This window comes from Geomonas terrae (assembly GCF_004791675.1).
Lineage (GTDB): Bacteria > Desulfobacterota > Desulfuromonadia > Geobacterales > Geobacteraceae > Geomonas > Geomonas edaphica.
The window spans coordinates 170,566-228,236 of the sequence record NZ_SRSC01000004.1 but is presented as its reverse complement, the minus strand read 5'-3'; the positions used below and the strand labels follow the sequence as shown (position 1 = coordinate 228,236).

Below are 57,671 nucleotides of genomic sequence, written 5' to 3'. Positions count from 1 at the left end.
GGAATGGCAATTGCGGCCGGACTTGTTGCCGGCATAAAAGTGAATGCGATTGACCCTGCAGGGGTACATCCACTTACGCTGGAACGTGTAGGTGAACGATACAATAGAGAGGTTGCTGCAAGATACGTCACGAACTACATTGCTGACGGTGAAATCCTGGATTGTATCCAAAATCCGGCAAATCAACGCGTCATTGTTGCAGGCGTCACCTTGGCGGCCCCAGCTATTGGGGGCACTATGGTTGTCGCAGGGCGTCGTGCAATGTCAGAATCCGGTACTGTCACTTATGGCCCACCGGGTGTGATACATAAGCTCCCTATCATTGCTAACGCTGAAGACGTGCTGAATGGCAAATCAGTTCAGGGACTAACGCCTGGTCTTGCGGAGAAGCTTTCAAACGCCATTAACCCTGTACGAAAAGTAGGTTTGCATGACCCAGTATATGTCATTGCAGGACTTGAACAGCAAAAGGCTGATGACATGAATACGATCAGTAGGGAGAGGCAATGAGAGCCCTGCCTGCTATTGCAATGGGAATTTCTCTTTTAACCAGTTGTGTGGGAGATAAGTCAATGTCAGAAAGCGCATATAATCAGGATTTTGAGATGTCTAAGGATGTAGCTTTGATCAAAGCTATTTCCTTAGGCGATTTAAAGGCAATCAGAACGTTGGCCGGAGAGGGCGGGAATTTGAATGTGGTGGGGAAGCATGAGAATACGCCTCTACGGGTTGCGGTTAAGCTGAAGCAAAAGCAGGTGGTCAGGTTGCTGTTCCAGTTGGGAGTTGACCCTAATACCATAACACCTGGGGGTGTTGTGGCAGCAGCGGATGACGCCGTTACAGAAAAAGACCCCGATTTTCTGAGCCTTTTTCTGGAGTTCGGTTTAGACCCGAATCTGAAATGTCAGGGCATGCCGTTAATATTTTTCGCACTATCACGCCAGAACTGGATTCAGTACGAGATGCTTCTTTCGAGTGGAGCAGACATCAACTCAAAACTGCCTGACGGCTCATCATTGCTACTCGACTTGGTTATGCACATGGAGTACGACCGGGCAAAAGACCTGCTGCTTAGGGGGGCGGAGTTTAGGGTTCGAAGTAGCCATGGATTTAATGTGTTGGGCCAACTGGTGGATGACCAGCGCCGCCTGTGCATCGATCCCGACCTCCCGGACTGTCACAAGCGTGCAGAACTGTTGCGGCTTTTGCGGGAGCGGGGGGCGACCGTACCACCTGGCCTGCCGTACATGTGACATGCGTCCGGTCGCACAACTCATGCAGCTGCTTCTCCTGAATAACCAATCCCTCACCTGTGCATCGGGCGCCCTCTCCCAGTTTGAGAGAGCTTTAAAGCCAGAATTCGCCCGTCTCTGATCCAGATATCCCACTCTTTCATCATTCCCGGAAAAAAATATTGACAGTGACACGGCTCGTCGTTATCATGACATCCACTTTCAATTGGGGTCCTCATGAAACGAGCCAAGAAAAAAGCTTTCGCCGAATTCATGTCCCAGCGTGGACTCAAGTCGACCAAGCAGCGCGACATCATCCTCGACAGTTTCCTCTCCAGCGACAGGCATCTGAGTATCGAGGAGCTGTATCTGAAGCTCAGGTCCAAGCACCCTAACATCGGCTACGCCACCGTGTACCGCACCCTCAAGCTCTTCGCAGAGGCGGGTATCGCCCGCGAGATGCAGTTCGGCGACGGCCAGACCCGCTACGAGCACGTGAGCGAGGGGGAGCATCACGACCACCTGGTCTGTACCCGTTGCGGCCACATCGAAGAGTTCGAAAACGAAGCGATCGAGAAGCTGCAGGACGAAGTGGCCGAGACTCACGGCTTCCTTATCGAGCGGCACCGTCTCGAACTGTACGGCCTCTGCGCCACCTGCAGGAAGTAACGCCCGGGGAGGGAGCCTGGCACGACCGCCTGCTCCTCCCGGCCCGCCTGCGTAGCCAACCCATCGATCAAGAGCAGTAAAAAAATTTTCCCGCCATCATGAAAGTGATATCCATTGACATTTCATTGGCAAGCTAACGTTAAAGAGGGGTAGTAGAATCATGTCGATTTTTGGTAAGAAGGGTTCCTGTCATGAAACACCCACCGTCACCAGCACCGGCGCCAAGAAGGTGGCGCTGGTCGGGAATCCCAATGTCGGCAAGAGTGTGCTTTTCAACGCCCTCACCGGCGCTTACGTCACCGTCTCAAACTACCCGGGCACCTCGGTGGAGGTCTCCCGCGGCAACACCGTGATCGGCGGCGAGGAATTCGAGATCATCGACACCCCGGGGATGTACTCCATCCTCCCCATCACCGAGGAGGAGAGGGTGGCCCGGGAGATCCTCCTCACCGAGCGTCCGCACCTCGTGCTCCACGTCCTTGACGCGCGCAACCTGGAGCGCATGCTCCCCATGACGCTGCAGTTGATCGAGGCCGAGCTCCCCGTGATCCTCGTGGTGAACATCATGGACGAGGCGGCGCGCATGGGGCTTCAGATCGACATCCCGCTTCTGTCCGAGCGCCTCGGCATCCCGGTGATCGGCGCCGCGACCGCTAAGAAGGTCGGTGTCCCGGAGATCAAGGCCGCCATCGCAGGCTCCAGCGCGAGCGCCACCCCCCCCTTCAGCTTTTCGCGCCTCATGGAAGGGGACATCGCCGAGATCGCCGCGACCTTGAAGGGAGACTACATCCTCTCGAAGAAGGCGCTGTCGCTGCTTCTTCTGCAGGGAGACGACGAGGTCGCCGATCTCGTGCGCGCCACCGAGGGGGAGGGTTTCACCCTGGTGGAAGGCGCGGTGCGTGAGAAGCGCTTCGAGCGGCGCGAATCTTTTCATCTCGACCTCTCCATGGAGCGCAAGGGCATCGTCAAGCGGGTGCTCGACGGCGCCTTTAAGACTCCGGAAAAGAGGGTGGTAACCCTGGCCGAGCGCATCTCGCGCCTGACGGTGCGCCCCGCGACGGGGATACCACTCCTGTTCATCGTGCTCTACTTCGGCCTTTACCAGTTCGTCGGCGTTTTCGGCGCCGGCACCCTGGTCGACGTCCTGGAGGGAAAAGGGTTCGAGGAATACTTCAACCCTTGGATCACAGGGGTCGTCAAGGGGAGCGTGCCGTGGCCCGTGATCCAGGAGCTCTTTGTCGGCGAATACGGCATCATCACCCTGGGCTTTCGTTATGCCGTCGGCATCATCCTGCCCATCGTCGCCACCTTCTTCCTTTTCTTCTCTGTCCTCGAGGACAGCGGCTATTTCCCGCGCCTGGCCCTGCTGGTGGACCGGGTCTTCAAGACGATGGGGCTCACCGGCCGTGCCGTCATCCCGATGGTGCTCGGTTTTGGCTGCGACACCATGGCTACCATGGTAACGCGCACCCTTGAAACGGTACGCGAGCGGGTGATCGCCACCGTGCTTCTGGCGCTTGCCATCCCGTGCTCCGCGCAGTTAGGCGTGATCATGTCGTTGCTCTCCCAGACGCCGGGAGCGCTCCTGGTCTGGAGCCTCTGCCTCTTCGGCATCTTCTTGCTTGTCGGCCTTCTTGCCGCCAAGGTGCTTCCCGGCGAGACCCCGATGTTCTACATGGAGATCCCGCCGATGCGTCTGCCGCAGTTCTCTAACGTGCTCACCAAGACCTACACGAGGATGCAGTGGTACTTCATGGAGATCCTGCCGCTCTTCATCCTCGCCTCGGTGCTTTTGTGGCTCGGCAAGATCACCCATTTCTTCGAGAAGATGATCGAGGCGATGACTCCGGTCATGGCGTCCCTGGGGCTTCCCAAGGAATCGGCCGTCGCGTTCATCTTCGGCTTCTTCCGCCGTGACTACGGTGCAGCCGGTCTTTACGATCTGCAGAGCAAGGGGTTGATGAACCCGCGCCAGCTTACCGTCGCCGCCGTGACCCTGACCCTCTTCATACCGTGCGTCGCGCAGTTTCTGATCATGAAGAAGGAGCGCGGGTGGAACGTGGCCTTGAGCATAGGTCTCTTCGTCTCCACCTTCGCCTTCGGCTGCGGCTGGCTTTTGAACCGCTTCCTGCTGCTGACGAACATCCTTTAAAAACATTCAAGAAACTTTGTCACGCAAAGACGCAAAGACGCAAAGGCGCAAAGAAAGACACCCAGAGTCACAAACCCTGTAATCTTTCAACGCAAAGACGCGGAGCCGCAAAGACGCAAAGAAAAACAAGACTTGGGTTAAACCAAAATCGTTTAGTCTCAAGGTTTTATCCCGTCCATCCCCTTCATCCCTGTTAGATGTATTTTGTTTCGGGTTGGCTTTTAACGAAGAACATAAAACGTAGAACTTAGAACGTGTTCAGAGGTTATATGCGGTGCGGATTTTGCGGACATGAGTTCGAAGAAAGTGAAGGAAACGTCGGATGCAAGAATTGCCCGATGTCATCCGGTTGCAAGATGGTAAAATGTCCCCGCTGCAATTATGAGAACCCGCCGGAGCCGGCTCTCGTTAAGGGGCTTAAGAAAATTTTCGGAAAGAAACAATAGATCCAGCAGGCGCCGCAAGGCCCGTGGGCCGATGATGACCCTCGAGCGAGGGAGTAAAAGGAGATGTTATGAAACTTAGTGATAAAGCGGAAGAGATACTGGAGGCGCTCTGGATCGAGTCGGAGGAGAAGGGGACCGGTTACGCCGAGCTGGACCGGATGGAGATCGAGGCGTCCGACCCGGCCTACCAGGAGCTTTCCTCCCGTGCCCTCGTCGAGATCCGCGGCGGGCGCATCTACTTCCGTCCGGAGGGACGCGAGGAGGGGCGCATGACCATCAGGCGGCATCGGCTCGCCGAGCGGCTCATGATGGACGTCCTCAACATCCGTGGTGAAAGCGGCGACATGAAGGCGTGCCAGTTCGAACACCTTCTGAACGAGGGTGTGGACAGCAAGGTCTGCGCCATGCTGAACCACCCAGTCACCTGCCCTCACGGCAAGCCTATCCCCCCGGGTGAGTGCTGCGACGAGGCGCGCAAAAGCGGCGATCTCGGGGTTGTTCCGCTTACCGAGCTCAAGCCGGGCGACGAAGGTGACATCGCCTACATCCAGACCGAGGACAGCAAGAAGATGCAGAAACTCATGGCGATGGGGGTGCTTCCGGGCAACCGCATCTCGCTTTTGCAGGCCTTTCCCTCCTATATCTTTAGGGTCGGCTTCTCCGAGTTCGCCATAGACTCCGCCATGGCCCGTGAGATCTTCGTCAGGAGATAGGCTGTACCGTCCTTGCCGACACGGCCGCAAAGCAGCCCGCAACACCGAAGGCGCCCCTCACCGGGCGCCTTTTTTGTTTTTCCCCGCGCGGCTTTGCCCTCCGTCCCATTAGCACCACGCACTTTTCCCCCCCATGAGAAAAAGACTTCAAGATCTTCAAAACCGTGACGATAAAGTATCAAGACCGGGCACTAGGCGTGCTGAAGGTGCGCGGGCACCGGGCTAGAACCGATTCAAACAGGGATGAAGGGAATAAAGGCATAAAACCTTTCTCACGCAAAGGCGCCAAGACGCAAAGAAAGACAGCCAGAGGCACAAACCCTGTAACTGTAATCTTTCAACGCAAAGACGCGGAGCCGCAAAGGCGCAAAGAAGGACAAGCCTTCTGGGTTAAGCCAAAAAACGCTTTGTTTTGAGGTTTTATCCCCTTCATCCCTGTTAAACGGTTTGGCATTTGAATTGTGAGACTTTCTTTGCGACTTTGCGGCTTGAGTGAGCGCAGCAAACGGGGCGTGAGAAGGTTAAACGCTTAAAAGGAACGATATGATATCTGCCGGCAAAGACATAAACGAGCAACAGGCCGAGTTGAAGAGGCTCGCCGAAGCGTGGTCTGCGGCCCTAGACAAAGCCGTGTCGGAATTAGCCGTCATTTCCGGGACGACGGAGGACGAATTCCTCGCCATCGGCGGCAGGCTGCAGGACTTCTACCAACGCGGCGTCGGTATATCTGAGCTCGCCTCTTCGATGGTAGGAGAGGTGGCGGGTGAACACGTCACCGCTGCCATGGGTGGCCTGGACGACATGCTCGACCAAATGGGGCGCTACGTGGACCGGGCCCAGGGTGAGATAGAGGAGAGCGCACAGACGCTGCGCGAGATCCTGAGCCTCCTCTCCCAGGTAAGCGACCCGCTCTCCGGGTTCAAGAAGGTGAACAAGGTGCTGCGCATGCTAGGCATCTCGACCAAGATCGAGAGCGCGCGGCTTGGGCAGAGCGCCGCCGGTTTTGACACCCTGGCAAGCGACGTCGGCGAACTATCGGTCCAGGTGAACGACAAGGCCGCCTTCATCATCAAGAGAAAGGACGACCTCGCCCGGGCCATCGCGCAGACCCTCACCGGTGTACTCGAAGCGGGTGCGAAGCAGCACGACAAGGTCCTCGATGTGCTGGGACGGACCAGGACGGGGGTGCAGGCCCTGACCGAAATCAACTCCCGCTGTTCCAGCTCCGCCGCGACCATCTCCGCGGTATCCGACGAGGTTTCCCGCTCCATCGGCGATGTCGTCATGTCGATGCAGGCACACGATATCGTGCGCCAGCAGATCGAGCACGTGGAGGAGTCCCTTGCTGAACTGAAGCAGGGGCTCTCGGACGGTTCGGCGGGCGCGGATGCCGCCGCCATCATCTGCGAGCTGCAGGTGGCCCAACTGAGACACGCCTCGGAGGAACTGGACGCCGCGGTGCGCACCATCATCGAAAGTCTTCGGGAGGTGGCGCGCAAACAGTCCGGGCTTTCCACCCAGACAAGCGGTCTTGCCGGGATCGCGGACCAGGCCGGAGGCGGCTTCTTCACCGACATGGAGCGGGACATCTCGGTGGCGAGCGACGCTCTCATGGAAAGCTCGCGGGTGAACCAGGGGCTCTGCGCCGCCATGGCGACCGTGGCAGAGACGGTGGGGGAGATCGCGACCTTTGTCGGCGACATCGAAAGGATCGGCGAGGAGATCAAGCTGATCGCCCTCAACGCCCAGATAAAATCGGCCTATACCGGCGACGAGGGGGCCGCGCTCGGCGTCCTTGCCGAAGCGATCCAGCGTCTGTCCATAGACGCCATTACCCACACCGGCGCGGTTTCCGACACGCTGCAGGGGATCATCTCGGTGACCGACCGGTTGAGCGCAGGGGTGAACGCCGAGGCCTCCAACCTCGAGAGCGAGGTGCAGTTGATGGTGGACAAGCTCTCGGCCCTGGTCCAGTCCCTCAGGCGGGTCAACGATACCCTGAAGCATTCGCTCGGCAGCATGGACGACGGCGTCTCGCACCTTTCCACCGAGATCGAGCAGGCGATCGCCGGGATCACGGTGCATCAGAAGGTGGCCAGGGTTCTGGAAGTCTCCATCAGAGGGCTCTCCGCCATCGCGGCCGACGCACGCATCATCGCGCCTGCCGGCTCGACCGGGAACCTGGACCAGCTGGCCCAGCGCTACACCATGCAGAGCGAACGCAGGATTCATGAATCGATGAGCGGCTCGACTTCCGAAAGACGGCCGCCTACCCAGTCGGCCTCCTCGCCCGCTCCGGCGGCGGATGATGACCTGGGCGGGAACGTGGAGCTTTTCTAAAACAGCGAGGAAGAAATGGAAGAGTTGATGTTGGAGTGCAGGCAAGACCCCGCGCATCCCGGAACCCGGGTCCTGAAGGTCGCAGGAGAGGTCTCCATAGGCGTAGCCGGAGACTTCAAGGGGGCGCTCATCGAGGCGCTCTCGGGTGGAAGCGAGGTGCAGGTGGACGTCTCCGCACTCACCGGAATAGATCTGACCGGCCTGCAGCTTCTTTGTGCGGCTCACCACAGCGCGGGAACGGCTGGCAAGGAATTCCACATCGTGGACGGCGGCAACCCGACCTTCCGCGACATGGCGACCTCGGCAGGATTCCGCAGGCATACAGGTTGCGCCTATGATCGTGCGTGCAGCTGTATCTGGGTAGGAGGAGATAACTAATGGCAAAAGTAATCATGACCGCGGACGATTCCGCGAGCGTCAGGCAGATGGTGACCTTCACCCTGAAGCAGGGGGGGTATGAGGTGGTCGAGGCGGTCGACGGCAAGGACGCGCTGCAAAAGCTCGCAAGCACCAAGGTCGACATGCTGATCACCGACCTCAACATGCCCAACCTGGACGGCATCGGGCTGATCAAGGGGGCGAGGGCCCTGGCAAGCTGTAAGTTCATCCCGATCGTCATGCTCACCACCGAGTCTCAGGATTCGAAGAAGCAGGAAGGTAAGGCGGCGGGTGCTACCGGCTGGATCGTCAAGCCGTTCAAGCCCGAACAGCTCATGGCGGTAGTTAAAAAGGTGTTGGGATGATCGACCAACACCGGCAGGCATTCAAGGAGGAGGCGTACGAGCTCCTGGCGGAGCTGGAAAGTTCTCTTCTCGAGCTCGAGGAGCGACCCGACGACCAGGACCTGATCGGCAGGGTGTTCCGCGCCATGCACACCATCAAGGGGTCCGGCTCGATGTTCGGCTTCGACGACATCGCGAGCTTCACCCACGAGGTGGAGACCATCTTCGACATGGTGCGTAACGGAAAGCTCCAGGTCACCGGACGTCTGGTGAACCTCACCCTTGCCGCCCGCGACCAGATCCGGGCCATGCTGGATGCCGCGGACAGCGGTGAGGCGACCGATCTGCAGGCAAGCGCCGGGATCATCGTGGGGCTGCGCGAGCTCGCCGGGTTCCAGGGGCAGGTTGCCGCCGAGGCACATAAGGAGGAGGTGCACGAGGCGCAAAAGGACCCGGTGACCTACCGGATCCGCTTCGCCCCGGCGCGCGAGATCTTCGTCTCCGGCACCAACCCGCTCACCCTGATCGCGGAGTTAAAGGAATTGGGCGCCTGCACCGTTGTGGCGCAGACGGCGGGCTTTCCCTGCCTGGAGGAGATGAACCCGGAATCCTGCTACGTCTACTGGGACGTCATCCTCACCACGGACCAGGGGGAAAACGCCATCCGCGACGTCTTCATCTTCGTCGAGGACGACTGTGAGCTGAAGATCGAGCCGATCGCCGAACACAACCGCTACGAGGAACAACAGGATTACAAGAGGCTGGGCGAGATCCTCGTCGAGCGCGGCGACATCACCAGCGACGCCATGAGGGCCGTCCTATCCCAGCAAAAGCGCTTCGGCGAGCTGGCCATCTCGCAAGGGATTCTGCACGAAGGGAAGGTTCAGGCGGCCCTGGCGGAGCAGCAGCACATAAAAGAAGTCCGCCAGGAGAAGCAGGTCGCCGAGGCCTCCTCGAGCATCCGCGTCCCCGCGGAGCGGCTGGATCTGCTGGTCAACCTGGTGGGCGAGATGGTGACGGTGCAGGCGCGCCTGTCGCAGACCGCGGCCCAGCGCGACGACGCCGAGCTGATGGCGATCGCGGAAGAGGTGGAGCGGCTGACGGCGGAACTGAGGGACAGCGCCCTCAACATCCGGATGCTCCCCATCGGCAGCACTTTCAGCAAGTTCAAGCGCCTCGTGCGCGACCTCTCCGCCGAGCTCGGCAAGCAGATCGAGATGACCACGGAAGGGGCCGAGACCGAGCTCGACAAGACGGTCATCGAGAAGCTGAACGACCCGCTCGTGCACCTGATCAGAAACAGCATCGACCACGGCATCGAGCGTCCCGAGGCACGTGTCGCGGCGGGCAAGCCCGAACGCGGCACGGTGCACCTTTCCGCCGTTCATTCCGGCGACAGCGTTCTCATCACCATCGCCGACGACGGCGCCGGGCTCGACAAGGAGGCCATCCGGGCCAAGGGGATCGAGCGCGGCATCATCACTGCCGGGGCCGAGCTTTCCGACAAGGAACTTTTCAACCTCATCTTCGCCCCCGGCTTCTCCACCGCCAAGACGGTCTCCTCGGTCTCCGGGCGCGGCGTCGGCATGGACGTTGTGAAACGGGCCATCGAGGCCCTGCGCGGCTCCATCGACATCACCAGCGTGCGCGGCGAGGGGACCCGCATCATGGTGAAGATCCCCCTTACCCTGGCGATCATCGAGAGCCTCTTGGTAAAGATCGGCAACGACTCCTTCATGATGCCCCTTGCCCTCGTCGACGAGTGCGTCGAGCTCACCCGGGAGGATGTGGCCGCGGCCCACGGCAGGAACCTGGCCCACGTACGCGACCAACTCGTCCCCTACATCCCGCTCAGGGAGCATTTCGCGATTCCCGGCGCCCCCCCGGAGATCGAGCAGATCGTCATCACCCAGGTGAACGGGGTACGGGTCGGTTTCGTGGTGGATCACGTGATCGGGGAACACCAGACCGTTATCAAATCGCTCGGGCGGGCCTACAAGGACACCGAGGGGATCTCGGGCGCCACCATCCTGGGCGATGGCACCGTGGCGCTCATTCTCGACATCCCACAGCTCGTGCAGGCGGCAGAGGCGGCGCAGGCGTAAAAGCGGGCAGGAGGTAGCGGTAAAAATGTACGCAGCGGAGGCCCTCAAGATGGAGGAACCAGGTCGAATTGAGCCGAGTGCGTCGCTTTCTGCGCGTGACTTCGGCAGGCTGAGCCGGTTTATCTACGACACCTGCGGCATCAAGATGCCCGACGTGAAGAAGACGATGCTGGAAGCGCGCCTGCAGAAGAGACTTAGAAGTCTCGGCATGCACAGCTTCACCGATTACTGCGATTTTCTCTTCTCTCAAGAGGGGCTCGACAGGGAGCTGGTTCCCATGCTGGACATGGTGACCACGAACAAGACCGATTTTTTCCGCGAGCCCGACCATTTCCATTACCTGACCCAGGCCGTGCTTCCCGAATGGGTGAAGCGTCATCCGATCGGGACCCTCGCCATCTGGAGCGCCGGCTGCTCGTCCGGCGAGGAGCCGTACACCCTCGCCATGGTGCTCTCGGAGTTCGCGGCGAGAAACCCCGGCTTCGATTTCAAGATCCTCGCCACCGACATCTCGACCCGGGTGCTCGACAAGGCGAAGACCGCCATCTACAACGAGTCCCAGGTCGAGCCCGTGGCGATCGAGCTCAAGAAGAAGTACCTCTTGCGCAGCAAGGACCGTGCAAGCGGCATGGTGCGCATCGTGCCGGAGCTGCGCGCCAAGGTGAACTTCCGCCGCCTGAACTTCATGGATGACGATTTCGGCATGCGCGAGCCGCTCGACATCATCTTCTGCCGCAACGTGATCATCTACTTCGACCGGCCGACGCAGGAGAGGCTGTTGCAGCGTTTTCACCGCAACATGAAGCCCGGCAGCTACATCTTCATGGGGCATTCCGAGACGTTGAGCGGCCTGGACGTACCGCTGGTCAGCGTGTACCCGACGGTGTACCGGAAGCCGCGATGAGCACGGAGGGGGCAGGGGTTCTCTTCCTGAAACCGGGACAGATAGTGGTAAGCTCACATCCGTTGCTGGTGACCACCCTGCTGGGCTCCTGCGTTGCTGTTACCATGTTCTGCCAAAGGTTGAAAACCGGGGGGATCTGCCACGCCCAGCTCCCTACCTGCCGCGAAAGGGAAGCGGAAGGGGTGACCCATCCCGGCAGGTTCATGGACAGCGCCCTGCGCGAGATGCTGGCGCGGTTGCTGGAGCGGGGGGCGCTTGCCGGGGAACTCGAGGTGAAGGTTTTCGGCGGCTCCGACATGTTCCAGGGGCGCGGCCGGGGGCGGGCCGTCGGGAGGCAGAACGCCGAGATGGCGCTCGCGGTGCTCGCACGGGAGTCGATCAAGGTGTTGAACCAGGACCTATTCGGCGAACGGGGGAGGAAGATCATCTTCCACACCCATACCGGCGCCGTCTTTCTCAAAAGGCTGAACCGATCGGGGGTATGCTAGATGCCCAAGAAGATAAAAGTGCTCATCGTTGACGACTCGGCCGTAGTGCGCCAGACGCTTGCCGACATCCTTTCCTCGGACCCGCAGATCGAGGTGATGTCTACGGCGGGCGATCCGTTCATCGCTGCGGACCGGATCAGGCAGGAGGTCCCCGACGTCATCACCCTCGACGTCGAGATGCCGCGCATGGACGGCATCACCTTCCTGCACAAGATCATGAGCCAGCATCCCATCCCGGTGGTGATGTGCTCGAGTCTCACCGAGAAGGGGTCGGAGACCGCGCTGAAGGCGCTCGAGTACGGCGCGGTGGAGATCATCCAGAAACCGCGTCTAGGGACCAAGGCGTTTCTCGAGGAGTCGCGGGTGAGGATCTGCGACGTCGTCAAGGCCGCGAGCCAGGCGAGGCTCAGGCGTGTCCCGGTGGTAACTCATCAGGTGGCCCCGAAACTGACCGCCGACGTCATCATGGAGAAGCCGAAAAGCCAGGCGATGATGCAGACCACCGAAAAGGTGGTGGTGGTCGGCGCGTCCACCGGTGGAACCGAGGCGCTGCGCGTCTTTCTTGAGTCGCTTCCCGCGGACTGCCCCGGTATCGTGATCGTGCAGCACATGCCTGAGGGGTTCACACGCGCCTTTTCCCAGCGGCTGGACGGGTTGTGCCGGATCACGGTGAAGGAAGCCGAGAACAACGACACCGTGGTGCGTGGCCGGGCGCTGATCGCCCCGGGGAACCATCATCTGCTTTTGAAGCGCAGTGGTGCGCGCTATTTTGTCGAGATAAAGGATGGCCCGCTCGTCTCGAGGCACCGTCCGTCGGTGGACGTGCTGTTTCGTTCCGCCGCGCGTTATGCCGGCAAGAACGCGGTAGGGATCATCATGACCGGCATGGGAGATGACGGGGCGCACGGCATGCTGGAGATGAAGCAGGCGGGTGCCCTGAACATCGCGCAGGACGAGGCGAGCTGCATCGTCTTCGGGATGCCCAACGAGGCGATCAAGCAGGGCGGCGTCGACTACATCCGCCCGCTGGACTCCATCAGCCGGGAGATGCTGAGGCTGTGTCAGTAAGGCCGTTCTAAGTTCTAGGTTCTAAGTTCTACGTTGCAACCTTAGAACCGTAGAGCCGAGAGCCGCTTCACCTGCTTCACCCGAGGCAGGATGTTTTTCAGTCCTTAACCTAGAACGTAGAACATAGAACGTAGAACCGGTTTTTCGGGGTGTTGACATGGTTGATGAAAAGTTCTTTCTCGGGCGCCAGCCGATACTGGACCGGACGCAGCAGATCGTGGGATTCGAACTGCTCTTCCGCTCTCCGGAGAGCCTCTACGCGGCCAACGTCTCCGACCTGCAGATGGCGAGCGCCAGCGTCATCGTGAACTCCCTCTCCGAGTTCGGCTTCCAGGATGTGCTCGGACGCCACAAGGGCTTTTTCAACGTCACCCGCGAAGTGCTTATGAGTGACGCGCTGGAACTTCTCCCGAAGGACCGCGTGGTCATTGAACTACTGGAGACCATCGTCGCGGACACGGAAGTTTTCGAACGCTGCCGCACCCTCAAATCACTCGGTTTCACCCTCGCACTCGACGACCACGTCTACTCGGAGAGCTTTCACGACATCTACCGCCTCATAGACATCGTGAAGGTGGACGTACTGGAGACCCCTCATTCCTCGCTCGCGGAGATGGTCGGCAAGTTCCGGAACTGGCCGCTCACCCTGCTCGCCGAGAAGGTGGAGAACGCAGACCACTACAAGTTCTGCTCACAGCTCGGCTTCGACCTGTTCCAGGGATACTACTTCGCGCGCCCGGTGGTCTTGAGACAGAACAAGATCGACATCGGCAAGATCACCATGATGCAGCTCATGAAGCAGGTGATGGCAGACGCCGAGTGGTCAGAGATCGAGGAGACCTTCAAGCAGAACCCGGGGCTCACCTACAACCTTTTGCGCCTGGTCAACTCGGTCGCCATGGGGCTACGCGTGCGCATCAAGACGCTGCGCCACGCCCTGACCGTCCTCGGCCTCGAACAGCTGAAGCGCTGGATCACCCTCGCCCTTTACGCGAACAACGACAGTAACGGCGTGCAGAGCCCGCTGCTCGAGATGGCGGCGACCCGCGGCAAGCTCATGGAACTCCTCATGCTGGCCTCGCACGGCCGCGCCGCAAGCGAACTTGCCGACCAGGCCTTCATGGTCGGGATTCTCTCACTCATAGACGTACTCTTCGAAGATTCCATGGCGGAGCTCATCGGAAAGCTCAACCTGGTGGACAGTGTGAAGAGTGCGCTGCTGCATAAAGACGGCGATCTGGGCGCGCTGCTTGTACTTGCCGAGCTTCTGGAACAGGCCGATTTCCCGGCGGTCAACGAGCAGCTCGAGATCTGCGAGCTCTCCCTTGATCAGCTTCTTACCGCACAGTTGGAGACCTTTTCGTGGGCCGATAAGCTTAGTACTTCCCTCTGATTCACTCCTTGACACGAACCTTTCTTTTGATGTAACTTGTTTCGTCCCGCCAGACAAAGGGACGGAGCCGGCAGTTCAGGCTGCGCTCCACCGGCTACAAGCAGCAAGCCAGCCAGTACAAATCACCACTAAACAACCGCAACCAGGACTTGAGGCTCGGCCACGCCGGTTCGGTCCGTATTGAGACGCCAAATGAAAATAACCGCGGTAATTCCCGCCAGGTATGCTTCTACGCGTTTTGAGGGTAAGGCATTGGCGGACATCATGGGGCGGCCCATGGTGCAGCATGTATATGAGCGCGCCTCCAAGGCGAAGCTCGTTTCCGAGGTGATCGTCGCGACCGACGACGAGCGTATCGCCTCCGCGGTGCGGAACTTCGGCGGCAGGGTGGAGATGACCTCGGTTGAGCACGAGACCGGGACGGACCGTCTGGCCGAGGTGGCGGGAAGGCTTGATGCCGACATCATCGTGAACGTGCAGGGGGACGAACCCCTCATCGATCCCGCGATGATCGACCAGGCCATCGAGCCGATGCTCGAGGATGCCACCATCCCGATGGCGACCCTCAAATGCCGGATCAGGACCCTGCACGACTTTCTTTCCCCGAACGTGGTGAAGGTGGTTTCCGATCCTAAGGGAAACGTGCTCTACTTCTCGCGTTCGCCGCTTCCTTTCTTCCGGGACAAGTGGAACGATCTCAAGGACGACGCCTTCTGCTGCGGCAAGCTTCTGTGCTACAAACACGTAGGTCTCTACGTCTATCGCAGGGAGTTTCTCCCGGTGTTCGCGGCACTTCCGCCGAGCTATCTGGAGATGGCCGAGAAGCTCGAGCAGTTGCGCGTATTGGAAAACGGTTATCGCATCAAGGTCGTCGAGACCGAGTTCGAGTCGATAGGTGTGGACACCCCCGCCGATCTCGAGAAGGTGCTTGCCAAGCTTAAAGGCTAACGGAAGCAGCAAAGTTCCACTTTCCACGAAGCGTTGCACAAGTCCTCGCGTTCCCCACTTTGTGAAGGGGGGACAGGGGGGATTTGCTTGTCAACGCCGAACGTTTTGTATCAAGTTCACGCTTCAGGTTCCGTCACGCAGCTACCGCTTTTTAACCGGTATCGCGCTGAACGTTGAACGCTGAACGTTGAACGGTTTCCATTCGGAGGTTTTTTCAGTGAAGACAAAATTTATCTTTGTAACCGGCGGCGTTGTCTCCTCCATAGGTAAGGGACTCGCCGCCGCTTCTTTGGGCGCTCTGCTCGAGGCGAGGGGCCTTCGGGTCACCATCCAGAAGCTCGATCCGTACATCAACGTCGACCCCGGTACCATGTCGCCGTTCCAGCACGGCGAGGTCTTCGTGACCGACGACGGCGCCGAGACCGACCTCGACCTCGGTCACTACGAGCGCTACACCTCCAGCAAGCTCTCCAAAAAGAGCAACTTCACCACGGGTCAGGTCTACTTCTCGGTCATCGAGAAGGAGCGCCGCGGCGACTACCTGGGGGGCACCGTCCAGGTCATCCCGCACATCACCGACCAGATCAAGGCCAACATCCTCGAGAACGCGAAGGGCAGCGACATCGCCATCGTCGAGATCGGCGGCACCGTGGGCGACATCGAATCGCTTCCCTTCCTCGAAGCGATCCGCCAGCTGAAAAGCGACCGCGGCCCCGGCAACGTCCTTTACCTTCACGTGACCCTGGTCCCCTACATCAGGACCGCCGGCGAGCTGAAGACCAAACCGACCCAGCACTCGGTCAAGGAGCTGCGCGAGATCGGCATCCAGCCGGACATCCTCTTGTGCCGCTGCGAGCAGGAACTTCCCCAGGACATGAAGGCGAAGATCGCTCTCTTCTGCAACGTCGAGGAAAAGGCGGTCATCACCTCCCGTGACGCAGAGCACATCTACGCCGTGCCGCTCGCGCTGAACCTCGAGGGGCTGGACGACCAGGTCGTCGAGAAGCTCAACATCTGGACCAAGGCGCCGGACCTGTCGCACTGGCAGCAGGTGGTTTCCAAACTCACCAACCCCGCCTGCGGCGAGGTCAGCATCGCCGTGGTCGGCAAGTACGTCGATCTGAAGGAATCCTACAAGTCGCTCTCCGAGGCGCTCACCCACGGCGGCATCGCCAACGACTGCCGCGTCAACCTGGTCTACCTCGACTCCGAGAAGATCGAGGAAGAGGGGGCGGACAAGTTCCTCTCCGGCGTGGACGGCATCCTCGTTCCGGGCGGCTTCGGCGAGCGCGGCACCGAAGGGAAGATCAAGGCGATCGAATACGCCCGCGTCCACAAGGTTCCCTTCTTCGGCATCTGCCTCGGCATGCAGATGGCCGCCGTCGAGTTCGGGCGCAACGTCTGCGGGCTTCCCGAAGCGTTCTCCAGCGAGTTCAAGCCGGCATGCAAGAGCCCGGTGATCCACCTCATGGAAGAGCAGAAGGGGGTCGACAAGAAGGGGGGCACCATGCGCCTTGGCGCGTATCCCTGCTCTCTCGTCAAGGGGACCTTCGCGCAGAAGGCCTACGGCGCCACCGAGATCTCCGAGCGGCACCGTCATCGCTACGAGTTCAACAACACCTTCCGGGCCGCCCTTGAGGAGAAAGGTATGATCATCTCCGGCGTCTACAAGGAAGGGAACTTGGTGGAGATCATCGAGCTGCCCGACCATCCGTGGTTCCTGGGGTGCCAGTTCCACCCGGAATTCAAGTCCAAGCCGCTCAACCCGCACCCGCTCTTCAAGGCCTTCATCGGCGCCACCAGGGCACGCAAAGGGTAAACCGGAAACTAAAACAAAACCGATTCAAACAGGGATGAAGGGGATACGCAAAGACGCTTTTCGTCTTTAGGTCTTATCCTGTTCACCCCCTTCATCCCTGTTAAATGGTTTTGCCTATAACTTTCTTCGCGACTTTGCCTCTTTGCGTGACAAAGCTTTTTGCGTCCTTGTTTCAGTTTTATCCCGTTTATCCCCTTCATCCCTGTTAAAATGGTTTTGGCTTTGACTTTCCTTGCGGCTTTGCGTCTTTGCGTGACATCGTTTTTGGGTTTGATATACAGGAGAAGTTATGATTCGTGAGATCGCTGTAGGTGACATCAAGATAGGTGGCAACAGGCCGCTCGTGCTGGTAGCCGGGCCGTGCGTCATCGAGAACGAAGCCGCGACGCTGCGCCACGCCGAACGGCTCATGAGCATCTGCAACGGCGTAGGCATCCCGCTCATCTTCAAGGCTTCCTACGACAAGGCGAACCGCACCTCGGTCACCGCCTTCCGCGGCCCCGGCATGACCGAAGGTCTCAGGATCCTTGCCAAGGTGAAGGAATCGCTCGGCGTGCCGGTGCTCTCCGATATCCATTCCATAGAGCAGGTGGAGCCGGCCGCCGACGTCCTCGACGTGCTGCAGATCCCCGCCTTTCTCTGCCGTCAGACCGACCTTCTGGTCGCCGCGGCGAAGACCGGCAAGGTGATCAACGTCAAGAAAGGGCAGTTCCTCGCCCCGTGGGACATGAAAAACGTCGTCGGCAAGCTTCGCTCCTGCGAGAACGACAACATCATCCTCACCGAACGCGGCGCTTCCTTTGGCTATAACAACCTCGTCGTCGACATGCGCAGCTTCCCGATCATGCGCTCCACCGGTTTCCCGGTCATCTTCGATGCCACCCACAGCGTCCAGTTGCCGGGAGGCGAGGGGACCTCGTCCGGTGGCCAGCGCGAGTACGTGGAGTTTCTCTCCCGCGCCGCGGTAGCCGCCGGTGTGGACGGCGTTTTCATGGAAGTGCATGAGGAGCCCGAGCAGGCCCTTTGCGACGGACCGAACTCCGTGCGTCTCGACGACCTCCCGGTGCTTCTGAAGAAACTGAAGGCCATCGACGCCATCGTGAAACAGTAAAACCGCCTTTAAGTTTTTTGGGTTTTAGCTTTAAGGAGTCCATTTTGATTTTAGAAGAAGCAAAAAGGGTGATCCGCGTCGAGGCAGAGGCGCTTTTGAACCTCGAGTCCTCCATCGACCAGGCCTTTGAGCAGGCCGTGCAGATGATACTCAACACCCAGGGGCGCGTTGTCGTCACAGGTATGGGCAAGTCCGGCCTCATCGGCCAGAAAATCGCCTCCACCATGGCCTCTACCGGAACCCCCGCCTTCTTCCTGCACCCCGCGGAAGGGATCCACGGCGACCTCGGCATGATCATGAAGGGGGACGTGGTAATTGCCATCTCCAACTCCGGTGAGACTGACGAGGTGGTGCGCATCCTCCCGATCATCAAGCGCCTGGGCGCGTCGCTCATCGCCATGGCCGGCAACCCGAACTCCACCCTCGCCAAAAGCGGCGACATCTTCCTCGACATCTCCGTGAAGGAAGAGGCCTGCCCGCTTGGCCTCGCCCCCACCGCCTCCACCACGGTTACCCTTGCCATGGGGGACGCCATTGCCGTAGCGCTGCTCGTAAGCCGCGGTTTTCGGGCCGAGGACTTCGCCATGTTCCATCCCGGCGGAGCGCTCGGGCGCAGGCTGCTTCTGAAAGTGGAGGACATCATGCACTCCGGCGAAGGGCTTCCGCTCGTCGCAGCCGACACGCTTATGCGCGAGGCGCTCTTCACCATCACCTCCAAGGGGCTCGGCATCACCGGCGTCACCTCCGCCGACGGCGCGCTGATCGGAGTCATCACCGACGGGGATCTGCGCCGTGCCCTTAGCAAGGGGCTCGACATCATCAACCTTCCCGCATCCGATTTGATGAAGGCAGGGCCCAAGCGGATACGTCGCGACGAACTGGCCGCCCGTGCGTTGCAGCAGATGGAGCAGTACTCCATCACATCCCTCTTCGTATTTGCCGACGACGAAGACACCAAGCCCGTGGGCATCGTGCACCTGCACGATCTCCTGAAGGCCGGGATAGCATAAAACCTATTCAAACGGGGATGAAGGGGATAAAGGCTTAACCCCCTTTCTCACGCAAAGCCGCAAAGGCGCAAAGACAAGCAGAACAAACACAGATTTTGGTTTAACCCCAAAAAGCTTTTCGATTTTAAGATTTACTTTGCGACTTTACGTCTTTGCGTGACAAGTTTTGGTTTGTGCTTTGATTTGCTTTGCATTTTTGCGTGACGAAGGTTTTGTGAGGTTCTTATGGAAGATAGACTGAAAAAGATCAAGCTGCTTATCCTCGACGTGGACGGCGTCCTTACCGACGGACGCATCATCTTCGATTCCAACGGCGTGGAGAGCAAGTTCTTCAACGTAAAAGACGGCCATGGCATCAAGATGCTGCAGCGCTCCGGCATAGAAGTCGGCATCATCTCCGGCCGCGAGTCCCAGGTGGTGTACAACCGCGCCGTCGAACTCGGCATCGGCCAGGTGTACCAGAAGTCGCTGGACAAACTGGTTCCGTACCGCCAGATGCTGGAGGCAACCGGAGTGTCCGACGAGGAAGTCGCCTTCATGGGGGACGACGTCATCGACATCCCGCTTCTGAAGAGGGTAGGCTTCGCAGCCGCCCCCGCCGACGCGGTGCCCGAGGTCCTGCCCTTCGCCCACTTCGTCGCCAAGAACCGTGGTGGCTGGGGTGCGGTGCGCGAGGTGTGCGATCTCATCCTGAAGGCCCAGGGGACGTGGGACGCCGTCACTTCAAGGTACTATGTCTGATGTGACGCAAATTTAGATCGATAAGTCCAAAAATAACAGGAAAAGGAATGTCAATATTCAGACATTCCTTTTTTTGTTTTTGACATGCTTTTGTATCTGAGCCACTGCCAAGATCCGATATTGACACCGAAAGGTTTTATGGTTCAGTTTTGAGTTATGTTGATACAGTTACTGCGGTTCGTCTATTGTATCAGAATCACATGTGAATAACTCTTATTACAGGTACTGATACGGTTTAATACTCTCACTGTTCCAGAAGATGTCAGTTGTGGCATGGAATCTGCTGGCGTTGTGCCGGAGTTTGGGGGAGTCTGATTCCATACTCAAACGGGTTTTTTGAATTTACATAGCTCCGTAGAAGTGCTATACCGTAACGTCTGATCATTAGTCGATTCTGATCGGCCGTCCCCGTCCCAGGACCGTTAAACGTTAGTACACTCAAGCTGTCGGCGTCGATGTAGGGATACCCACCTTTCTGTCCGTTGTACCTTCCGCGCCAAGCTACTTTTACGAGGTTCTCGAAGGCATGAAAAAAATACTGCTGTTCGCCGCTGCGCTGTTCCTGCTCACTGTCACCACCTCATATTCCGCAAGCCTCTACGACAGCACCTCTCAGGGGACTACGTACTACTCCGGCACCTCGGCAACCGCGACCGCACCGGCCACCTCCAGTTACTTTACGATCCCCGCACCGACGGATCAAAACGCCGCGACCTCCTATTCTCAATATCCGTCCCAGCAACAGACGACCGGGCAGGCGCAGCCATACGCTCAGCCCAATCTTCAGATGCAGACCTACGGCGCCAAGCCGATTTTCGGACAGGTGCAACCTGCCGGTCAGAACACGGGAACGGTAAGGGGGCAGTCGTCGGTCCCGGGGCAGGGAAGCGTGCAAGGAACGGTACCGGGGCAACCGGGCGCTCAGTACGGCCTCCAGGGGCAAAACAGCAACCAACCTCCGGCAGGCTCAAACAAGCAGCCCCAGCAATACGACCAGGAACAGGGAAGACAGCCTCTTCCGCAGCTCGTCCAGCAGCCGGTGGTCCCCGCAGAACCTTCCGCGCTGGAAAAGGCGATGGGGGAGGCCCCCGTCACCGCGGAGAACTCTCTTTCACAGCCTTACGGTGGCACCACCCTTAACCAGTTCGGCTATAACTTCTTCCGTCCCGAGACGAACGACCCCCTTTCCGCACAAATGGATATTCCCGTCGGCCCCGACTACGTAGTAGGCCCCGGCGACCGGCTCCTCGTCACCCTTTGGGGGAGTATCGATGGAACCTGGGAGCTCGAGGTGAACCGCAGCGGCGAGATCGTGCTTCCCAAGGTAGGGGCGGTAAAGGTGGCGGGGCAGACCTTCGGCCAGGTGCCCGGGGTGCTGAAAAACACGCTCGCGCGCATCTTCAAGGACTTCCATGTCAACGTCAACATGGGGCGGTTGAGGGTCATTAAGGTCTACATCGTAGGCGAAGTAGCCGCACCGGGCGAGTACAACGTGAGCTCGCTCTCCACAATCATCAACGCGTTGGCGGCGGCCGGTGGCCCGACCAAAAACGGCAGCCTCAGGAACATCAAGATCAACAGAAACGGCAATGTCGTCGAAACCGTCGACCTCTATGACTTCTTTCTCAAGGGAGACCAGGGCAAAGCCATTCGACTGCAGCCGGGTGACACCGTGTTGGTCCCGGTGATCGGCAAGGTGGCGGGAGTCGCCGGCAACGTCCGCCGCCCTGGTATTTACGAGCTCAAGGGCGAAAGCAGCCTGAAGGACCTGCTTGGACTTTGCGGCGGGATCAACTCCACGGGTTACCTGCAGCGGCTCCAGATGTACCGGGTTCAGGCGCATGACAAGAAGATGGTGACCGAGATAAGCCTCGAGCCCGGCAAGAGTGTCGAGGAGGCGACTGCCAGCATAAAGCTGCAGGATCTGGACTTGGTCAAGGTCCTGTCGATCGATACCGTTCTCCGCGGGTACGCGCGGCTCGAAGGGCACGTGCTGCGCCCCGGCGATTACGCTCTCAAGCCCGGCATGCGTGTCAGCTCCCTTCTAAAGGGAGACAATCTGTTACCCGAATATCACGCCGCCGCCGGACAGATCACCCGGCTGTTCCCCCCCGACCTGCACCCTGAGATCGTCTTCTTCAACGTGACCCGCGCACTCAACGGTGAGCCCGATTACGACCTTGAACTGAAGGAATTTGACCGCGTGAAGATCTTCTCGCGTACCGAAATGGAGGAAGTCCCCTTCGTCCAGGTAAGCGGTGAGGTGCTTAGGCCGGGACAGTACCGCTATCTAGAGAACATGACCGTGCGCGACCTGCTCATGCAGGCCGGCAACGTGAAACTGAGCGCTTATCTCAAAAACGCTGAGATAGTGAGGGTTAAGCGTGCCGAATCGCGCGTAGTCTCCATTGTCTTGCCAGTAGATCTCGAAGCAGCCCTCAAGGGGGGGGACGCAAACATCAAACTGCAGCCCTTGGACGAGCTTACCGTTAGGCGCATCCCCAATTGGGCAGATGCCACCGACCGTTACGTCACTCTAAGCGGCGAATTCGTCTTCCCCGGAACCTACCCGATCTACAAAGGAGAACGTCTCTCCTCCGTTATCGCCAGGGCAGGCGGCTTCTCAAACCTCGCCTATATGAAGGGGGCCAAGTTCACCAGGGAGAACGTCAGGAAACTGCAGCAGCAACGCATGGATGAAGCACTGCAAAAGGCACAGGAAGATATCATCCACCTGCAGACCAACATGGCGCAAACCGCAGCGTCGGCAGAGGAGGTTTCCGCCGCCAAGACGACCCTGGATGGCCTTACGCGCAGCGTGGAGATCCTGAAGACCAAGAAGGCCGAGGGGCGCGTGCTGATGGAGGTCGCCTCGCTGGACGAACTGAAGGGAGGCCCCTACGACCTGGAACTGCAGGGCGGCGACCAACTCACCGTTCCCAGCGATCCAGGCGGCGTCAACGTGATCGGTAACGTCTACAACCAGAGCACCGTTGTGAGCCAGCAGGGGCGTGACGTCGATTGGTACCTGCAACAGGTCGGCGGCCCAACCGGTGATGCCGATACAAGTGAAATCTATGTAGTCAAGGTGAGTGGCACCGTCGTGAGCCAGGCCAACTCCGGGAAGTTCCTTTTCTACAACTCCTTCTGGGGTAAGTCACTCGACTCCGGTGACACCATCATCGTGCCGCGCCAGTACGAGAAGACCGCGTGGCTGAGAACGGTTAAAGAAATCACCCAGATCCTGGGCAATATCGCCATGACCGCCGGCGTCGCCATCGCAGCAGGAAAGTAAAGGAATCGTAAAGGCAAGGAGTCTGTTATTTGCTTCCTGTCAATCATCGTCGGGGAGCTAATGTTACAGCGTGAAGATTATCCCGGTTGCCCATATGCCTGTAATAGCCAGCAAGACACAACGGTATAGAGCTTTAAGCAATTTATTGCAGAGGTTTTACAATGTCTGACACACCAAAGAGTGCCACTTTTTTGCCTGACGATCATGGATCAGCGAGGCCTAGCCTGACTGACTATATCCTTGTCATTGCAAAGTACAAGACTATGGTCTTGTCTATGACTATGGCTGCTGTCGTAATTGCATCCGTTTACGCCTTTATGCTTCCGGACGTATACTCCGCAAAGACTATGGTCTTTCCGGGCGAAGAAGACAAGGGGATGGTTGGAGCCATGGTGGCGCAGCTCGGCGGGGTGGCTGGTGCGGTTGGCGGGCTTGGGGGCAACAGCAAAGCGGAACTCTACGTAACGATGTTGAAAAGTGAAACGGTCAAGGATTCCATTATCGACCGTTTTAAGCTGATGCAGCTCTACAAGGCTGACTATCGGGCCGATGCTTATAACGCCCTTGACGCCAAAACGACCATCAGCTTGGGTAAAAAGGATGGCGTCATCACCATAACCATGGATGAAGCAGACCCCAAGCTTGCCGCAGCCATCGCCAACGAGTATGTCGAGCAACTCGGGAAACTCGCTTCACAACTCAATATGAGCAAGGCGTCGGACAACACGGTTTTTCTGGAAAAGCGCGTTGCCGAGGCCAGAACCAACCTGCGCCATGCCGAGGATGCACTGAAGGAATTTCAGACAAAGAACAAAGCGATATCGGTCACGGATCAGGCAAAGGCAACCGTAGAAGGCGTCGCCCAACTGCGGGCACAACTTGCCCTGATAGAGGTCGAACTGGGCGCGCTGAGAGCCCGTTTCACGGAATCGAGCCAGGAAGTGAAACTGGCTAAGGAAAACGCGGCGAGTTTGCAGCACCAGATTGCCAAGCTGGAAGGAAACGGGACGGGGAGCAGTACCATCCCTTCCGTGGGTGCCATGCCGCAGATCGGTAACGAGTATTTGCGCTTGATGCGCGAGTTCAAGATTCAAGAAGCGTTGGTTGAGATGTTGACCAAGCAATTGGAATTAAGCAAGTACAGCCAAGCCAAAGACGTGTCGCCTTTTCAGGTTCTGCAACGGGCCAAGGTCCCGGAATTCAGGAGCAAACCGATGAGGCGCAAGATAGTCAAGATCGCGGCTGTGTTCTCGTTCATATTCTCCGTATCTTTTGCGCTGTTCCTGGAGGGTGTGAGCAATATGCCCGAAGCCGACAAGCAACGCTGGATTTACGTTTTCAAAAAATTTAAATGGTGAGACATCGATATGAAAAAGATACTAGTGACTGGAGCAGACGGGTTCATCGGATCACATTTAACGGAGCAACTGGTACGACGCGGATACGATGTGCGCGCCTTCGTCCTTTACAACTCTTTCAATTCCTGGGGATGGCTCGACCACTCTCCGCAGGAGATCAAGAAATCTCTTGACGTGTTTGCCGGAGATATCCGCGATCCGTACGGTGTGAGAATGGCGATGAAAGGGTGTGATACGGTCCTGCATCTCGCAGCCCTGATAGCCATACCGTACTCCTATCACTCGCCGGATACCTATGTCGACACCAATGTAAAGGGAACTCTCAACGTCGTGCAAGCTGCCCGTGACCTCGGTGTCTCCAAGGTCGTCCACACCTCCACCAGCGAAGTCTACGGAACCGCACGCTTCGTCCCCATTACCGAGGAACATCCCCTTCAGGGACAGTCGCCTTACTCGGCGTCCAAAATCGGCGCGGACCAGATCGCCATGTCCTTCAACCGCTCCTTCGAAACACCTGTCGCCATCATCCGGCCCTTCAACACCTACGGCCCTAGGCAATCGGCGCGGGCGGTGATTCCGACGGTCATCACGCAGATAGCCAGCGGGGCGAGAACTCTGAAGCTCGGATCACAGCATCCTACCAGGGATTTCAACTACGTCCTTGACACAGTCGATGGCTTCATCGCCGTTGCCGAATCGGAGAGAGCTGTGGGCGAAGTCATCAACGTCGGCAGCAACTACGAGATATCCGTCGGCGATACGGTAAGCATGATTGCTGATGTCATGAACGTTGATGTCGAGATAGAGACCGACGACGTACGGTTGCGACCCGACAAGAGCGAAGTGGAACGCTTGTGGGCTGACAACCAAAAGGCACTGGCACTGACCGGGTGGCAACCGAAGTACGCTGGCAAGGACGGCCTGAGGCGGGGGCTGCACGAGACCATCGAATGGTTCGTGAACCCGCAAAACCTGGCCTGCTACAAGGCCGACCGGTACAACATATGACGACTACCTTCGATAAGAACCTCATCCTCGACGCCTTGCGATCCGTACTTCCTGCAACAGGGGGAGTTGTCGCGCTGCATGAGCCGAATTTCAGTGGCAACGAGTGGGCCTATGTCAAGGAATGCATCGACACTGGCTGGGTTTCCTCCGTAGGCAAGTTCGTCGATCGTTTTGAGCGGGAACTCGCCGCTTATACCGGGGTCAAGCGTGCCGTTGCCGTAGTCAACGGTACGGCGGCCTTGCACATCAGCCTGCTCTGCGCCGGCGTCCAGCCGGGCGATGAAGTGCTCATCCCTGCTCTGACCTTCATCGCTACTGCCAACGCCGTCTGCTATTGCGGGGCTGTCCCGCACTTCATCGACACCAATGAGGAGACCCTGGGCGCGGATCCGCAGAAGCTGGCGGCGTATCTGGAGCGGATCGCCGCAATAGATGCGGCCGGGTGCCGCAACCGCATAACCGGCCGGAGGATCAAGGTGGTGGTCCCTATGCACACCTTCGGGCATCCCGTCGACCTCGACCCGCTTGCCGAGGTGTGCCGGCGCTTCTCACTGGTCATGATCGAGGACGCCGCGGAGTCCCTGGGATCTCTGTACAAGGGAAGGCATACCGGTCAGTGGGGGCTGCTCTCCGCTGTGAGCTTCAACGGGAACAAGACCATCACTACCGGTGGAGGGGGAGCGATACTCACCGACGATGAGGAACTGGCAACCCGAGCCAAGCACATCACAACCACCGCTAAGGTCCCCCACCCCTGGGAATTCAATCACAACCTGGTCGGCTACAACTACCGGATGCCGAACCTGAACGCGGCACTTGGTTGTGCCCAACTCGAGCAACTTCCGGGATTTCTCCTCGCCAAACGAAAGCTGGCGCAGAGGTATCAGGAAGTTTTTGCGGCAGTCCCAGGCATCCGCGTCGTTGCCGAGCCTCCGGGGTGTCAGAGCAATTACTGGCTTAACGCCCTGCTGCTGGATGCCGAGTTCTCGGACCAACGTGACGCGGTGCTGCAAGTGTCAAACGACGCCGGCATCATGACGCGTCCAGCATGGACCCTTATGCACAGGCTACCCATGTTCAAGGAATGTCCGAGAATGGACCTGAGCGTGGCGGAAAGTCTGGAGCGCAGGCTGATAAACATTCCAAGCAGCGTCGTGCTTGGTGCGGGACCTGACCATGCGTAGGATATGTGTCGTCACTGGTACGAGAGCCGAGTACGGACTTTTGTACTGGCTGATGAAAGAGATAGATTCCGACCCGGAGCTGCAAATCCAGGTCGTTGTTACCGGTATGCATCTCTCTCCTGAGTTCGGTCTGACTTACCGACAGATCGAGGAGGACGGCTTTGTCATCGACGCCAAGGTCGAGATGTTGCTGTCAAGCGATACTGCGGTCGCCGTATCGAAATCGATAGGGCTCGGTGTGATCGGGTTCGCCGATGCCCTGGAGCGCCTCAAGCCCGACATCGTCGTTCTCCTCGGAGACCGCTACGAGATCCTCGCTGCGGCCCAGGCCGCGCTGGTGGCAAGGATACCTGTGGCCCACATCCACGGTGGGGAGACTACCGAGGGGGCCATTGACGAGAGCATCCGGCATGCGGTGACCAAAATGTCCCGGCTGCATTTCGTGGCGGCCGAACCCTATCGTGCCAGGGTGATCCAGATGGGTGAAGCTCCTGAGAGCGTGGTCAACGTCGGCGCTCTCGGGCTGGAAAACCTCATGCGCCTTAAGTTGCTGGGGCGGGAAGAGCTTGAGCAGAGCATCGACTTCAGACTCGGCCAACGCTGTCTCCTCGTCACCTATCATCCCGCGACGCTCGGCTCTGTTGAGCCTAAAGGCGCCATGCAGGCTTTGCTGGATGCGCTGGATTGTTTTCCGGAGTGCAATCTGATTTTCACCAAGCCCAACTCGGATACCAACGGAAGGATCATTTCGTACATGATCGACGAGTACGCCAGGCACCGGCCCGGTCGTGTCTCAGTCTTCACCTCTATGGGGCAGGTACGGTACCTCAGCGCCATGCTCTGCGTGGACGCTGTTATCGGCAATTCTTCCAGCGGGATTATCGAGGCTCCCGCCTGCAAAACGGCGACGGTGAATATCGGAGAACGCCAGTCAGGACGCCTCAAGGCTAAATCGATAGTTGATTGCGGGGAGACAACAGAGTCGATCAAGGCTGCGATAGAGCAAGTGCTCCTTCCTTCGTTCCAGGACGAGGTCGCCGGCGTGGAGTCCGTTTACGGTTCAGGCCAATCCGCTGCTGCAATTAAAGATCACCTGAAGCAAGCTGACATCTGCTGCACGAAACCTTTTTACGATCTTTAAAGGGCGCCATGAAAGCACGTACCTACATAATCGCCGAAGCCGGTGTCAATCACAATGGTTCAGTCGAAATGGCGAAACGTCTTATAGAGACTGCGGCAGATGCGGGTGCCGACGCCGTAAAGTTCCAGACGTTCAGAGCGGACAAACTGGTAAGCCGCACCGCGCCCAAGGCCGAGTACCAGGTCAGGCAGACAGGTGCCGAAGAATCGCAGCATGAGATGATCCGCAAACTTGAACTCGACGAGGAGACGCACTTAACGCTTGTCGAGCACTGTCGCCTCTGCGGCATCCAGTTTCTGTCCACGCCTTTTGATCTTGAGAGCGTGGGCCAACTAACCCGGCTCGACCTGCCGTGCATCAAGATCTCGTCGGGTGATATCACCAATGCCCGGCTGCTGCTGAAGGTAGCGCAGACAGGAAAGCCGGCCATCCTCTCCTCCGGGATGAGTACGCTAGGTGAGATCGAGGACGCTCTCGGCGTTCTGGCGTTCGGCTATCTCAACAGCGGCGAGCCATGCGGTGCCGCCTTCTCGACGGCCTACCGCTCCCCGGAAGGACATGCCGTTTTGCAGCAGAAGGTGACCTTGCTGCACTGCACCACCGAATATCCCGCCCCCTTCGAGGAAATAAACCTCAGGGTCCTGGACACGCTCTCCAGGGCCTTTGACGTGCCGGTAGGATATTCCGACCATACCGAGGGGGTTGCCGTACCGATCGCAGCCGTGGCACGAGGAGCGGTGATGATCGAAAAACATTTCACGCTGGACCGCTCACTCCCTGGTCCGGACCACAAGGCCTCGCTGGTCCCTGATGAACTGAGAGAGATGGTGCAGTCGATACGACAGGTTGAACTGGCATTGGGAAGAGGGGTGAAAATGCCCTCAGTGAGGGAGGTGTCTAACATGACAGTCGCTAGAAAAAGCCTCGTGGCGGCCTGCGACATTGCTGCAGGCGATCTTTTCACCGCAGAAAACCTGACATCCAAACGTCCGGGAGGCGGCATATCCCCGATGCGCTTTTGGGATCTCCTCGGGCGTCCCGCCGGCCGCAGCTATGCTGCTGATGAGGCGATTGAACCTTGACCCGGGCGATCATGATACTAGGGGGGGGAGGGCACGCCAGGGTCCTGATCGAGGCGCTTTTACGTTCCGGCGCCAGTATCGCAGCTATTGTGGAATCGGACCCGGCAACAGTCGGAGGTTTGGTCCGTTCCATACCGGTCATAGCAGAAGACGATTTCCTCGGCCGTTTTTCTCCGGACCAGGTCTTGTTGGTCAACGGAATCGGATCTATCAAAAAGACCGAAACACGGCAGAGAGTTTTCGATAGGTTCAAGGGGCTGGGGCATGACTTTCACAGTGTCATCGACCCTTCCGCCGTAGTCGCCTCCGACGCCGTGCTGGGGGAGGGTGCCCAGCTTATCGCAGGTTCCATCATTCAGCCCGGCAGCCGCCTCGGCAGCAATGTCATCGTCAATACAGGTGGGCGCGTCGATCACGACTGCGTCATCGGGGATCATGTCCATATCGCTCCCGGCGTGACGCTTTCCGGGGGGGTCCGGATAGGCGCTGGGAGCCACATCGGCACCGGTTCCACCATCATCCAGGGGATAACAATCGGAGCACACACTATAATCGGGGCCGGGGCCGTTGTCGTCAGGGATGTCAAGGACGGCGAAACAGTAGTCGGGATCCCAGCAAAGGTAATCGCACATGGATAACTGGAAAAAGGTGGTCGTGTCGCTTGACACTACCATAAAGAGCACCATCGAGATCATCGATGCGACTGCCATGCAGATTGCTCTTGTGGTGGATGAAGGAATGAGGCTGGTTGGCACCATCACGGATGGCGACGTAAGACGTGCCATACTCCACAACATCTCCCTGGACGGCCCCGCCAGTACCATCATGAATCCGCACCCGATCGTCGCTACGACGACCCAGAGCAGGGAGACCACCCTGACGGTGATGAGGAACAAGGTCATCCGGCAGATACCCGTGGTCCAGGAAGACGGTGTGCTTGTCGGGTTGGAGATATTCGACGAGTTGGTGAAGCCGGTTGCCAGGAAAAATGTCGTCCTGCTGATGGCCGGCGGTCTCGGGAGTCGTCTGCGTCCGCTCACGAACGAGTGCCCCAAGCCTTTGCTCAAGATAGGGGACAAGCCCATTCTGGAGACGATCCTCGAGAACTTCATAGAGCACGGCTTCAGGAAGTTCTACCTGTCGGTCAATTACATGGCGGAGATGATAGAAGAGTACTTTGGAGACGGCAGCAACTGGGGCGTTGAAATCTCCTATTTGCGCGAGAACGAACGCATGGGGACAGCGGGGGCGCTGAGCCTGTTGCCTCCCGGCATCGAAGATCCGGTCATCGTCATGAACGGCGACCTCCTGACCAGAGTCAACTTCACTCACCTGCTCAATTTTCACCTCGAAAACCCGGGCAAGGCGACCATCTGCGTCAGGGATTACGAATTCCGAGTTCCCTACGGCGTGGTAAAGGTAGACGGCCACCGTCTCACCGGTATCGCGGAAAAACCGGTACATCAGTTCTTCGTCTGCGCAGGCATCTATGTCCTTGATTCCGACGTGATAGGAATGGTACCGAAGAGCACGTTCTACGATATGCCGCATCTGCTGGAAAAATTGCTTGCGGAAAAACATGATACCTCCGTTTTTCCGGTCAGGGAATATTGGATGGACATCGGTCGGCTGGCGGATTTTGAGAGGGCAAACTCCGACTACGTCGAGGTGTTCCGGAAAATATAAAAAAATTCCACCCTTTGGAGGAAAAGATGAAGTTTCTGGTTATCGGGCTCGGGTCCATGGGGAAACGCCGGATCAGGTGCCTTAAGGCCCTTGGCGTACAGGACGTTGCTGGGTACGACCCGCGTGCGGACAGGCGTGCTGAAGTAAAGGAAAGATACGGTATTACGGTCTACGACGACTTCGACCACGCCGTGAAGACGTTTTCCCCGGCGGCCTTCGTCGTTTCGGTTCCTCCCGACAGGCATCATCATTACCTCGACATAGCTGCGGAGAACCGCATCCATTTCTTTGTCGAGGCGAGCGTCGTCGATACCGGATTCGACCAGTTGAAGCGCAAACTCGCTGCCGTCCCGATAGTGGCCGCTCCCTCGGCGACCCTCCTGTTCCATCCGGCCATCGCGCAGATCAAAGAGATCGTGGCATCGGGCCGTCTGGGAAAGATTTCCAACATTCTGCACCACTCGGGCCAGTACCTGCCCGATTGGCACACCTACGAGCGGGTGTCGGAGTACTACGTCTCCAATCCTGCCACAGGGGGGGGGCGTGAAATTGTGCCCTTCGAATTGAGCTGGCTGACCAAGGTGTTCGGTTTCCCTGACCGGGTGTGCGGCAACTTCCGAAAGACCATCGAGATAGAGGGCGCTGACCAGATAGACGATACCTACAACATGTTACTCGATTACACGGGGTTCCTGGCGTCGGTGACGGTTGATGTTGTCTCAAGGCACGCTTCCCGGCGCCTACTGGTCAACGGTGAGTTCGGCCAGCTGATCTGGGATTGGGACGACAACTGCATCCGGATTTTCAATCCCGCCGGCTCGGAATGGGAAACCATCCCATACGACATGGGAGAAGCGGCACCCGGGTACAACCAGAACATCGGCGAAAGCATGTACATCGAAGAAATACGCAGCTTCATTGCCGCCATAGAAGGAAAGGCGGCGTTTCCAAACGACATGGAAAACGATCACCGGGTGCTGAAGCTGCTTTACGCTGTCGAAGAAGCTGATCGGACCTCCAGCTACGTGAGGGTGGAAAATTGAGAACCGGCATACTGATTACGGCGAGGCTCGGATCCACAAGATTGAAGCGGAAGCATCTCAAGGAGGTCATGGGGATCCCGCTGCTTGGCTACCTGCTGGATCGCATCGGCAGGGAGTTCCAAAAGGAGATCTCCGAAGGCCAGGTCCAGGTCGTCATCGCCACTTCCGACGAGCCCGAAAACCGCGATTTCGAATCTTTGCTTCCTGCCGGAGCGGCCATTTTTTACGGCTCTTTGTCCAACATTCCCTTGCGTCATCTGCAGGCTGCCCAGGCCCTGGGGCTTGAGCGCATCGTTTCTGTCGATGGAGACGACATGCTGTGCTCGGTTTCGGGGATGCGGCAGGTCTATTCGGCACTTGCACAAGGAAGTCCCTACGCGAAGACAGCAGGGCTCCCCTTCGGCATGAATTCCTTTGGGTACTCCACCGGATTCCTCGAAGAAGCGCTGGGGGGGCATCAGAAGGAGACGCTGGAAACGGGGTGGGGACGCATTTTCAAAGACAGCGCCGTGAAGGAAATCGCCATGTTTCCCCTCAGTGACAACCCGCGCTTGCGCTTCACCTTGGACTATCAGGATGATTTTGACTTCTTCGACGCGGTGATACGAGCGCTCGGGGATTCCGTTTGCCGTGCAGACGATCAAAAGATAGTGGATACGGTCAACTCGGCAGGGCTTTATAACATCAATGCCGCCATTGCAGAGGAATACTGGAGCAATTTCAACAAAATTGTGGAGAAGGAGGTGTGTGTACATGAGCCGTAATACGACATACCAGGAGAAAGCACACAATTACATTCCGGCTGGAGCTCATACCTACAGTCGTGCTGACGACAGCTACCCTCTCAACGCGCCGCCCGTTCTGGAACGGGGACAGGGCGTTTACGTCTGGGATTTGGAAGGGAACAAGTTTCTGGACTTTGGCATGGCCCTGCGTGCCGTCACGGTCGGGTACGACTATGACAGAATATCCAACGCTGCCATTGCGCAGATTAGAAACGGCAACAACCTGACCCGTGCCTCGCGTATCGAAGTGGAGGCGGCGGAGGCGATGTGCAATCTGTTCCCGTGGGTGGAGATGGTTAAGTTCGCCAAGAACGGTTCCACGGTCACCACAGCGGCGCTGAAACTGGCGCGCGCCTACACGGGTAAAAAGTACATCATCCGTTGTGCCCAGCATCCTTTTTTCTCCTATGATGACTGGTTCATCGGAGACACGGTCATGGACGCCGGTGTTCTGGCAGAGATGAAAGGTTACACGCTCAGTTTCAACTACAACGACATAACGTCGCTCGAACAAGCGTTCGCTTCGCATCCCGGCGATGTTGCCGCTGTCATTCTCGAGCCGGCCACGACGGATGAACCCGTGGACGACTTCTTGAACAAGGTAAAGACGCTCTGCCACAAAAATGGAGCCGTGTTTATTCTGGACGAGATGATCACCGGGTTTCGCTGGCATCTGCAGGGTGCCTGCAGGTACTACGATGTGGAGCCTGATTTGGTCACCTTCGGAAAGGGCATGGCTAACGGCTTTTCCGTCGCAGCCCTTGGTGGCAAGAGAGAGATCATGGAGCTTGGCGGACTCAAACACCAGGGTGAGCGAGTCTTCCTCATCTCAACCACTCACGGGGCAGAGATGTGTGGCCTCGGCGCCTTGGTGGAGACGATAAAGGTCTACAAAGAACTGGATGTGGTAGGGCAGCTTTGGAAAACCGGTTCGGCGTTGATGGAGGGGATGAATGCGATAGCCGGTGAACTGGGGATAGCCGACTACTTCAAGTTCGTCGGCGTCCCGTGTTCTCCTAACTTCATCACCAAGGACCGTAGCGGGGAGGTCTCGCTGGCGTTCCGAACTCTCTTCGTGCAGGAGATGATCAACTGCGGCGTTCTCATGCCTTGGGTCGCGATCTGCTACTCGCACCAGCAGGCCGAACTTGATATAGCGCTTGAGGCCGGCCGCCAGAGCCTCAAGGTCTACCGCAAGGCACTGGAACAGGGTGTCGACGGGTATCTTGAAGGGCGGCCCATCAAACCCGTCTTCAGAAGGTTCAACTGACATGGCACAGACAAATCAGGTCGAGTCGCTGCTCAAAGGGCAGGTCGTAGTGATAACGGGAGGCTGCGGCTTGCTGGGCAGTGAGTTCGTGACGGCGGTTCTCCGCCATGGCGGACGCGTCGCCATAGGAGATATCGACACCTCCAAAGGCGAGGCGCTCTGCAGCTCTCTTGCCGCTTCGTACGGAGCGGACCGAGTCCTTTTCCAGAAGGTGGACATCCGTTGCGCTCAATCGCTGCAGGACGCAGTGAAAGGGATATCCGACCGTTTCGGGCGTATAGACGCGCTGGTAAATAACGCCTACCCGCGCAACAAGCACTACGGTAGAAAGCTCGAAGAAATAACGTATCAGGACTTTTGCGAGAACACCTCCATAAACCTCGGCGGACTGTTTCTCACCTCGCAACAGTTTGCCATGTACTTTAAGGAACAGGGGGGCGGCAACATCATCAACCTAGCCTCCATCTACGGCGTTGTCGCTCCCCGCTTCGAGGTATACCACGACACCTCGATGACGATGCCAGTGGAATACGCGGCGATCAAATCGGCTGTGATCCATTTGACCAAGTACTTCGCAAAATACTTCAAGGGCTGCGGCGTCAGGGTCAATTGCATCAGCCCGGGCGGCATCATTGACGCCCAGCCGGAGGCTTTTCTCCAACGCTACAAGGAGTACGCCCTCAACAAGGGGATGCTGGATGTCTGCGATCTCTCCGGAGCGCTGCTTTTCCTGCTGTCCGACTTGTCAACTTTTGTGAACGGCCAGAATATCATCGTAGATGACGGCTGGACTCTATAGGAGCTTCACAGATATGAACCATATAGCGGTAATCGGTGCGGGACAGCTTGGCAGCCGCCATCTGCAGGGATTGGCAAGTCTTGCCGTGCCCACGACTTTATACATGGTGGACCCAGTTCAGGACTCCCTGGACCGGGCGAGGCAGCGTTTTCAAGAAATGCCTGCTAACGGCCACGTGACAGCGTTGCAAGCTGTACGAAACATCGAAGAGCTCCCCGACAGGGTAGATCTCGCCATTGTGGCCACCACCGCCGAGGTGAGGCTCATGCTGATGGAGCGCCTGTTTTCCCAGCGCACGGTCCGCAATGTTGTCCTGGAGAAGGTCTTGTTCCAGCGCGAGGAAGAGTACGGCCGGGCCGGTCAGCTCTTGACGGACAACGGAGTCAAGGCATGGGTCAACTGCCCGCGCAGGATTTTTCCAATCTACAGTCGGGTGCTGGACTTTTTTCAACAGGACCCCGTGCGGAGCATGCAGGTTCATGGCGGGGACTGGGGGCTTGGATGCAACTGCGTTCATTTCGCCGATCTCTTCTGCTTCCTGGCAGGCACGGTAGTCGAAGAATACGACACCGGACTGGTCGATAAAGGTTTCTACGCGGGCAAGCGTGAAGGTTTCGTGGAGTTTGGCGGCACCCTGATCGGGAAAGCTGGCAAGACGAGCCTTTGGATGACCGCCGTCAATGGGTCTACTGCACGTCACCTGATCACGATACGGGGGGAAGCCCTCACCTGTGTCATCGATGAAGTGGGGGGGCAAGCCTGGTTCATTGATGCCGACGGCCGGTGGCATAGCGAGGCCTTCAACCTCCCGTACCAGAGCCAGATGACTGGGACCGTAGCAACGGCAATACTGGCAGGGGACGATTGCGGCTTGCCCACCTACCTGTCCTCGGCCAAGGTGCACCTGCCGTTGATCCGGTCGCTCCACACCCACCTTTTGCAATCCGGTGTTGACACCTCTTGTTGCCCCATAACTTAGGAGCTCAGTATGAATGTATGGCTGATAGGCGCCGGAACCATGGCGCGGGATTACGCAAAAGTATTGTTGGCTTTAGGCGCTGACACAGCAGTCATAGGACGTGGGGAGGCATCGGCCTTACGGTTCAGGGAGGAAACCGGGCTCCCTGTCTTCACGGGAGGACTCTCCGATTTTCTGGAGCAAAACCCGCCCCTCCCGGATGCTGCTATCGTTAGTGTCGGCGTAGAGGGGCTTGCCGGCACCACTATGCAGTTGCTCCGGTACGGTGTGCGTACCATCCTCGTTGAGAAACCTGCGGCTCTTGTTACCTCGGAAATGAGGGAACTGCACGCCGAAACGGTCCGGACCGGGGCCAACGTCTTTGTTGCATATAATCGTCGGTTCTACGCCTCGACTCTGCGCGCGCTGGAAATGATCGAAGAGGACGGCGGCTTGCAGTCGTGCAACTTCGAGTTCACCGAGTGGGGCCATGAGATCGAAGGGCTCGTCAAGGCCGCCGGCGTCAAAGACAACTGGTTCATAAGCAATTCCACCCATGTTGTTGATCTGGCATACCATCTCGGTGGCAACCCGGTTAGCTTTAATGCCTACACATCGGGGGCGCTTACCTGGCATCCTGCCGCCTCCATCTTTGCGGGTGCGGGGGTCACCGACCGCGGCGTCGTCTTTTCGTACCAGGCGAACTGGGGCGCTCCCGGGCGCTGGGGAGTTGAGGCACTTACAGCGAAGCGCCGGTTGATCTTCCGCCCGATGGAGTCACTGCAGGTCATGCACAAGGGGACGGTTCGCATCGAGCCGGTAGAGATCGATGATTCTCTTGATAAAGCCTTCAAGCCTGGGCTTTATCAGCAGGTGAACAGGTTCTTGGCCGGTAGCTGGGAGGGGTTCTGTACCACAGCCGAACAGCTTGAGCGCTGGCCACTGTACTGCCGTATGGCCGGGTATGACCTTCCCGCCGCTCTTCCGTGAGTTGAGTCTGGCGGTTGCAAGTCACTAGCTGCCGCCAGACGTGGAGTTGGCGCTGCGGCAACTTCAAGTTACCTTTTGAAGTGACCCCATTCAAGCGAGATACTTTTGAAAGATCAGAATGAACAAGGCGGTGTAGTCGTCAGGAAAAGAGCGCTTGTCATACCAGCATACTATTACTCATCCAATCCACTTTTCCTTTCCATCAAAGATCGTTTGCCGGAATGGGACTTTGTCTACTTCTTCTCCAAGGATACCCCCGGCTACGGTCTCAACGCGGAGAACATCAGTTACGACAAGGTGGGGCGGAAGTTCGATGAATACCACGAACTCGAATATGACCCCTGGTGGCTGAAAAAACGTGAGCCTGACTTCACCTTATCGCTGTTAGGAAAGCTTAGCGTGGGGGTCAGATATCTAACGGCGGTCCGCAGCTATGTTCGCTGCTTCAATAGGCAGGTCGCCGCGATGAAGCCTGATCTTGCTATTTTGCCGAGCGACATGACTTTCTCCGCCCGTCTGCTGCGGAAGTCTTTCCCCGATCTTCCGATCGTGGTGGTGCAGCCCAACTTTCTGGATTTTCGCGATAAAGGCCTGCGGTACCGGTTTGCCAAAAGGATGTTCAACATCTTGACGGGGGTGCCTTTCTTCGAGCGGCAGCCTTATTTCGGTCTGGAGATCGAGGATGATCACCTTTTGGTATGGGGGGAAAAGAGTGTCCGGTTTTACCAGTCGAAAAGGGGACAGGTGCACAGGATAACCAATCCCGAGCACTGCCTGCTGCTTGAGCGCGTCGAGCAGGCGAGGCGGAGCGACCCCTTTCGCAGGATCAGGGAATTCGGAGACCTCGATCCGCAGCGGAAAACCGTGGTCATCTTCATCGGCTCCTTTGTCTCCCTCTACGGCGAAGAGTTCCAACGACAGCTGAACCGTGAATATCTGCAGGTGCTGGACCGCCTCGCCGGCAGCTTCAACGTGGTCCTGAAAGTCCATCCGACCGCGGACCGGAAACCGTGGGAAGAGCTTTTTGAAAAACACCTGCAACAAAAGCAGGTGCTGCTGCTTCAAAGCAATGACAACTTCTATGAACTGTTGTCTATTGCAGACGTTAACATATCCACTTTCTCTTACGCCGGATTACAGGCTGCCTTGGCCGGCTCAATCAGCATCAACCTGTTCCCGAGCTGCCGCCGAAGGGACAGCAACAGTGAGTGGGTAGCCGAGTGTTCCGCCCTCAATGCCAGTAGTGCTGAAGAACTCTGCGCCTACTTGGCGCTGCTGGAATATGGACAGGGAATCGAGATGGAGAACCACAAAAAACGCATCGAGGTCTTTACCCGGTCGTACCTCAACCCGGAGAGTTTCCAAGCCGGATACTGGGAAAAACTTTTCGCTTCTTTTCTGAGCGACGCCGGGCCCCAGGCAAAGGGGGGATGTGATGCGCCAGACGCGTAAGAAAAGGGTGTTGCTGATACCTGCGTATTATTACTCTTCGAACCCGTTGTTCCTGGCAATCAAGGAGCGTCTGCCTGAGTGGGAATTCGTTTATTTCTTTTCAAAGGACACTGCCGCCAAGGAAATCAACATGGAGAATATCACCAGCGAGAAGGTGGGGATACACTTCGACCGCTACCTCGAACTGGAGTACACACCTTCGTGGATCCGGAACCGTCACCGCAAGCAGGTGATGCCGTTATGGAAGAAGATGGTGACCTTGCGAGGCGTAAGGTACTGGTTCAACCTTAGGCGCTACACCAGTTGTTTCAAACGCCAGGTCCGATCGCTCGATGTCGATCTCGTCGTGCTCCCCAGCGACATGACGTTTTCCGCCCGGTTGATGCGAACGTATTTCCCCGGGATACCACGGGTGGTCATCCAGCCGAACTTCTTGGACTTTAGGGACAAGGGAAGGCCGAATCGCGTCCTGAGAGCTCTTCTAAACGGTGTGATAGGGGTTCCGTTCTTCCCGTCGCAGCCGTATTTCGGGCTGGAAGATCTTCAAAGCCACCTGCTGATCTGGGGGGATAAAACGGAGAAATTCTACGGCGGCAAGCGTTCGAAAGTGCAGCGCATCACTAACCCCGAACACTGCTCGTTGCTGGAGCAGGTGGCAAAAGCCAGAACGGAGAGGCCTTTCGAGGCCTTCTCTGAATTCGCGGATCTTGATCCTGAAAAAAAGACCATCATTCTCTTTGTTGATTCCTTCGCACAGGTGTATGGAGAGGTGTTCCAGACGCGGATTGAACACGATTACGTCCAGATAGTGAATGCCTGCCTTTCACAGTACAACATCGTGGTAAAAATCCATCCAAGCTCTGACCTGAGTTACTACCAGCGTGTTTTCGAGCCTTTCCTTGAGGCCCGTAACTTCCTCTTGCTCAAGGACAACAGGTGTTTTCACGGTCTGCTGGCCATTTGCGACATAAACGTCTCCACTTTTTCTTATGCCGGTTTTCAAGCGGCCTTGGTTGGCTCGATGAGCATCAACCTCTTTCCCGATGTTTTACCCAAAGACACCAATCACGATTGGCTTTCCGATTGCTGCCAATGCGAGGCAACGGGGCACGGCGATGTCATTTCCTTTGTGCGGTCCCTGGAAGAGTCGGAAGTAAAGCAGAGGTGCATGAAGAAGTCATCTGAATTCGTGGAGAAATACGTTACCAGCGCCAGTTTCAATCCGCAGTACTGGGAAACACTATTCAGTTCCTTCTTGCACCCGGTGTGAGGGCAACTAGCCCCTGCCTAAAAGGAAGCACGGCAATGTTTGGGTTTTTTAGAAAAATATCTGCGTATGTACCGATCAAAACGGTTTTGATCGTACAGCTTGTCATAATCATACCGTCTTTCTTTGAGTTGGTCGGGATAGGTTCGGTAATACCGTTCATGAGCCTGCTCTTTGATCCCGTGGCTGGCGCCAAACTCAGTTTTCTCAAGTCTTTTGCCGCCTTTTTCGGTATTGCCAATCAGCGCACCCTGCTGTGGACTCTGGGCTCGATCGTTTTCTTTGTCATGGCTGTGGGGAACCTGACTTCTTTCCTGTCGATGAGGATTTTGGCGTTCACGGGCCAAAAGATCGGCTACAGCATTGCCAACAAGCTGTACAGAAGTTACATGAGTCGGGAATATCTCTTCTTCACCAAGGTGAACACTGCGGATCTGGCCACCGATATTCTCATAGAGAGTGACCGCATCAACTTCGGCATATTGCAGCCCCTGCTGATGGTCAACTCGAGGATCGTGCTGGTCCTGGTCATCTCCGGATTCCTCATCTACGTAAACCCGACGGTCTCGTTACTTGCCGCTGCAAGCGTAGGGCTCACCTACGGCTTGATCTTTATCCTGATCAAGAAACTCCTCAAAAAGAACAGCAGTGAGATCTCGGCCGCGCAGCGTACCCGGGTGCTCAATCTCAACGAAGGCTTCTGCGGCTTCAAGGACGTCAAGCTTGCCGGCAGGGAATCGTATTATGTCTCTCGCTTCACTGAAGCGTGCGATCACCTTGCCCATCTTCAAGCCTCCAACATAGTCCTTTCGCAGTTTCCCAGATACTTTATAGAGGTTTTCGTCTACGGCTTCATCGTCTTTGTCGCCATTTACTGGTCCGGCACCATGCCCGCCAAGGTTTTTCTCCCGGTGCTGACCTCTTTCGGCGTCGCCGCGATGAAACTGATCCCTGCCTGCCAGATAATTTTCGGCGGCATCGCTACCATGCGTGCCAGCACCACCGCTTTGCGGGCACTGGACCATGCCTCGGCATCTGCCAGCGATGAGAACTTCGCCGAAGTCGAACCATTGCACCTGAAAAGTGATGTGAGACTCGAGGTTAAGGGATTCGCATACCCAGGCTTTACGCATGAGGTGCTGCACGATGTCGTGCTCTGCTTCCCAAGAAACAGTACCATCGGGATCGTAGGCCGTTCCGGATCGGGCAAGTCAACACTGCTCGATATGCTGATAGGGATGATCTCGTCACAGCATACCCGGCTGGTCGTGGACGGTCAGGAAGTGGGGGGGAGGAGGACGCGCCAATGGCAAAAGGTGATTGGCTATGTGCCGCAGGAGGTGTTTATGTCCGACAAGTCCTTCGCGGAAAACATCGCTTTCGGTATCCGTGCTGAGGAAATCGACCTTGTCCGCGTTCGTGAAGCGGCCCAAATGGCGAAAATAGACACGTTCATCGAGAGCCTGCCTGAGGGGTACCTAGCTCCAGTCGGCGAGCGCGGGCAGCAGATCAGTGGCGGTCAGCGTCAACGTGTCGGCATCGCCCGAGCGCTTTACCGTGACCCGGACCTACTGGTGTTCGATGAAGCGACCAGTGCGCTCGATCCGGTCACCGAACAGGAAATCATATCTGAGATCGCAGCCTTGGCCGGGAAAAAAACGATCGTGATTGTGACGCACCGGTTCTCGGCGGTTAGAAACTGTGACAAGATCGTTCTTCTTCAGCACGGGCGTATCGCCGCCCAAGGGAGATACGAGGAGATCTTGGCGGTCAACAGTTTGTTTCGTGAAATGGCATGCGAGGCGTCATGAACGTCGAACAAACCAACATAACACTCAAGGATTCGCTCTACCTTTGCGTGATTGCTGCTTCGGCAATACTGGCTTCCAGGCATTTCATCCTGGAGGAGCTCGTAGCCAGGCCTTTCATAATCTATCTTTTGCTGGTTATCGCATATTACCGAAGTTATCCCGAGGCTAGATCGGTAATGGCTTCTCCGCCGGTCGTGGCTTTCGGCGTCTTTACCGCGTACTTTCTAGCGAGGGTGCCGTGGATTGATCTCGACACTAAAGGGGAGAAAGACGTCTTCTACACGGTGATCTGCGGCGTCCTGCTGGTTGGAATGGCTGTCTCTTTTGGAAAAAGGAAGTTGCCGCCACACTTCCTGCTATTCCTCGCCGCAACCGGTCTGCTTTATGTCATGTATTATCTCCTTCTGGGGGTGGAAACATCGAACCCGCTCATCTACGGCTACACCCTGTTTTCATTTTTGCCCCTGTTGATACTTGAGATAGAGGGGGAGCCGAGACATGGCCTGAAGAAGGTTACCATCGTCATAATACTTTCCACTGCGGTCGTTCTTTTATTGCTTTTTTCCACTCGCGTCCCGGCCGTTTCCTTGCTCATCTTCGGCGCAGTTATGCATTTCTGGGACACCATCACCAAATCACCAGGACGGATGAAGCTTCTGTTCGCACTTCTCTTTGTCTGTCTGCTTGGCGGCATTTTGCTGTATGTGCAACTATGGTATACCGGTGTACTTGCCGACTTTGATACTGTGAGCGACCGGTATTTTCAGAAGGGGATTTCCGGTCGCGGGTCCATCTGGCCGGAGTTGCTGCTGCGCATTCTGGACGATCCCTTCTTTGGGCACGGCTCTACCCGCAACACTGAATACTACGACAATTTCACCGGGGTTAGAAACCTTTCGTCCCACAATACCTACCTGGAAATTTCCTTCAGAATGGGACTGGTTGGATTGTTCCTGCTGATTTTGGTTTACTACAAGCTGATCATGCACTTTTGCAGGCACAGGGAGGTTCCGGCAGCCAAGGTCGGCGGGGCTTACGTCTTGGCTGCAATGGTGTTCCAGGGGTCGGGTGAATACATGTTTTTCAACTCTATATTGGCCAATGTGCTGGTCTGGTCCTTTCTGGGAGTATGCATCGGCAGAACGCTGCTGCCTGAGCCACCGGGCCAACCGCGATGACATCATGGCAGGAACTGCTCTTTTGCCTCTCCGGCGGTGCAGTGAGGGCAGGTGCGTGTAGGTTGATTTTAGGATGTCTTCAATGATGGGGAATCTCTTTTCCTTGACCAATAACAACGCCTCTTTCGCAGACGTGCGTCGAATCTTCGTCTCTTTTCGCGACGAACACGGTGCCCTTTTTCTACCCTTGCTTCAGGCGGGCGACACCGTTTTCGGGGAGGTCTGCGGCTCGGTGCCGGAAGGGGTGCAACATGTCACCGCTCACTGCTCAGGCTTTGATGGTGGTGAGGTGCTCGAGGAGGTGCGTGCCTTTTTTGGCCGGCTCGAGACCGAGTTCGGTATTTTGTTCAGGGGCTTTGCCAACAATTTCACCGAGTGCTCTGTGGTGCCGGTGGGCAGGTTCATCGTCGGGCTCTCAGCTGCCATCGATGATCTGCAGCGCTGCGGTGCCACTGTGGAGGTTTTCTTCCCGGAAAGGTATCGTTTGGCCAAACGAACCTCCTCCTACTATCTGGCGGAGCATGAGTCGCAAGGGGTCTTGTTCTACCGCAGAGAGGCATATTTTTCCCCCTATTTACAGGAGGTTTGCCGAAGGCGTGGCGTCACCGTTCGATTTCTCAGAAATGACCGCCTGTCCGTACTTTGGCTGACCGATCTGGCGCGAACCTGGTTTGTCCTTGCTGCTCGTATCGCTGCGGCCCTAACCATGTCCATGCGGCCTGAAAAGCCGGGGCTTGCTGAAGCCGACCGGGCTGGGGCGGGATTTGACCTCCTTGCCCTGACTAGAACTCCTTCTCAGACTGAAACAATCACCCCTTTTCTTAAAAACAGCGGGTTTTCGGTCGCTGTAGGTCTCGGTGAGAGCTTCCTCGCCCGCGGGAAAAACTGGTCGATGGCCCAACGACTGAACGACGACAAGTTCAGGGTTTATCCTCTTGCCTCGACTGGGCGGCGCAGCATGGCATGGCGCTACCTCAGGCGTGGTTTGCAGCTTTTGCGGAAGCGCTCCCTTCCTCGCCTTGAAGTGGCAGGCATAGCGCTTAACATGAATCAGGCCGTGAGGGAGATGTTGGTGATGCTGCCAGATCTGGAGATCTACCAGCAGAACGTGGAAAGTTGGCTAAGGAGTATGGGGCGCCCGGAGTTGCCGCTGCTTCTGAGCCTTGAACAAAAATCGCCTCACGCCTTTGCCGATGCTCATACGGCTCAAAAACTCGGATTGCATTGTTTTCACATCATGCAGTGCGACCAACACGCCGTCCCTTTGCCCTACCCGGTATTTGGGGACTTTTTCCTGGTGGACAGCAGAAGCAATCTGGACCGCTTTCGGAAGGTGTGGCCGGAATGCTCGGATCAAGTGCGGTATGTGGGTACCTTCAAGGCCGTAGTGCCGAAACCCGATCCGGCCCTGCTAGCTGCTGCAGGTGAGGAGCCGGTCTGGTGTTTTTTCACTAGCGATGTAGAGGTGGAGGAAAATCTCCAGATCATCAGGATCCTGAGTCATCTGCGCGAAAGCCGTCAGTTGAGATTCGTGGTTAAGCTGCATCCGAGAGACAATCTTTATCGATACCGGTTGTTTCCGGACTTGACCTTCATATCCGATGGCGAACTGGCTAGGGACGCTCTTTTTTCCAGATTCAGCCACGCCATTACTTTCCCCTCGGGTGTCGTGTTGGACCTGATTTTCCGCGAAAAGCCGTTTCTGCTAATCGACGTCGGTAAGTTCAGTGCTAAACGCGACGACGTGTATATGGACAGACGCTATCGCGGTGTCATCAGCGACTTGAATGATATGGTGCCCCTGCTGAACGATTCTGAGCTGCTACAGGCCGATTTTGTCATTTACAGGGACAGGTTTCTTGAAGCTAACCGGATCGTGACGGGGGGGGCGACCTTGCGGCAGGCTTTGATTTCTTTGTTAGCTGAATGCGGTTTGCCAATAACAGTGCGAGGTGATGCCTGAATGTGCGGGATCATGGGAGTAATCGGTGCACGTCCGCAAAAGGATTGGGAAAGCTGGGGGATGCTGACTGCGCATCGCGGGCCTGATGCTTTCGGGCTGTGGCACGACGAGCACGCGTTGTTGGGGCATAACCGCCTCTCGATAATAGATCTTTCAACGGCTGCGAACCAGCCGATGGTTCTTGAGGATGGCCGCTATGTGATCGTTTTCAACGGGGAGATCTTCAACTTCCTTTCTTTGAGAAGCGAACTCGTTGCAGCAGGTGTACGGTTCCGTACCCGCTCCGATACTGAGGTCCTGCTGCAGGGATACCGAAAGTGGGGGCGCAACCTGCTGGATCGCCTGGACGGTATGTTCGCATTCGCGATCTGGGATGTCGAGTCCCGTACCCTCTTCGTGGCCCGTGACCACATAGGCATAAAGCCTGTATATTACCGTCACGAGCTCTCACGGTTCGTTTTCGGCTCCGAACTGAAGCTTCTGACATCCCTGGATGGCAGCCAACTTCGGCTGCGTCACGCCTCGCTGCTTGAGTACCTGGTGTATGGGTACATACCGGCGCCGTACACCCCTTTCATGGAATGTCACAAGCTGTTGCCAGGGCACTGTTTGGAATACAAGCAGCGCACCGGCGAACTGGTCCTCTCAAGATGGTGGCACGTGCCGGCGCCGGCGTCGGGCCCGCATCTTGATTACGAAGAAGCTTGCACGACCCTGCGTGAGCTGTTTCATCAATCCGTCAAGGAGAGGATGATCTCGGACGTGCCCCTGGGGGCGTTTTTGAGCGGCGGCATAGATTCCAGCGCCATTGTTTCGGAAATGGCCTCAGTCTCTGCTGTGAAAACCTTTTCCATTGGCTACCGCGATAATTCTGAATACGATGAAACCTATTACGCCAAAAAGGTGGCGGACCACCTGAAGGTTGAGCATACTGTTCTTTATCCCGAGTTTGCCGCTGTAGATATGCAGCAGTTTCTGGAGACCATGGTTCAGCACTTCGATGAGCCGTACGGCAATGCGACCTGCGCGCTGACCTATCTCCTGACGAAGGCGGCGAGGGAGCATGTTACCGTTGCCCTGTGCGGTGACGGCGGCGACGAGCTGTTTGGAGGCTACCCGCGGTACCGGGCGCTGTTGTTGGCAAACAAAGCCAGAGCCTTGCTGCGCCCGGTCATTCCGATGACACTGTCATTTCTGACCAGGTTGCCGGAGACCCCGAAGGCCAATCATCTGGTGCGACGCTCGAGAAGGTTTTTCTCTTCCCTGGCGAAACCCTCCGGTCAAGCCTTCCAGGACTGGACCTCCTACTTTCGTGCCGACGAAGTTGCATCTTTGATGCTTGCCGCAGGCATTAGCGTCCCCCCCGGCACGAGGCTGGCGTTCATCCGCAACCTTTTTGACGAGGCAGGAGAGGACATCGTTGGCTCGGCATGTTACGCAGACCAGAACAGTTTCCTGCCGTACAACCTGCTTGAAGGTGCCGACCGCATGAGCATGGCCAACGGTTTTGAATTGCGGCTCCCCTTCGTTTCAAGGAGCATGCTTGAGTTCGCCGCTGCCTTGCCCACTTCTTGGAAGATCCAGGGGGGGAACCAGAAGCGCTTGCTAAAGGATGTCTACCGCAGCGCCTTGCCCGAAGAGGTGGTACGCCGCAAAAAGAGGGGGTTCAATCCCCCTGTATGGCACTGGCTGCAGGCTGGCAAGCCTTTTGTGGACTCGGTGTTGAAAGGGGAGGCAAGGATCTACCAGATCCTGGACCGGACCTTCGTCATGAGACAGGTTGATGCCTTCTACTCGCAGCGGCTCGACAATTCCATGCAGCTTTGGTCACTGATCGTGCTGGAATACTGGCTGCAGTCCTTACCACTGTCGTGCCAATTTCTTTAATGCAGCAGCTTTCCCGCGGTTTGCCGACCCGGCAATCGCATCTCAGATAGCGGGAAAGTGGCGCCAGGAACGCTAGATACACAAATAATGCTGCCAGTCTGGCTGCGTTGCTTGATCGACTGGAATCAATACTCACCGGGTCGTTGCGTGGCATGATGTCTCACGACGGCGTCTCGTTCTTCGTGGTACTCAACCATGCAAGGTTGATGCGGCGCGTCGGTTTTTTACCGTGGCATGTCGGTGCAGCCTGAGTTCGAGGATTACTTCAATGAGGCACACCTCTTCTCCGGTCACACCCGGGAATACACCCGGTCCGAGATGCTTATGCCTTGATACGATCGGGATTTGAAGTCGGCAATCTTATCCCGGGCACTTTCACCAGTTGATTTATGCAACCGCCAAACTGCCACTATACCGGATGGTGCTTGGCATGGTCGCGGAACAGGAGCTAAAGGATGAACGAAAAAATCGTCGACATCATCGCTGGGGCACGACCTAATTTCATGAAGATCGCGCCCGTCATCCGAGCCATTCATGCACGACAGCAGCAAGGAAGCATTCTCAAGTACCGCCTGGTGCACACGGGGCAGCACTACGACACCCGGATGTCGGGAGATTTCTTCGCGCAACTGGGGATCCCTCAGCCACACGTCAATTTCGGGGTGGGGTCCGGTACCCAAGCCCAGCAGACATCTGCCATCATGGTCAGCTACGAGACGCTGCTCTTGAAGAGCCGAAGCAAATTGTGCCTGGTTGTTGGCGATGTTACCTCTACCATGGCGTGCTCCATCGCAGCACAGAAGCTGGGCGTGAAGGTTGCTCACGTAGAGGGAGGGATCCGGTCGGGCGACTGGAGCATGCCTGAGGAAATAAACCGCAGGGTAACCGATGCAATAACGGATTATTTCTTCACCACCAGCGAAGCGGCAAACCACAACCTTAAGACGGAAGGCGTCGGCGACGATAGGATTTTCTTCGTAGGTAACACCATGATCGATTCCCTGTTGGCCAATATGAACCGTCTCCGCAAGCCGCCTTTTTGGGAGGAATTGCAACTCCAGCCGGGCCAATATTTAGTCTGTACCTTGCATCGGCCGGCCAATGTCGACGCTGCTGGGCAACTGCTGGCCATGGTGCAGGCTATCGGCTGCGGTTGCCGCAACCGACCCGTTGTCTTCCCGGTGCATCCTCGTACTGCAAAAACGCTCAGGGAATTGTCAGGGGTGCCGGAAAACATAAAACTGGTTGAACCCCAGCCTTATTTGGAATTCAACTACCTGGTGAAAAACGCCATGGGAGTTATCACTGATTCGGGTGGGATTACTGAAGAGACGACGGTCATGGGGGTTCCCTGCATGACCATGAGGGACAATACGGAGCGGCCGGAGACTGTCACAATTGGCACCAACGAATTGATCGGCACCGATCCCGCCCGGTTGCAGCCTGCTCTGGACGTCCTCTTCGCCGGAAATTGGAAAAAAGGAACCATTCCCCCAAGGTGGGACGGTAAAACTGGAGAACGTATTGTAAAGATTCTGGAAAGTCTGCTGGCTTAACCATGACCACTCTTGCAACTTACTGGCATACCCTGAGGTATCTGAAGCCTGTACAATTTTACGGAAGGCTGTCGATGCGTTTGGTCCAGCCCAAAGCAGATCTCAGACCTGCTCCACCGTTGCGCGACAAGACGGGGGTATGGGAGCTTCCTGCGCTCCGGGAGCCCTGCATGACGGGACCGACTACGTTTCACTTCCTTGGAGCGACAGCGTCCCTGGATGACATCGGCTGGGACGAGCAGCGGGTTGACAAGCTTTGGCGTTACAATCTGCACTACTTTGATGACCTGAATGCCGCAGGAGCTGACCGGCGTGTGAAATGGCATCATGATCTCCTGCAGCGATGGGTATTGGAAAACCCTGCGGGTATAGGGACGGGGTGGGAGCCGTACCCAGTCTCCTTGAGGCTCGTGAACTGGGTCAAGTGGGGACTTGCGGGAAATCTTCTGGCACCGGAGGTCCTTATTGTCCTGGCGGCTCAGGCAAGATGGCTGACCAAACGCCTGGAGGTCCACCTGCTTGGCAACCACCTCTTTGCCAACGCCAAGGCGCTGGTGTTTGCAGGATTGTTTTTCCGGGGGGGGGAAGCGGAAAGTTGGCTACAGACCGGGTTGCGGCTGCTGGAGCGGGAAACGTCAGAACAGATCCTATCCGATGGCGGGCACTTCGAGCGTACACCGATGTACCACTCTCTAGCCTTGGAGGACCTGCTTGACATCTATAATGTCACCAGTACGTACCGTAGCTGTGTCCCTGAGCGCTGGGAAGGGTGGCTAGCACAATTGCCTGACGTGATCGGGCGGATGCGCGCCTGGCTGGCTGCCATGTGTCATCCTGACCGGCAGATCTCATTTTTCAACGATGCGGCCATGGGGATAGCTCCTACACCAACCGAACTTGAACGCTACGCGGTGAGACTTCGTTTCGCTCCCCGCTCTCCTGGGTCCGACGGTGTGACGCATTTAATCTCAAGCGGGTACGTCCGGGTTCAGTCAGGTCCCGCGACTGCAATCCTTGATGTTGCTCCTATCGGTCCGGATTACCTGCCAGGACACGCACACGCCGACACGCTCTCCTTCGAGCTTTCGTTGTTCGGACGTCGATTGCTGGTGAATTCTGGCACCTCATGCTACGGGGCTGGTGGCGAACGGCAACGGCAGCGTGGGACGGCTGCACACAATACCGTGGTTGTGGATGGCAGGGACTCTACCGAGGTCTGGAGCGGTTTTCGCGCCGCACGAAGGGCCCGCCCATTTGATTTGCAGATATCGCCGTACCACGCCACATGCACCACTATCTCATGTGCGCACGACGGATATCGGTGGCTCAAGGGGAGGCCTAGGCACACCAGGAAGTGGAGCTTCCTCGGCAACGAATTGCTCATTGAGGACCGCGTCGACGGCCGCTTCAACCTGGCCGTTGCGCGCTTCCATCTGCACCCCTCCGTAACTGTAAGACGATTAGATCCATCAGGTTCCTCGCTGGAACTATCGCTACCTGGTGAGCAATGCGTCGTATTGTCGTGTGAGGGCGGCAAACTCGCCACCGAGGAGGCTTGGTGGCACCCTCAATTCGGTCGCAGTGAGGTCTCCACCTGCGTTTGCGCGAGGTTTGAGGGGCATTCGCTGCAGACGCGCATCAAGTGGGGGCAGTCGTCTTGAAAATTCTCTTTCTTACTTTTTATTACAAGCCCGATCTCTGTGCCGGTTCCTTCAGAAGCACGCCGCTGGTTGAAGAACTCTACAGGGTGATGCCGGAAGGATCGTCCATAGACGTGGTAACTACTCTTCCTAATAGATACAGTTCCTTTATCCAGGATGCAGTCGAGAGGGAATGTCGTGCAGCTCTGACCGTTCACCGCATAGCGGTCCCGGGTCACCAAAGCGGCATGGTGGACCAATCCAGGACTTTTCTCTTTTTTTGCCGGGAAGTTTTCAAGCTTGTCCGGGAAAGGGAGTACGACCTGGTTTTTGCTACCTCAAGCCGTCTGATGACCGCCGTGCTTGGGGCGCTGATTGCGCGAAAGAAAAAAGCTCGGCTTTACCTTGATATCAGGGACATCTTCGTTGACACCATCGGGGACGTCTTGCCTCGCAGCATGTCGCTTCTTTTGAAGCCTCTGTTCTCCATTATCGAAAAGCTGACCATAAACAGTGCGGACAAGGTCAACCTCGTTTCGAGAGGTTTTTACAGCTATTTCATGCCGCGTTACCCGCGGCAGAGCTTCTCCTACTTCACCAACGGAATCGATGACGAATTCCTGGCACCGGTCGAGCCTTCGCCGCCAAGATCGGTCGCTGAGCCTCTTTCGGTGTTGTACGCTGGCAATCTCGGAGAAGGGCAGGGGCTGCATGCTATAGTTCCGGAGCTGGCAAGCCGGATGGAAGGTCGTGTCAATTTCACCATTATTGGCGACGGAGGGCGCAAACGGGAACTCGAGTCTATGCTTGCGAAAAACAAGGTTCAAAACGTGGCGCTGCTGCCTCCGGTGAACCGCGAACAACTGCTGCGTGCCTATCGTGACGCTGACGTGCTGTTTTTGCATCTGAACGATTATGACGCCTTCAAGAAGGTGTTGCCCTCCAAGGTTTTCGAATATGCTGCGCTAGGCAAACCCCTTTGGGCTGGCGTGTCCGGCTACGCTGCTGAATTCATAGCGTCGGAGGTGCCAAACGCCGCGGTCTTCCACCCCTGTGACGTCGCAGGTGCAGTCGAATCATTTGCAACTTTGTCGATCCGGGACTTGGCCCGGGAAGAGTTTGTGGCAAAATACGCCAGGACCAGCATATCCAGATACCTGGCAGAAGACATACTGGCCACGGGGAAACGCTAAGATGCGACGCAGAGCAAAACACCGACAAAGGGTGCTGAGAAGGAACATCCTGGTGTGTCGGCACATAAAATCCGGAGACAAGAGGACCGGACCAACTGAGGCTCAAAGAGCGCTTGATTTCGTCGCCCTGATAGAAAAAGCAGAGCCGGCAGCAGTTCAAGCCGGTGAGGAAACCAGATGACCGGAAGAATTCTCGTTACCGGCGCGACCGGGTTCATTGGCAGCTTCCTGTGCAGACGCCTCGTAGCGGACGGAATCAAGGTGCGCGCAACCATACTTTCCGCTGAGAGACCGTCTGCTATCACAAACCTGGTGGCTGAACCTGTCTTCGTCGAGCCTTTGGGGGCAGGGACCAAGTGGGAGCATGCTCTGGCGGGTGTGGAGACGGTGATCCATCTAGCCGCGCGGGTACACGTCATGGATGATCAGACGGCCGACCCTTTGACCGAGTTCCGTACAGTCAACGTGGCGGGCACCGCCCAACTGGCGCGTGAGGCCGCCCGGGCGGGGGTGAGGCGGCTGGTCTTCGCCAGCTCCATCAAGGTGAATGGAGAGGAGAGCGCGATCACGTACCGTCCCGAATCTCCCCCGAACCCCTCCGATCCCTACGGCATCAGCAAATGGGAGGCCGAACTGGAGCTGCGCAAGGTTGAGGCCGAGACGGGTATGGAAGTGGTCGTGGTGAGGCCGACCTTGGTCTACGGGCCGGGGGTGAAGGCAAACTTCCTCGAACTGATGAAGGTGGTCAGCCTCGGCATTCCGCTTCCGCTGGCAAATATCGCCAACAGGCGCAGCCTCATTTACGTCGGCAACCTCGTCGATATCCTCGCCGTCTGCGCTTCCCATCCCGCTGCGGCGGGACAGACGTATCTGGTGAGCGACGGCGAAGACGTCTCCACCCCTGACTTGATCCGCAGGGTCGCCGCTGCCCTTGGCGTAACGCCGCGGTTGCTCCCATTTCCAGTTGCCCTCTTTCGCGTCGCCGGGAAACTCTTCGGCAAAAGCAGCGCGGTGAGCCGCCTGACTGGCTCTCTTGCCGTCGACAGTGCCAAGCTGAGGGGGGAATTGGGGTGGCTTCCACCTTACAGCATGGCGCAGGGGCTGCGGGAGACCGCCGAGGATTTCAAGAGCAGAAACTGATGGGACTCGCCCCGCGGCGCGGAGGTGCTTGCCCTTGAAAACAGGAGGTGAAGTCTGACTGTTAAAAGAGTCGCCGATATAATTGTCTCAACGTTGCTGCTTTTTGCGCTCGCACTACCGATGCTGATCGTGGCGCTCATGGTCCGGCTCACTTCCAAGGGACCAGCGCTTTACTGGTCGGACCGGGTGGGGAAGGGAAACGTCATCTTCAAGATGCCCAAATTCCGCACCATGCGGACCGACACCCCCGTCGTGGCGACCCACCTGCTGGCCAACCCCGACGTCTTTTTGACTCCTATCGGTAAGTTGCTGCGCAAAACGAGCTTGGACGAACTTCCCCAGCTTTTTAGCATCCTTACCGGTGACATGAGCTTCGTGGGACCCCGCCCGGCGTTGTTCAATCAGGACGACCTGATCCGTTTGAGGACGGCCAAGGGAGTGCATCTCCTGACCCCTGGGCTCACCGGCTGGGCTCAAGTAAACGGAAGGGATGAACTGCCTATATCTGTTAAGGTGGAGTACGACGACTTTTATTTAAAGAACCGTTCGTTGGTCCTCGATCTTCATATCATAGTCCTCACCGTCATTAAGGTAGCTAAGCACGAAGGGGTGATTCACTAGTCTGTCCACCTATACTCAAAGTACGAGGTTTTATTTATGATTGCTGGAAAGAAGGTATTGGCCGTGATCCCGGCCCGCGGCGGCTCGAAAGAGGTGCCGCGCAAGAACATTCGCGATCTCGGCGGCAAACCGCTGCTTGCCTGGACTATCGAGGCCGCCCAAGGTGCCAAATATATCGACAGGTTGGTGCTGTCGTCGGAAGACCCAGAAATTATCGACGTGGCCCGAAAGTGGGGGTGTGAAGTCCCTTTTGTTCGGCCGGCTGTACTCTCGGGCGACGAAATCCATGCTGTTGATCCGGCCTTACATGCCGTCTCCACTCTTCCTGGCTATGACTATTTGGTGTTGTTGCAGCCGACATCACCATTGCGCAGGAGCGCTGACATTGACGGGTGCATTGAATTATGCCAGCAGCTAAATGCTAGGTCCTGCGTTACCGTCACTAAGCCAGATAAACACCCTTTTCTGATGTACACTCTGGACTCAGCGGGGGTAATGCATCCTTTGCTAAACCGCAATGTTACAGCGAGGAGGCAGGATCTGCCTGTGGTCTATGCCCTCAATGGCTCGATCTACGTCTGCGAAACTACACACCTAGTGGCAACAAGATCCTTCGTTGACGAACATTCTGTCGCGTACGTCATGGATAAGCAGTTCAGCGTCGATATCGACAGCGAGCTTGATTTTACCCTGGCCGACGCACTCATCCAGCAGCAGTTTTTTAGAGAGGCTACAGTGCCTTGATCGTTAAGCGAGAGAGAAGCCTCAGGGGTGCCTTGTCGGGTACCCTTCTTAGCTGCCAAGTTTTTGGAAAAGTCGACGGATCTTGCCTCTAATCTATCAAATTTTGGGAAAAGTCACAGATCTTGCCTCTAACCCATCAACTTTTGGATGAGTTAAAATGTCTCCCCGGAATCTCTCAGCTTTGGGTCGAACATTGGCCGGGGACATCCTCTGAAAGGACTGTGATGACACAAATGGCTGAGGCAGAAGCACGTGATCACAGCGATCGAAGGGGATGCTATTCTGCTATGTTCGTCGCGGTTTGGCGACTCTAGCACGTTTGGAGCGGTTTGTGGGAGGAGGGAATGCCCCCGGAGGCGCGTGGCCTGCGGGGGCATCTTTGTGAAGCGGGGAGGAATTAGACGCACATAAGCGAGACGAATTGGGACCAAGGTCCTTTGCCGTTGGTGCCTATCGCCCTTACCCGGAACCAGTAGACGGTCCCGGGGGTAAGTCCCTCCGCCACGAGATGCGACGCCCTCGTTCCTACGCCGCAATGCCTCCAGTTCGCCTCGATGGAAGGGTCGCCGATGCAGCATGAGATGTCGTAGCTCTTGGCCCCCTTCACCGGTTCTACTCTGAGCACGATCTCGCCCGCTACTTTACCATGAGCCACCCGCACGTTTCCCGGGCTCGTCAGGATCGGGGTGTTTGACCTTCTTACCTTCTCGGGAGGAACCCCGAAGGCCTCCAGAAGGTCGGGATGTTCCACTGCGGCGTGCCGCAGCATGGTGAAGAAGATGTTGAACTTGCGGTCCAGTTTCTGCCGTGCGGCTTTCAGCCTCTTGGCCATCTCCGGGGCCCCATCGGTCGCGGCGCTGAATGCCGCCTTGTGCTCCTCATCGGCTTCCTGGAGTTCCTGCATCCCCGGAAAGCACGACTTGATGAGGTCGTAAAGTTCCGGTTTCTTCGCAATGGCGACCAGGACGGCGGCCGTTTTGGGCATCGCTTCCGCACTGCTTGATACCGTGATGTTGTCCATAAGCAGCTCCATTGTAGTGAGGTTTGATTATAAAACGCTAAACTTCTGTCACCGGGACCGGTAGCCGTCAACGATTTCTCTTGGCTAAGTTTAATCTTTTTGCGTACACCTAAGGGGGCGCACTGCCGAAGAGACAAGATGAAAGCTGCATTGGGCAAGAGTAAGGATGATTGGCCAATCGCACTATCCGTATTATTAGCGTTTGTTTTCTTAGAGTTTTGTGATATTTTTAGCAGCTGTTGTTCGTTCTTATGTCGCGCGCTGACGCTGCTTGTAGGAGGGGTCATGATTCACGCCAGAAGGATCCTGGTGTTTTTCCTCGATGTGGTGCTTATTGCCGCCGCGTTTATCCTTTCGTTTCTCCTTCGCTTCGATTTTCAGATCAGGCCGAACCAGGTGGAAAACCTGAAAACCGGGCTCGTCGTCGCCATGGCGGTGAAGCCCGCCATGTTCGTTGCCTCAGGGGTCTACCGCAGCATCTGGCGCTACGCCTCGTTGCAGGATGCCTACGAGATCTTCAAAATTGTTTCTCTTTCTTCAGCCGTTTCAGCCCTCAGCCTCGTATATGTAAATGGTCCCTTCGGGATGCCGCGCTCCATATATGTCCTTGATTGGTTCCTGCTCTTTGCCCTGGTTGCCGCGAGCCGGCTCGTGTGGAGGATCTACCGCGAGACGAAGATCATCCCGGGGCTGTGCAAGGGGAAGAGGACGCTCATCATCGGGGCGGGGGAGGCGGGGAACCTTCTTCTCAAGGAGATCCGCAAGCAGCCTGAGGCCGCATACAACGTGCTGGGCTTCGTGGACGACGACCCTCAGAAGATGGGCATGCGGCTTTCCGGGGTCCGCGTTATTGGGGGGACGAGCAGGCTCAGCGGGCTGGTGCGTAAGCACAATGTCGAGGAGGTCATCTTCGCCATCCCCTCAGGCGACAAGGACCTCATGCGCCGCGTCATCGCGAACTGCGAGAAGACCAAGGCGCGCTTCAAGACGCTCCCGGGCATCACGGAGATGATCGACGGCGACGTATCCATGAGCCATATAAAAGACGTCGAGATCGAGGACCTCCTGGGGCGCGACCCCGTGGTGCTTGATCAGTCCGCCATCCGCAACTACCTGACCGACAAGCGGGTATTGGTGACCGGTGCGGCAGGGAGTATCGGAAGCGAGATCTGTCGCCAGGTGGCCAAGTTCAAACCAGCAAAACTGGTGCTTTTCGACCACGCCGAGACCCCGCTTTTCTACATCGAGAAAGAGCTCTCGGAAAGCTTCCCGGACCTGCGCATCATCCCGATGGTGGGGGACGTGAAGAACCAGGACCGCGTCGAGGCGGTGTTCGACGAGTTCGGGCCGGAGGTCGTCTTTCACGCAGCGGCGTACAAGCATGTCGCCATGATGGAATACAATCCGGCCGAGGCCGTGCTGAACAATGTCATGGGGTCGAGAATTGTCGCCGATGCGGCGCATAAGTTCAAGGTCCGCAATTTCGTGATGGTCTCTACCGACAAGGCGGTGAACCCGACCAACGTGATGGGGGCCACCAAGCGAAGCGCGGAGATCTACGTGCAGGCGCTGGCTGCGAAGAGTCAGACGAAATTCACGACGGTACGGTTCGGCAACGTGCTCGGGAGCAACGGCAGCGTGATCCCCCTTTTCAAGGAGCAGATCAGGAAAGGCGGGCCGGTCACGGTCACCGACAAGGACGTGGTGCGCTACTTCATGACCATACCAGAGGCGTCGCAGTTGGTGATGCAGGCAGGGTGCATCGGCCATGGCGGCGAGATCTTCGTGCTCGACATGGGAGAGCCGGTACGGATCCTTTCCCTTGCCGAGGAGCTTATCCGTCTTTCCGGTTTCAGCCCTTACAAGGAGATCGACATCCGGTTCACCGGCTTGAAGCCCGGCGAGAAGCTTTTCGAGGAACTGCTGATCGACGGGGAGGGAATCAAGCCGACCAGTCACAAGAAGATCCGGGTGATGGCGCCGGTGGAGACCGATCTTAAACAGGTGAGTGCAGATCTGGAGGAGCTCTTTGGGGTTGCAAGAAGTCATGAGCTCGATGCCGTTTTGCGTACGCTCAGGCGTGTCGTGCCCGAGTTCGTGCCGCGGTATCATTTCGAGGCCGCGCCCCCCTTTGCCTTCCAGCGGGTCAGGCCCGACCTGTTCCCGCCGCAAAAACTCGCCCTCGTCCGCAACCTGCGGGAGGAAACGGCAGCATAACAAAAACCTATTCAAACAGGGATGAAGGGGATACAGGGGATAAAACCTTTGAAAACGAACAGGCACGAGCTTTTGGTTTAAACCGGAAAGTCTTTTCGTTAGGAGCCTTTATCCCATTCATCCCTTTTTATCCCTGTTAGATAGTTTGTTCAGTTTTTATTCTTTAAGACTTTACCCCTTTTATCCCTGTTAAAAGAGATTTTTGAATGAGATTATCCAATATCGTTGTGGCCTTGTTCGTTGTTGTACTTTGTCCGGGGTTTGTTTTTGCGCTGTCGTCCCCGAATATTCCCTTGGACAGTCCCATATACACCTACCTTGAGAAACTCTCCGGCTTCGGCTTGGTCTCTTCTGACGTCAAGGGTATCCGCCCCTTCTCCCGGGCGGAAGCGGCACGTATGGTCCGGGAGGCTGAGGAGAAAACGGCACCCGACGCTACCTCGCCGCTCGCCACTGAACTGATCTCCCGCCTCAAGGAGCTCTTGCCCCGCGAACTGACTTACTACGATCGCGAGGAGTCGGCTCCTGCCTTCGACTATGACCCGCTCACAACGGCTCGACTGCGCTACGTCTACCTCGATGGCGCACCGAGAAGCTATTACCGCGCCGTGCATGACCCAGGCGACGACGGCGTCTTCGGCATCGGCGGCGGCCTGCGTCCCTCGAATCCTTATCCCTCGCTGGTACAGCAGCGGGGCAGCGAGGGGACGCCGCTTTTCGAAAACAACGACGGCGTGGTCTACAAAAGAGGGACCAACCTGGACTTAACGGGTAGCGGGGAGCTCTACTTCGGTGCCATGGGAAGCGCTCTCGTTGAGCCGCAGCTCCTTTGGTCGGAGGCGGACGACGAGGCGAGGGTGCGCCTGAACCGTGGCTACGTGAAAATCGGCGGTAAGGGGCTGGAACTGGAGGTGGGGCGCGACGAAAACTGGTTCGGTCCAGGCTACCGCGGTGCCATCACGCTTACCAATAACGCCAGAAACCTCGACCAGGTCAAGCTCTCCAGCCCGGAGTTGGTGAGGAGTAAATACCTCTGGGACCTTAAGTACTCTCTGGTCTTTTCCCGCCTTGAGAAAACGATCACCGATGGAAGGGAGCGCGAGCCGTACTTTTTTGCAGGGAAGCTCGCCATGAAACCGCTTGAAAACCTCGAGTTCGGGATAAACCTCGGACGGCAGGCGGGCGGCCCCGGTGTCAACAACGGCTTCGGGGACATCGTGCGTGGCCTTGTGGGGGGGACGAGCGAGGACAATTCCAACTCCATCGCAGGGTTCGATCTGCGGCTGAGACTCCCCTGGCTGCGCAACACCGAGTTGTACGGCGAGCTGTCCGGCGAAGACGCCGCGGCCTTCTGGCCCATCGTGGAGAGCTACGTCGCCGGCTTCTACATCCCGAGGCTCACCGACAGCGGCCGGGATGACCTGCGCTTCGAGTACTTTCGCGGCAACCGTATCCTTTACACCAACGGCACCTTTCCTGAAGGGTACCTCTACCACGGCCTGCCGCTTGGGCACTCGCAGG

The 57,671-nt window shown here is 57.2% G+C and carries 47 protein-coding genes (2 of these 47 only partly in view); 46 read left to right on the top strand and 1 reads right to left on the bottom strand.

Translation table 11 applies throughout. The annotated features are described in order from the left end of the window. The 44 genes from E4633_RS16605 to E4633_RS16390 all read left to right on the top strand — a co-directional run. On the top strand, window positions 1-510 hold the 3' end of the coding sequence (locus tag E4633_RS16605) for an alpha/beta hydrolase family protein (RefSeq protein ID WP_162605015.1). Its footprint begins 720 nt before the window's first position; 510 of the gene's 1,230 nt are visible here — the last part of the coding sequence; its start codon lies off the left edge, out of view; the stop codon is at window positions 508-510. A 62-nt stretch (window positions 511-572) separates the two neighbouring features. Continuing rightward, a complete protein-coding gene (locus E4633_RS16600) occupies window positions 573-1,253 on the top strand; it encodes an ankyrin repeat domain-containing protein (RefSeq protein ID WP_135871823.1) in 681 nt (226 codons plus the stop codon). A gap of 216 nt (window positions 1,254-1,469) precedes the next feature. After that, window positions 1,470-1,901 carry a Fur family transcriptional regulator gene (locus E4633_RS16595; protein WP_135871821.1) on the top strand — a complete coding sequence of 144 codons (432 nt, stop codon included), beginning with the start codon at window positions 1,470-1,472 and terminating at the stop codon, window positions 1,899-1,901. Window positions 1,902-2,061: 160 nt separating this feature from the next. After that, window positions 2,062-4,053 (top strand): ferrous iron transport protein B, encoded by a 1,992-nt coding sequence (feoB, locus tag E4633_RS16590; protein WP_135871819.1) that lies wholly within the window; start codon window positions 2,062-2,064, stop codon window positions 4,051-4,053. Window positions 4,054-4,567: 514 nt separating this feature from the next. Next, entirely contained in the window at window positions 4,568-5,212 is a 645-nt protein-coding gene (locus tag E4633_RS16585; protein WP_135871817.1) for a metal-dependent transcriptional regulator, read from the top strand. A 543-nt stretch (window positions 5,213-5,755) separates the two neighbouring features. Continuing rightward, window positions 5,756-7,552: a methyl-accepting chemotaxis protein gene (locus E4633_RS16580; RefSeq protein ID WP_135871815.1), complete on the top strand. Its 1,797-nt coding sequence runs from the start codon at window positions 5,756-5,758 to the stop codon at window positions 7,550-7,552. 15 nt (window positions 7,553-7,567) lie between these two features. Further along, window positions 7,568-7,930 (top strand): STAS domain-containing protein, encoded by a 363-nt coding sequence (locus tag E4633_RS16575; RefSeq protein WP_135871813.1) that lies wholly within the window; start codon window positions 7,568-7,570, stop codon window positions 7,928-7,930. After that, window positions 7,930-8,295 carry a response regulator gene (locus E4633_RS16570; protein ID WP_135871811.1) on the top strand — a complete coding sequence of 122 codons (366 nt, stop codon included), beginning with the start codon at window positions 7,930-7,932 and terminating at the stop codon, window positions 8,293-8,295. The genes E4633_RS16575 and E4633_RS16570 overlap by 1 nt, the downstream gene beginning before the upstream one ends. Beyond that, window positions 8,292-10,379, top strand: coding sequence for a chemotaxis protein CheA (locus E4633_RS16565; protein ID WP_135871810.1), 2,088 nt, complete (start codon window positions 8,292-8,294; stop codon window positions 10,377-10,379). Before E4633_RS16570 ends, E4633_RS16565 begins: the two co-directional genes overlap by 4 nt. 25 nt (window positions 10,380-10,404) lie before the next feature. Next, window positions 10,405-11,283, top strand: coding sequence for a CheR family methyltransferase (locus tag E4633_RS16560; RefSeq protein ID WP_135871808.1), 879 nt, complete (start codon window positions 10,405-10,407; stop codon window positions 11,281-11,283). Continuing rightward, the gene (locus E4633_RS16555) at window positions 11,280-11,771 is read left to right on the top strand and encodes a chemotaxis protein CheD (protein WP_135871806.1); all 492 of its coding nucleotides are present in this window, start codon (window positions 11,280-11,282) and stop codon (window positions 11,769-11,771) included. Before E4633_RS16560 ends, E4633_RS16555 begins: the two co-directional genes overlap by 4 nt. Next, window positions 11,772-12,839, top strand: a complete 1,068-nt coding sequence (locus E4633_RS16550; protein WP_135871805.1) for a protein-glutamate methylesterase/protein-glutamine glutaminase — start codon at window positions 11,772-11,774, stop codon at window positions 12,837-12,839. A gap of 157 nt (window positions 12,840-12,996) precedes the next feature. Next, complete coding sequence (locus E4633_RS16545; RefSeq protein ID WP_135871803.1) at window positions 12,997-14,232, top strand: EAL and HDOD domain-containing protein; 1,236 nt, start codon at window positions 12,997-12,999, stop codon at window positions 14,230-14,232. 192 nt (window positions 14,233-14,424) lie between these two features. After that, the gene (gene kdsB / locus E4633_RS16540; protein WP_135871801.1) at window positions 14,425-15,180 is read left to right on the top strand and encodes a 3-deoxy-manno-octulosonate cytidylyltransferase; all 756 of its coding nucleotides are present in this window, start codon (window positions 14,425-14,427) and stop codon (window positions 15,178-15,180) included. Between the two features lie 217 nt (window positions 15,181-15,397). Beyond that, window positions 15,398-16,999, top strand: a complete 1,602-nt coding sequence (locus E4633_RS16535; protein WP_135871799.1) for a CTP synthase — start codon at window positions 15,398-15,400, stop codon at window positions 16,997-16,999. A gap of 289 nt (window positions 17,000-17,288) precedes the next feature. After that, window positions 17,289-18,110 (top strand): 3-deoxy-8-phosphooctulonate synthase, encoded by an 822-nt coding sequence (gene kdsA, locus E4633_RS16530; protein ID WP_135871797.1) that lies wholly within the window; start codon window positions 17,289-17,291, stop codon window positions 18,108-18,110. Window positions 18,111-18,154: 44 nt separating this feature from the next. Beyond that, window positions 18,155-19,120, top strand: coding sequence for a KpsF/GutQ family sugar-phosphate isomerase (locus E4633_RS16525; RefSeq protein WP_135871795.1), 966 nt, complete (start codon window positions 18,155-18,157; stop codon window positions 19,118-19,120). A 225-nt stretch (window positions 19,121-19,345) separates the two neighbouring features. Further along, entirely contained in the window at window positions 19,346-19,861 is a 516-nt protein-coding gene (locus E4633_RS16520) for a KdsC family phosphatase (RefSeq protein WP_135871793.1), read from the top strand. 526 nt (window positions 19,862-20,387) lie between these two features. Beyond that, a complete protein-coding gene (locus E4633_RS16515) occupies window positions 20,388-23,156 on the top strand; it encodes an SLBB domain-containing protein (RefSeq protein ID WP_135871791.1) in 2,769 nt (922 codons plus the stop codon). Between the two features lie 161 nt (window positions 23,157-23,317). Next, on the top strand, window positions 23,318-24,514 hold the full coding sequence (locus E4633_RS16510; protein ID WP_135871789.1) for a GumC family protein: 1,197 nt from the start codon (window positions 23,318-23,320) through the stop codon (window positions 24,512-24,514). Between the two features lie 9 nt (window positions 24,515-24,523). Continuing rightward, entirely contained in the window at window positions 24,524-25,522 is a 999-nt protein-coding gene (locus E4633_RS16505) for an NAD-dependent 4,6-dehydratase LegB (protein WP_135871787.1), read from the top strand. Continuing rightward, the gene (locus tag E4633_RS16500) at window positions 25,519-26,706 is read left to right on the top strand and encodes a LegC family aminotransferase (protein WP_135871785.1); all 1,188 of its coding nucleotides are present in this window, start codon (window positions 25,519-25,521) and stop codon (window positions 26,704-26,706) included. The genes E4633_RS16505 and E4633_RS16500 overlap by 4 nt, the downstream gene beginning before the upstream one ends. A 52-nt stretch (window positions 26,707-26,758) precedes the next feature. Beyond that, window positions 26,759-27,847: a UDP-N-acetylglucosamine 2-epimerase gene (gene neuC, locus E4633_RS16495; protein WP_246038193.1), complete on the top strand. Its 1,089-nt coding sequence runs from the start codon at window positions 26,759-26,761 to the stop codon at window positions 27,845-27,847. Window positions 27,848-27,855: 8 nt separating this feature from the next. Then, window positions 27,856-28,929, top strand: coding sequence for an N-acetylneuraminate synthase (gene neuB / locus E4633_RS16490; RefSeq protein ID WP_135871783.1), 1,074 nt, complete (start codon window positions 27,856-27,858; stop codon window positions 28,927-28,929). Further along, entirely contained in the window at window positions 28,926-29,567 is a 642-nt protein-coding gene (locus tag E4633_RS16485) for an acetyltransferase (RefSeq protein ID WP_135871781.1), read from the top strand. The genes neuB and E4633_RS16485 overlap by 4 nt, the downstream gene beginning before the upstream one ends. After that, window positions 29,560-30,615 carry a nucleotidyltransferase family protein gene (locus E4633_RS16480; protein WP_135871779.1) on the top strand — a complete coding sequence of 352 codons (1,056 nt, stop codon included), beginning with the start codon at window positions 29,560-29,562 and terminating at the stop codon, window positions 30,613-30,615. Before E4633_RS16485 ends, E4633_RS16480 begins: the two co-directional genes overlap by 8 nt. 26 nt (window positions 30,616-30,641) lie before the next feature. Further along, window positions 30,642-31,658 (top strand): Gfo/Idh/MocA family protein, encoded by a 1,017-nt coding sequence (locus tag E4633_RS16475; RefSeq protein ID WP_135871777.1) that lies wholly within the window; start codon window positions 30,642-30,644, stop codon window positions 31,656-31,658. Further along, window positions 31,655-32,422, top strand: a complete 768-nt coding sequence (locus E4633_RS16470; RefSeq protein WP_135871775.1) for a cytidylyltransferase domain-containing protein — start codon at window positions 31,655-31,657, stop codon at window positions 32,420-32,422. Before E4633_RS16475 ends, E4633_RS16470 begins: the two co-directional genes overlap by 4 nt. Further along, window positions 32,412-33,713: a glutamate-1-semialdehyde 2,1-aminomutase gene (locus E4633_RS16465; protein WP_135871773.1), complete on the top strand. Its 1,302-nt coding sequence runs from the start codon at window positions 32,412-32,414 to the stop codon at window positions 33,711-33,713. The genes E4633_RS16470 and E4633_RS16465 overlap by 11 nt, the downstream gene beginning before the upstream one ends. Window position 33,714: 1 nt before the next feature. Then, window positions 33,715-34,512 (top strand): oxidoreductase, encoded by a 798-nt coding sequence (locus E4633_RS16460; protein ID WP_135871771.1) that lies wholly within the window; start codon window positions 33,715-33,717, stop codon window positions 34,510-34,512. 13 nt (window positions 34,513-34,525) lie between these two features. Continuing rightward, the gene (locus tag E4633_RS16455; protein ID WP_162605014.1) at window positions 34,526-35,491 is read left to right on the top strand and encodes a Gfo/Idh/MocA family oxidoreductase; all 966 of its coding nucleotides are present in this window, start codon (window positions 34,526-34,528) and stop codon (window positions 35,489-35,491) included. Between the two features lie 9 nt (window positions 35,492-35,500). After that, the gene (locus E4633_RS16450; protein ID WP_135871767.1) at window positions 35,501-36,460 is read left to right on the top strand and encodes a Gfo/Idh/MocA family protein; all 960 of its coding nucleotides are present in this window, start codon (window positions 35,501-35,503) and stop codon (window positions 36,458-36,460) included. Window positions 36,461-36,565: 105 nt separating this feature from the next. Beyond that, the gene (locus tag E4633_RS16445; RefSeq protein WP_135871766.1) at window positions 36,566-37,912 is read left to right on the top strand and encodes a hypothetical protein; all 1,347 of its coding nucleotides are present in this window, start codon (window positions 36,566-36,568) and stop codon (window positions 37,910-37,912) included. Then, the gene (locus E4633_RS16440; RefSeq protein WP_135871764.1) at window positions 37,896-39,182 is read left to right on the top strand and encodes a hypothetical protein; all 1,287 of its coding nucleotides are present in this window, start codon (window positions 37,896-37,898) and stop codon (window positions 39,180-39,182) included. Before E4633_RS16445 ends, E4633_RS16440 begins: the two co-directional genes overlap by 17 nt. 35 nt (window positions 39,183-39,217) lie before the next feature. Continuing rightward, on the top strand, window positions 39,218-40,990 hold the full coding sequence (locus E4633_RS16435; RefSeq protein ID WP_135871762.1) for an ABC transporter ATP-binding protein: 1,773 nt from the start codon (window positions 39,218-39,220) through the stop codon (window positions 40,988-40,990). Then, window positions 40,987-42,168 (top strand): O-antigen ligase family protein, encoded by a 1,182-nt coding sequence (locus E4633_RS16430; RefSeq protein WP_162605013.1) that lies wholly within the window; start codon window positions 40,987-40,989, stop codon window positions 42,166-42,168. Before E4633_RS16435 ends, E4633_RS16430 begins: the two co-directional genes overlap by 4 nt. Window positions 42,169-42,250: 82 nt before the next feature. Continuing rightward, on the top strand, window positions 42,251-44,131 hold the full coding sequence (locus E4633_RS16425) for a hypothetical protein (RefSeq protein ID WP_135871758.1): 1,881 nt from the start codon (window positions 42,251-42,253) through the stop codon (window positions 44,129-44,131). Beyond that, window positions 44,132-46,018 carry an asparagine synthase (glutamine-hydrolyzing) gene (gene asnB, locus E4633_RS16420; RefSeq protein ID WP_135871756.1) on the top strand — a complete coding sequence of 629 codons (1,887 nt, stop codon included), beginning with the start codon at window positions 44,132-44,134 and terminating at the stop codon, window positions 46,016-46,018. It begins immediately after the preceding gene. 455 nt (window positions 46,019-46,473) lie between these two features. Then, entirely contained in the window at window positions 46,474-47,574 is a 1,101-nt protein-coding gene (gene wecB, locus E4633_RS16415) for a non-hydrolyzing UDP-N-acetylglucosamine 2-epimerase (protein WP_135871754.1), read from the top strand. A gap of 170 nt (window positions 47,575-47,744) precedes the next feature. After that, window positions 47,745-49,235 carry a heparinase II/III family protein gene (locus E4633_RS16410; RefSeq protein ID WP_198419463.1) on the top strand — a complete coding sequence of 497 codons (1,491 nt, stop codon included), beginning with the start codon at window positions 47,745-47,747 and terminating at the stop codon, window positions 49,233-49,235. Continuing rightward, window positions 49,232-50,407: a glycosyltransferase family 4 protein gene (locus E4633_RS16405; protein WP_135871750.1), complete on the top strand. Its 1,176-nt coding sequence runs from the start codon at window positions 49,232-49,234 to the stop codon at window positions 50,405-50,407. Before E4633_RS16410 ends, E4633_RS16405 begins: the two co-directional genes overlap by 4 nt. Before the next feature lie 177 nt (window positions 50,408-50,584). Continuing rightward, window positions 50,585-51,547 carry a UDP-glucose 4-epimerase family protein gene (locus E4633_RS16400; RefSeq protein ID WP_135871748.1) on the top strand — a complete coding sequence of 321 codons (963 nt, stop codon included), beginning with the start codon at window positions 50,585-50,587 and terminating at the stop codon, window positions 51,545-51,547. Between the two features lie 54 nt (window positions 51,548-51,601). Then, entirely contained in the window at window positions 51,602-52,168 is a 567-nt protein-coding gene (locus tag E4633_RS16395) for a sugar transferase (RefSeq protein ID WP_135871746.1), read from the top strand. A 36-nt stretch (window positions 52,169-52,204) separates the two neighbouring features. Further along, a complete protein-coding gene (locus E4633_RS16390; RefSeq protein WP_135871744.1) occupies window positions 52,205-52,912 on the top strand; it encodes an acylneuraminate cytidylyltransferase family protein in 708 nt (235 codons plus the stop codon). A 397-nt stretch (window positions 52,913-53,309) separates the two neighbouring features. On the opposite strand, the gene E4633_RS16385 is transcribed toward E4633_RS16390, so the two are convergent. Beyond that, entirely contained in the window at window positions 53,310-53,933 is a 624-nt protein-coding gene (locus E4633_RS16385) for a fibronectin type III domain-containing protein (protein ID WP_135871742.1), read from the bottom strand. 285 nt (window positions 53,934-54,218) lie between these two features. Here E4633_RS16385 and E4633_RS16380 point away from each other — a divergent pair, with 285 nt between their 5' ends. Both E4633_RS16380 and E4633_RS16375 read left to right on the top strand, forming a co-directional pair. Continuing rightward, window positions 54,219-56,150: a polysaccharide biosynthesis protein gene (locus E4633_RS16380; RefSeq protein WP_135871740.1), complete on the top strand. Its 1,932-nt coding sequence runs from the start codon at window positions 54,219-54,221 to the stop codon at window positions 56,148-56,150. A 206-nt stretch (window positions 56,151-56,356) separates the two neighbouring features. Beyond that, a protein-coding gene (locus E4633_RS16375) for a capsule assembly Wzi family protein (RefSeq protein ID WP_135871738.1) crosses the window boundary here: on the top strand, window positions 56,357-57,671 show its 5' portion. Its footprint extends 320 nt past the window's final position; the window shows 1,315 of its 1,635 coding nt (coding positions 1-1,315); it begins with the start codon at window positions 56,357-56,359; the stop codon falls past the right edge of the window.

Coding starts and splice junctions, on each gene's coding strand:
- E4633_RS16600 (WP_135871823.1), top strand. CDS start 573: ATGTCAGAAAGCGCATATAATCAGGATTTTGAGATGTCTAAGGATGTA.
- E4633_RS16595 (WP_135871821.1), top strand. CDS start 1,470: ATGAAACGAGCCAAGAAAAAAGCTTTCGCCGAATTCATGTCCCAGCGT.
- feoB (WP_135871819.1), top strand. CDS start 2,062: ATGTCGATTTTTGGTAAGAAGGGTTCCTGTCATGAAACACCCACCGTC.
- E4633_RS16585 (WP_135871817.1), top strand. CDS start 4,568: ATGAAACTTAGTGATAAAGCGGAAGAGATACTGGAGGCGCTCTGGATC.
- E4633_RS16580 (WP_135871815.1), top strand. CDS start 5,756: ATGATATCTGCCGGCAAAGACATAAACGAGCAACAGGCCGAGTTGAAG.
- E4633_RS16575 (WP_135871813.1), top strand. CDS start 7,568: ATGGAAGAGTTGATGTTGGAGTGCAGGCAAGACCCCGCGCATCCCGGA.
- E4633_RS16570 (WP_135871811.1), top strand. CDS start 7,930: ATGGCAAAAGTAATCATGACCGCGGACGATTCCGCGAGCGTCAGGCAG.
- E4633_RS16565 (WP_135871810.1), top strand. CDS start 8,292: ATGATCGACCAACACCGGCAGGCATTCAAGGAGGAGGCGTACGAGCTC.
- E4633_RS16560 (WP_135871808.1), top strand. CDS start 10,405: ATGTACGCAGCGGAGGCCCTCAAGATGGAGGAACCAGGTCGAATTGAG.
- E4633_RS16555 (WP_135871806.1), top strand. CDS start 11,280: ATGAGCACGGAGGGGGCAGGGGTTCTCTTCCTGAAACCGGGACAGATA.
- E4633_RS16550 (WP_135871805.1), top strand. CDS start 11,772: ATGCCCAAGAAGATAAAAGTGCTCATCGTTGACGACTCGGCCGTAGTG.
- E4633_RS16545 (WP_135871803.1), top strand. CDS start 12,997: ATGGTTGATGAAAAGTTCTTTCTCGGGCGCCAGCCGATACTGGACCGG.
- kdsB (WP_135871801.1), top strand. CDS start 14,425: ATGAAAATAACCGCGGTAATTCCCGCCAGGTATGCTTCTACGCGTTTT.
- kdsA (WP_135871797.1), top strand. CDS start 17,289: ATGATTCGTGAGATCGCTGTAGGTGACATCAAGATAGGTGGCAACAGG.
- E4633_RS16520 (WP_135871793.1), top strand. CDS start 19,346: ATGGAAGATAGACTGAAAAAGATCAAGCTGCTTATCCTCGACGTGGAC.
- E4633_RS16515 (WP_135871791.1), top strand. CDS start 20,388: ATGAAAAAAATACTGCTGTTCGCCGCTGCGCTGTTCCTGCTCACTGTC.
- E4633_RS16510 (WP_135871789.1), top strand. CDS start 23,318: ATGTCTGACACACCAAAGAGTGCCACTTTTTTGCCTGACGATCATGGA.
- E4633_RS16505 (WP_135871787.1), top strand. CDS start 24,524: ATGAAAAAGATACTAGTGACTGGAGCAGACGGGTTCATCGGATCACAT.
- E4633_RS16500 (WP_135871785.1), top strand. CDS start 25,519: ATGACGACTACCTTCGATAAGAACCTCATCCTCGACGCCTTGCGATCC.
- neuC (WP_246038193.1), top strand. CDS start 26,759: ATGAAAGAGATAGATTCCGACCCGGAGCTGCAAATCCAGGTCGTTGTT.
- neuB (WP_135871783.1), top strand. CDS start 27,856: ATGAAAGCACGTACCTACATAATCGCCGAAGCCGGTGTCAATCACAAT.
- E4633_RS16480 (WP_135871779.1), top strand. CDS start 29,560: ATGGATAACTGGAAAAAGGTGGTCGTGTCGCTTGACACTACCATAAAG.
- E4633_RS16475 (WP_135871777.1), top strand. CDS start 30,642: ATGAAGTTTCTGGTTATCGGGCTCGGGTCCATGGGGAAACGCCGGATC.
- E4633_RS16465 (WP_135871773.1), top strand. CDS start 32,412: ATGAGCCGTAATACGACATACCAGGAGAAAGCACACAATTACATTCCG.
- E4633_RS16460 (WP_135871771.1), top strand. CDS start 33,715: ATGGCACAGACAAATCAGGTCGAGTCGCTGCTCAAAGGGCAGGTCGTA.
- E4633_RS16455 (WP_162605014.1), top strand. CDS start 34,526: ATGAACCATATAGCGGTAATCGGTGCGGGACAGCTTGGCAGCCGCCAT.
- E4633_RS16450 (WP_135871767.1), top strand. CDS start 35,501: ATGAATGTATGGCTGATAGGCGCCGGAACCATGGCGCGGGATTACGCA.
- E4633_RS16440 (WP_135871764.1), top strand. CDS start 37,896: ATGCGCCAGACGCGTAAGAAAAGGGTGTTGCTGATACCTGCGTATTAT.
- E4633_RS16435 (WP_135871762.1), top strand. CDS start 39,218: ATGTTTGGGTTTTTTAGAAAAATATCTGCGTATGTACCGATCAAAACG.
- E4633_RS16430 (WP_162605013.1), top strand. CDS start 40,987: ATGAACGTCGAACAAACCAACATAACACTCAAGGATTCGCTCTACCTT.
- E4633_RS16425 (WP_135871758.1), top strand. CDS start 42,251: ATGATGGGGAATCTCTTTTCCTTGACCAATAACAACGCCTCTTTCGCA.
- asnB (WP_135871756.1), top strand. CDS start 44,132: ATGTGCGGGATCATGGGAGTAATCGGTGCACGTCCGCAAAAGGATTGG.
- wecB (WP_135871754.1), top strand. CDS start 46,474: ATGAACGAAAAAATCGTCGACATCATCGCTGGGGCACGACCTAATTTC.
- E4633_RS16410 (WP_198419463.1), top strand. CDS start 47,745: ATGACGGGACCGACTACGTTTCACTTCCTTGGAGCGACAGCGTCCCTG.
- E4633_RS16400 (WP_135871748.1), top strand. CDS start 50,585: ATGACCGGAAGAATTCTCGTTACCGGCGCGACCGGGTTCATTGGCAGC.
- E4633_RS16390 (WP_135871744.1), top strand. CDS start 52,205: ATGATTGCTGGAAAGAAGGTATTGGCCGTGATCCCGGCCCGCGGCGGC.
- E4633_RS16385 (WP_135871742.1), bottom strand. CDS start 53,933: ATGGACAACATCACGGTATCAAGCAGTGCGGAAGCGATGCCCAAAACG.
- E4633_RS16380 (WP_135871740.1), top strand. CDS start 54,219: ATGATTCACGCCAGAAGGATCCTGGTGTTTTTCCTCGATGTGGTGCTT.